At 71.8% G+C, this 57,519-nt stretch carries 49 protein-coding genes (2 of these 49 cut by a window edge); 36 read left to right on the top strand and 13 right to left on the bottom strand.

Annotated elements, in window-relative coordinates:
- From ACIPTO_RS08325 to ACIPTO_RS08350, 6 genes are all read left to right on the top strand, one after another.
- Positions 1-312, top strand: the end of a protein-coding gene (locus tag ACIPTO_RS08325; RefSeq protein ID WP_401190207.1) for an NAD(P)H-hydrate dehydratase. Its footprint begins 1,128 nt before the window's first position; the window shows 312 of its 1,440 coding nt (coding positions 1,129-1,440); its start codon lies beyond the left edge, outside the window; the stop codon is at positions 310-312.
- 72 nt (positions 313-384) lie between these two features.
- Positions 385-1,290: a L,D-transpeptidase family protein gene (locus ACIPTO_RS08330; RefSeq protein WP_366316508.1), complete on the top strand. Its 906-nt coding sequence runs from the start codon at positions 385-387 to the stop codon at positions 1,288-1,290.
- Between the two features lie 100 nt (positions 1,291-1,390).
- Entirely contained in the window at positions 1,391-2,620 is a 1,230-nt protein-coding gene (gene alr / locus ACIPTO_RS08335) for an alanine racemase (protein ID WP_366316506.1), read from the top strand.
- Positions 2,617-3,855 carry an alpha/beta fold hydrolase gene (locus tag ACIPTO_RS08340; protein WP_401190208.1) on the top strand — a complete coding sequence of 413 codons (1,239 nt, stop codon included), beginning with the start codon at positions 2,617-2,619 and terminating at the stop codon, positions 3,853-3,855. The genes alr and ACIPTO_RS08340 overlap by 4 nt, the downstream gene beginning before the upstream one ends.
- On the top strand, positions 3,821-4,342 hold the full coding sequence (tsaE, locus tag ACIPTO_RS08345) for a tRNA (adenosine(37)-N6)-threonylcarbamoyltransferase complex ATPase subunit type 1 TsaE (protein WP_401190209.1): 522 nt from the start codon (positions 3,821-3,823) through the stop codon (positions 4,340-4,342). Before ACIPTO_RS08340 ends, tsaE begins: the two co-directional genes overlap by 35 nt.
- A 139-nt stretch (positions 4,343-4,481) precedes the next feature.
- Positions 4,482-4,640, top strand: a complete 159-nt coding sequence (locus ACIPTO_RS08350) for a hypothetical protein (RefSeq protein WP_401190210.1) — start codon at positions 4,482-4,484, stop codon at positions 4,638-4,640.
- A gap of 78 nt (positions 4,641-4,718) precedes the next feature.
- Here ACIPTO_RS08350 and ACIPTO_RS08355 read toward each other — a convergent pair whose 3' ends face one another.
- Positions 4,719-5,279 (bottom strand): hypothetical protein, encoded by a 561-nt coding sequence (locus ACIPTO_RS08355; RefSeq protein WP_401190211.1) that lies wholly within the window; start codon positions 5,277-5,279, stop codon positions 4,719-4,721.
- Positions 5,280-5,432: 153 nt separating this feature from the next.
- Between ACIPTO_RS08355 and tsaB the strand changes: the two genes are divergently transcribed.
- Genes tsaB through ACIPTO_RS08375 form a run of 4 tightly spaced genes read left to right on the top strand, consistent with a single transcriptional unit; the run spans position 5,433 to position 7,972 of the window.
- The gene (gene tsaB, locus ACIPTO_RS08360) at positions 5,433-6,086 is read left to right on the top strand and encodes a tRNA (adenosine(37)-N6)-threonylcarbamoyltransferase complex dimerization subunit type 1 TsaB (RefSeq protein WP_401190212.1); all 654 of its coding nucleotides are present in this window, start codon (positions 5,433-5,435) and stop codon (positions 6,084-6,086) included.
- A gap of 29 nt (positions 6,087-6,115) precedes the next feature.
- Complete coding sequence (gene rimI, locus ACIPTO_RS08365; RefSeq protein ID WP_401190841.1) at positions 6,116-6,634, top strand: ribosomal protein S18-alanine N-acetyltransferase; 519 nt, start codon at positions 6,116-6,118, stop codon at positions 6,632-6,634.
- Positions 6,627-7,721, top strand: a complete 1,095-nt coding sequence (gene tsaD / locus ACIPTO_RS08370) for a tRNA (adenosine(37)-N6)-threonylcarbamoyltransferase complex transferase subunit TsaD (RefSeq protein WP_366316492.1) — start codon at positions 6,627-6,629, stop codon at positions 7,719-7,721. Before rimI ends, tsaD begins: the two co-directional genes overlap by 8 nt.
- The gene (locus tag ACIPTO_RS08375; protein ID WP_366316490.1) at positions 7,718-7,972 is read left to right on the top strand and encodes a hypothetical protein; all 255 of its coding nucleotides are present in this window, start codon (positions 7,718-7,720) and stop codon (positions 7,970-7,972) included. The genes tsaD and ACIPTO_RS08375 overlap by 4 nt, the downstream gene beginning before the upstream one ends.
- Before the next feature lie 9 nt (positions 7,973-7,981).
- On the opposite strand, the gene ACIPTO_RS08380 is transcribed toward ACIPTO_RS08375, so the two are convergent.
- The 4 genes from ACIPTO_RS08380 to ACIPTO_RS08395 are packed head-to-tail and all read right to left on the bottom strand — an operon-like array spanning position 7,982 to position 13,505.
- Positions 7,982-10,306 carry a glycoside hydrolase family 3 N-terminal domain-containing protein gene (locus ACIPTO_RS08380; protein ID WP_401190213.1) on the bottom strand — a complete coding sequence of 775 codons (2,325 nt, stop codon included), beginning with the start codon at positions 10,304-10,306 and terminating at the stop codon, positions 7,982-7,984.
- 34 nt (positions 10,307-10,340) lie between these two features.
- Complete coding sequence (locus ACIPTO_RS08385) at positions 10,341-11,240, bottom strand: carbohydrate ABC transporter permease (protein WP_401190214.1); 900 nt, start codon at positions 11,238-11,240, stop codon at positions 10,341-10,343.
- 4 nt (positions 11,241-11,244) lie between these two features.
- Complete coding sequence (locus ACIPTO_RS08390) at positions 11,245-12,135, bottom strand: carbohydrate ABC transporter permease (RefSeq protein WP_401190843.1); 891 nt, start codon at positions 12,133-12,135, stop codon at positions 11,245-11,247.
- Positions 12,136-12,167: 32 nt separating this feature from the next.
- Positions 12,168-13,505: an extracellular solute-binding protein gene (locus ACIPTO_RS08395; protein ID WP_366316486.1), complete on the bottom strand. Its 1,338-nt coding sequence runs from the start codon at positions 13,503-13,505 to the stop codon at positions 12,168-12,170.
- Positions 13,506-13,613: 108 nt separating this feature from the next.
- Between ACIPTO_RS08395 and ACIPTO_RS08400 the strand changes: the two genes are divergently transcribed.
- The 5 genes from ACIPTO_RS08400 to ACIPTO_RS08420 all read left to right on the top strand — a co-directional run bounded on the left by ACIPTO_RS08400 (position 13,614) and on the right by ACIPTO_RS08420 (position 19,190).
- Complete coding sequence (locus tag ACIPTO_RS08400; protein WP_366316485.1) at positions 13,614-14,666, top strand: LacI family DNA-binding transcriptional regulator; 1,053 nt, start codon at positions 13,614-13,616, stop codon at positions 14,664-14,666.
- Between the two features lie 147 nt (positions 14,667-14,813).
- Complete coding sequence (locus ACIPTO_RS08405; protein ID WP_401190215.1) at positions 14,814-16,160, top strand: endo-1,4-beta-xylanase; 1,347 nt, start codon at positions 14,814-14,816, stop codon at positions 16,158-16,160.
- 176 nt (positions 16,161-16,336) lie between these two features.
- Entirely contained in the window at positions 16,337-17,344 is a 1,008-nt protein-coding gene (locus tag ACIPTO_RS08410) for an LCP family protein (RefSeq protein ID WP_366317106.1), read from the top strand.
- Between the two features lie 129 nt (positions 17,345-17,473).
- The gene (locus tag ACIPTO_RS08415) at positions 17,474-17,830 is read left to right on the top strand and encodes a YciI family protein (protein WP_366316481.1); all 357 of its coding nucleotides are present in this window, start codon (positions 17,474-17,476) and stop codon (positions 17,828-17,830) included.
- 73 nt (positions 17,831-17,903) lie between these two features.
- Complete coding sequence (locus ACIPTO_RS08420; RefSeq protein ID WP_401190216.1) at positions 17,904-19,190, top strand: RNA polymerase sigma factor; 1,287 nt, start codon at positions 17,904-17,906, stop codon at positions 19,188-19,190.
- Positions 19,191-19,202: 12 nt separating this feature from the next.
- Here the strand turns inward: ACIPTO_RS08420 and ACIPTO_RS08425 are convergent, their stop codons facing one another.
- Entirely contained in the window at positions 19,203-20,384 is a 1,182-nt protein-coding gene (locus ACIPTO_RS08425) for a methyltransferase domain-containing protein (RefSeq protein WP_401190217.1), read from the bottom strand.
- 101 nt (positions 20,385-20,485) lie between these two features.
- Between ACIPTO_RS08425 and ACIPTO_RS08430 the strand changes: the two genes are divergently transcribed.
- From ACIPTO_RS08430 to groL, 4 genes are all read left to right on the top strand, one after another.
- Entirely contained in the window at positions 20,486-21,445 is a 960-nt protein-coding gene (locus ACIPTO_RS08430; protein ID WP_401190218.1) for a polysaccharide deacetylase family protein, read from the top strand.
- Positions 21,446-21,468: 23 nt separating this feature from the next.
- The gene (locus tag ACIPTO_RS08435) at positions 21,469-22,134 is read left to right on the top strand and encodes a hypothetical protein (RefSeq protein WP_401190219.1); all 666 of its coding nucleotides are present in this window, start codon (positions 21,469-21,471) and stop codon (positions 22,132-22,134) included.
- A gap of 349 nt (positions 22,135-22,483) precedes the next feature.
- On the top strand, positions 22,484-22,792 hold the full coding sequence (gene groES / locus ACIPTO_RS08440) for a co-chaperone GroES (RefSeq protein ID WP_008747517.1): 309 nt from the start codon (positions 22,484-22,486) through the stop codon (positions 22,790-22,792).
- A gap of 119 nt (positions 22,793-22,911) precedes the next feature.
- Positions 22,912-24,537 carry a chaperonin GroEL gene (gene groL, locus ACIPTO_RS08445; RefSeq protein ID WP_366316471.1) on the top strand — a complete coding sequence of 542 codons (1,626 nt, stop codon included), beginning with the start codon at positions 22,912-22,914 and terminating at the stop codon, positions 24,535-24,537.
- Positions 24,538-24,655: 118 nt separating this feature from the next.
- On the opposite strand, the gene ACIPTO_RS08450 is transcribed toward groL, so the two are convergent.
- Entirely contained in the window at positions 24,656-25,429 is a 774-nt protein-coding gene (locus ACIPTO_RS08450; protein ID WP_366316469.1) for an SDR family oxidoreductase, read from the bottom strand.
- Between the two features lie 108 nt (positions 25,430-25,537).
- Positions 25,538-26,206: an MOSC domain-containing protein gene (locus ACIPTO_RS08455; RefSeq protein WP_366316467.1), complete on the bottom strand. Its 669-nt coding sequence runs from the start codon at positions 26,204-26,206 to the stop codon at positions 25,538-25,540.
- Between the two features lie 80 nt (positions 26,207-26,286).
- On the opposite strand from ACIPTO_RS08455, the gene ACIPTO_RS08460 reads away from it, so the two are divergent.
- Positions 26,287-27,186: a LysR family transcriptional regulator gene (locus ACIPTO_RS08460; protein WP_401190220.1), complete on the top strand. Its 900-nt coding sequence runs from the start codon at positions 26,287-26,289 to the stop codon at positions 27,184-27,186.
- 183 nt (positions 27,187-27,369) lie between these two features.
- Here ACIPTO_RS08460 and ACIPTO_RS08465 read toward each other — a convergent pair whose 3' ends face one another.
- A complete protein-coding gene (locus ACIPTO_RS08465) occupies positions 27,370-27,696 on the bottom strand; it encodes a WhiB family transcriptional regulator (RefSeq protein WP_019055584.1) in 327 nt (108 codons plus the stop codon).
- Between the two features lie 380 nt (positions 27,697-28,076).
- Between ACIPTO_RS08465 and ACIPTO_RS08470 the strand changes: the two genes are divergently transcribed.
- From ACIPTO_RS08470 to ACIPTO_RS08485, 4 genes are all read left to right on the top strand, one after another.
- Positions 28,077-28,688 (top strand): response regulator transcription factor, encoded by a 612-nt coding sequence (locus tag ACIPTO_RS08470; protein WP_003948568.1) that lies wholly within the window; start codon positions 28,077-28,079, stop codon positions 28,686-28,688.
- Positions 28,689-28,954: 266 nt separating this feature from the next.
- The gene (locus ACIPTO_RS08475; RefSeq protein WP_019055585.1) at positions 28,955-29,542 is read left to right on the top strand and encodes a sigma-70 family RNA polymerase sigma factor; all 588 of its coding nucleotides are present in this window, start codon (positions 28,955-28,957) and stop codon (positions 29,540-29,542) included.
- A 193-nt stretch (positions 29,543-29,735) separates the two neighbouring features.
- Positions 29,736-31,241, top strand: coding sequence for an IMP dehydrogenase (gene guaB / locus ACIPTO_RS08480; protein ID WP_366316462.1), 1,506 nt, complete (start codon positions 29,736-29,738; stop codon positions 31,239-31,241).
- 104 nt (positions 31,242-31,345) lie between these two features.
- Entirely contained in the window at positions 31,346-32,470 is a 1,125-nt protein-coding gene (locus tag ACIPTO_RS08485) for a GuaB3 family IMP dehydrogenase-related protein (RefSeq protein ID WP_366316460.1), read from the top strand.
- 136 nt (positions 32,471-32,606) lie between these two features.
- Here the strand turns inward: ACIPTO_RS08485 and ACIPTO_RS08490 are convergent, their stop codons facing one another.
- A complete protein-coding gene (locus tag ACIPTO_RS08490) occupies positions 32,607-33,815 on the bottom strand; it encodes a nucleotide sugar dehydrogenase (RefSeq protein ID WP_366316458.1) in 1,209 nt (402 codons plus the stop codon).
- A 271-nt stretch (positions 33,816-34,086) separates the two neighbouring features.
- Here ACIPTO_RS08490 and ACIPTO_RS08495 point away from each other — a divergent pair, with 271 nt between their 5' ends.
- On the top strand, positions 34,087-35,793 hold the full coding sequence (locus ACIPTO_RS08495) for a glycerol-3-phosphate dehydrogenase/oxidase (protein ID WP_366316456.1): 1,707 nt from the start codon (positions 34,087-34,089) through the stop codon (positions 35,791-35,793).
- 204 nt (positions 35,794-35,997) lie between these two features.
- Here the strand turns inward: ACIPTO_RS08495 and ACIPTO_RS08500 are convergent, their stop codons facing one another.
- Positions 35,998-37,104, bottom strand: a complete 1,107-nt coding sequence (locus ACIPTO_RS08500) for a serine hydrolase domain-containing protein (RefSeq protein WP_401190223.1) — start codon at positions 37,102-37,104, stop codon at positions 35,998-36,000.
- 170 nt (positions 37,105-37,274) lie between these two features.
- Here ACIPTO_RS08500 and ACIPTO_RS08505 point away from each other — a divergent pair, with 170 nt between their 5' ends.
- From ACIPTO_RS08505 to ACIPTO_RS08530, 6 genes are all read left to right on the top strand, one after another.
- On the top strand, positions 37,275-39,785 hold the full coding sequence (locus ACIPTO_RS08505; RefSeq protein WP_401190225.1) for a serine/threonine-protein kinase: 2,511 nt from the start codon (positions 37,275-37,277) through the stop codon (positions 39,783-39,785).
- 178 nt (positions 39,786-39,963) lie between these two features.
- Entirely contained in the window at positions 39,964-42,918 is a 2,955-nt protein-coding gene (locus ACIPTO_RS08510; RefSeq protein WP_401190227.1) for a protein kinase, read from the top strand.
- 157 nt (positions 42,919-43,075) lie between these two features.
- A complete protein-coding gene (locus ACIPTO_RS08515; RefSeq protein ID WP_401190845.1) occupies positions 43,076-44,704 on the top strand; it encodes a protein kinase in 1,629 nt (542 codons plus the stop codon).
- Between the two features lie 29 nt (positions 44,705-44,733).
- Positions 44,734-46,443 carry a serine/threonine-protein kinase gene (locus ACIPTO_RS08520; protein WP_401190229.1) on the top strand — a complete coding sequence of 570 codons (1,710 nt, stop codon included), beginning with the start codon at positions 44,734-44,736 and terminating at the stop codon, positions 46,441-46,443.
- A gap of 107 nt (positions 46,444-46,550) precedes the next feature.
- Complete coding sequence (locus ACIPTO_RS08525; protein ID WP_401190231.1) at positions 46,551-48,239, top strand: serine/threonine-protein kinase; 1,689 nt, start codon at positions 46,551-46,553, stop codon at positions 48,237-48,239.
- The gene (locus ACIPTO_RS08530) at positions 48,236-48,589 is read left to right on the top strand and encodes a hypothetical protein (protein WP_401190232.1); all 354 of its coding nucleotides are present in this window, start codon (positions 48,236-48,238) and stop codon (positions 48,587-48,589) included. The genes ACIPTO_RS08525 and ACIPTO_RS08530 overlap by 4 nt, the downstream gene beginning before the upstream one ends.
- Before the next feature lies 1 nt (position 48,590).
- Here ACIPTO_RS08530 and ACIPTO_RS08535 read toward each other — a convergent pair whose 3' ends face one another.
- The gene (locus ACIPTO_RS08535; RefSeq protein WP_401190234.1) at positions 48,591-49,490 is read right to left on the bottom strand and encodes an AraC family transcriptional regulator; all 900 of its coding nucleotides are present in this window, start codon (positions 49,488-49,490) and stop codon (positions 48,591-48,593) included.
- A 103-nt stretch (positions 49,491-49,593) separates the two neighbouring features.
- Between ACIPTO_RS08535 and ACIPTO_RS08540 the strand changes: the two genes are divergently transcribed.
- The 4 genes from ACIPTO_RS08540 to ACIPTO_RS08555 all read left to right on the top strand — a co-directional run bounded on the left by ACIPTO_RS08540 (position 49,594) and on the right by ACIPTO_RS08555 (position 55,756).
- A complete protein-coding gene (locus ACIPTO_RS08540; protein WP_401190236.1) occupies positions 49,594-50,487 on the top strand; it encodes an MBL fold metallo-hydrolase in 894 nt (297 codons plus the stop codon).
- Positions 50,488-50,531: 44 nt separating this feature from the next.
- Positions 50,532-52,136, top strand: coding sequence for a serine/threonine-protein kinase (locus ACIPTO_RS08545; protein ID WP_401190238.1), 1,605 nt, complete (start codon positions 50,532-50,534; stop codon positions 52,134-52,136).
- 103 nt (positions 52,137-52,239) lie between these two features.
- Entirely contained in the window at positions 52,240-53,871 is a 1,632-nt protein-coding gene (locus tag ACIPTO_RS08550) for a succinic semialdehyde dehydrogenase (RefSeq protein WP_401190240.1), read from the top strand.
- Positions 53,872-53,977: 106 nt separating this feature from the next.
- Positions 53,978-55,756 (top strand): GMC oxidoreductase, encoded by a 1,779-nt coding sequence (locus ACIPTO_RS08555; RefSeq protein ID WP_401190242.1) that lies wholly within the window; start codon positions 53,978-53,980, stop codon positions 55,754-55,756.
- Between the two features lie 112 nt (positions 55,757-55,868).
- On the opposite strand, the gene ACIPTO_RS08560 is transcribed toward ACIPTO_RS08555, so the two are convergent.
- Positions 55,869-56,876, bottom strand: a complete 1,008-nt coding sequence (locus ACIPTO_RS08560) for an LAETG motif-containing sortase-dependent surface protein (RefSeq protein WP_401190244.1) — start codon at positions 56,874-56,876, stop codon at positions 55,869-55,871.
- Between the two features lie 215 nt (positions 56,877-57,091).
- Between ACIPTO_RS08560 and ACIPTO_RS08565 the strand changes: the two genes are divergently transcribed.
- Positions 57,092-57,519 carry the 5' portion of a hypothetical protein gene (locus tag ACIPTO_RS08565; RefSeq protein WP_401190246.1) on the top strand. It continues 733 nt past the right edge of the window, so 428 of the gene's 1,161 nt are visible here — the first part of the coding sequence; it begins with the start codon at positions 57,092-57,094; its stop codon lies beyond the right edge, outside the window.

Below are 57,519 nucleotides of genomic sequence, written 5' to 3' on the forward strand. Positions count from 1 at the left end.
GAGCTGGCGGGGCGGTACGGGGCGACCGTGCTGCTGAAGGGGTCCACGACGCTGGTCGCGGACGCGGGGGGCGGGGCGGTGCGGGTCAACCCGACCGGGACGGGATGGCTGGCCACGGCGGGCAGCGGGGACGTGTTGTCGGGGCTCTGCGGGTCGTTGCTGGCGTCGGGGCTGTCGGCGTTCGACGCGGGGAGTGCGGGGGCGTATCTGCACGGGCTGGCCGGGAGATGGGCGGCGGACGGGGCGCCGGTGGGGGCGCACGATGTGGCGGAGGGGGTGCGGGCGGCCTGGCGGGACGTGGTGCGGGGGTGAGGGCTCGGCAATAAGGGTGACCCCTCCGCGCGGCAGCCGGACGGGGTCCCGGGAGCGCGTTTCGCTGATCGCATGATCAGTACACGAATCGCGCGCAGAGGTATCGCGGTGCTGCTCACCGCGGTGATCGCCCTCCCCGTCGGGGCCGGCGGTGCCTGGGCCAGTGAGGGACCGGTGCCGGCGCCCGCCGCCGGGCCCGCGGAGAGCGAGTTGGTGCCGGGGGTGCCCCCGGGGCCGTATCAGCCGTGGCAGATCGACACTCCGGATCAGGCGCTCGCGCCGAAGGTGTACACGCCGACCGCCGAGGAGGACCGGGTCGAGCCCCGGGACGCCGCCCTGGGGACGTACGCGCTCGTCGAGTACGTGCCGATCGGGGACGCCGTCGCCAAGGTGGCGTGCAGCAAGCAGACCGGGCCCTACCAGCGGGGCGTGGAGCGGTGGCTGCGGCTGAGGGTGGACGGGAAGCAGTCGGCCGCCGACTGCAGGGCCATCCGGGCCTTTCAGAAGAAGCAGGGCATCAAGCCCGCGATCGGCTTCGCGGGACCCGTCACCTGGGCCCGGATGCAGCTGCTGGCGGCGAAGAAGAACCCCAACGCGGCCAGGAAGTGCCCCGTGCGCTCGTACCGCGTCGCCTGCGTCGACCTCGACCGGCAACTGACGTGGGTGCAGAAGGGCGGGAGGGTCGTCTTCGGACCGGTGCCGATGCGCAGCGGACGCACAGGACATGTGACCCGGGGCGGCTGGCACACGATCTACTGGAAGCACAAGAACCACTGGTCCACGCTCTACAACAGCCCCATGCCGTACGCCCAGTTCTTCGACGGAGGCATCGCCTTCCACGCCGTCTACGGCAGCATCTACACCACCGTCGGCTCCTGGGGCTGCGTCAACCTCCGGCTCGCCGACGCCCGCAAGCTCTGGGGAGTCCTCAAGAAGGGCGACCGCGTCTACGTCTGGGGCCACCGGCCCGGGAACTAGGCCGTGTCCGGCCGGTTCCGCCGCCGCGGACCCGGTCCGCCGGACAGACCCCGGGCGGGCCTGCGGGATTGTCGGTCCCCTCTGAGAGACTGGGGGCGTCATGAATGAGACAGCTGCTGTGCCGACCTCGCCCCTGCGGGCCCGTGCCGAGATCGATCTGGGCGCCCTGCGGGCCAATGTCCGTGCCCTGCGCGCCCTCGCGCCGGGCGCGGCCCTCATGGCCGTCGTCAAGTCCGACGCGTACGGCCACGGGGCCCTGGCGTGTGCCCGCGCGGCCGTCGAGGCGGGCGCGACCTGGCTGGGTACGGCGACGCCCGAGGAGGCCCTCGACCTGCGCGCCCGCGCCGGACTGCCGGACGGCACCCGGATCATGTGCTGGCTGTGGACCCCGGGCGGACCCTGGCGCGAGGCCATCGAGGCCGACCTCGATGTGTCGCTGAGCGCGATGTGGGCTCTGGAGGAGGTCACCGCCGCCGCCCGCGCCGTTGGCCGTCCCGCGCGCGTGCAGCTCAAGGCGGACACCGGACTCGGGCGCAACGGATGCCAGCCGGGCGCCGACTGGACCGAACTCGTCGGTGCCGCCCTGCGCGCGGAGGCCGAGGGGCTGGTCCGTGTCACCGGACTCTGGTCGCACCTCGCCTGCGCCGACGAGCCGGGACACCCGTCCATCGACGCCCAACTCGCCCTGTTCCGCGAGACGGTCGCCCACGCGGAGCGCCTGGGCGTACGCCCCGAGGTACGGCACATCGCCAACTCGCCCGCCACCCTCACCCGCCCGGACGCCCACTTCGACCTCGTCCGCACCGGCATCGCCGTCTACGGCATCTCGCCCAGCCCCGAGGTGGGTTCCCCGGCCGACTTCGGGCTGCGTCCGGTGATGACCCTGAAGGCGTCCGTCGCCCTGGTGAAGCAGGTCCCGGGCGGCCACGGCGTGAGCTACGGACATCACTACGTCACCCCGGGCACCACCACCCTCGGCCTGGTGCCCGTCGGTTACGCGGACGGCATCCCCCGGCACGCCTCCGGCACCGGCCCGGTCCTCGTCGGCGGCAAGTGGCGCACCGTCGCCGGCCGGGTCGCCATGGACCAGTTCGTCGTGGACCTCGGCGGGGACGAACCGGAGGCCGGGGACGAGGCGATCCTCTTCGGCCCCGGCGACCTCGGCGAGCCGACGGCCGAGGACTGGGCGCAGGCCGCGGGCACCATCGCCTACGAGATCGTGACCCGCATCGGAACACGCGTTCCCCGCGTCTACGTCAGGGAGGCCGCGCCCGGGCACGAGGAGGACGACCCGGCGCGGGGCCCTGACGTGAAGAGGAGCGGCACGTGAGCGAGAGCAGTGCGGAGGCGGTCGCCGCGGTGGCCTCCGCCGCCACGGGGGTGACCGGCAACTGGCGCAAGGCGACCGGTATCGCCGGTGCCGCGATAGGGGTGATCGCCGCCGGCGCCGCGGCCGGTGTCGCCATAGAGCGGATGACCGTCGGGCGCGGGATGCGCGAGCGGGCCCGCCTGGCGCTGGACTCGACGGGACCCTACGGCTCGCTGCGCGGCACCCCCGGCACGGCCCGGGCGGACGACGGCACCGAGCTGTACTACGAGGTCGACGACATCGAGCCCGATGTCTCCGTGACGCCCAGGCGCCGCCGCCTCTTCGGGCGCAAGGCCCCGGCCCCCGTCACCGTCGTCTTCAGCCACGGCTACTGCCTCAACCAGGACTCCTGGCACTTCCAGCGCGCCGCCCTGCGCGGGGTCGTGCGGACCGTGCACTGGGACCAGCGCAGTCATGGCCGTTCCGCACGCGGGGTCGCGCAGCTGGAAGACGACATGCCGCTCACCATCGACCAGTTGGGCCGCGACCTGAAGGCCGTGATCGACGCGGCCGTTCCCGAGGGCCCGATCGTGCTCGTCGGCCACTCCATGGGCGGCATGACCGTGATGGCCCTCGCCGACCAGTACCCCGACCTCATCCGCGACCGGGTCGTCGCCACGGCCTTCGTCGGCACGTCCTCCGGCCGGCTCGGCGAGGTCAACTTCGGCCTGCCCGTCGCCGGGGTCAACGCGGTACGGCGGATCCTGCCCGGCGTGCTGAAGGCGCTCGGGCAGCAGGCCGCGCTGGTGGAGCGGGGGCGGCGGGCCACCGCCGATCTGTTCGCCGGGATCATCAAGCGGTACTCGTTCGCGTCCCGGGACGTCGATCCGGCGGTCGCGCGGTTCGCCGAGCGGATGATCGAGGGCACGCCCATCGACGTCGTCGCCGAGTTCTACCCGGCGTTCACCGACCACGACAAGACGGCCGCCCTCGCCCGCTTCGCGGACATGCCGGTGCTCGTGCTGGCCGGGATCGGCGATCTCGTCACGCCCAGTGAGCACAGCGAGGCCATCGCCGATCTGCTGCCGGACGCCGAGCTGGTGCTCGTGCCGGACGCCGGGCACCTGGTCATGCTGGAGCACCCGGAAGTGGTCACCGACCGCCTCGCGGACCTGCTCACCCGCGCGGGTGCCGTGCCCGCAGGGGCTACCGTAAGCGGCTATGGAAGCACCAGCAGCACCGCACAGCGCGGCTGAGCCCCTGTCCGTATCGATCACCGTCAACTCCCCCGAGCAGATGCGGGAGTTGGGCCGAAGGCTGGCCAAGCTGCTGCGCGCGGGCGACCTCGTGATGCTCACGGGCGAGCTGGGCGCAGGCAAGACCACCCTGACCAGGGGGCTGGGGGAGGGGCTCGGGGTCCGGGGCGCGGTCACCTCGCCGACGTTCGTCATCGCGCGCGTGCACCCCTCGCTGGGGGAGGGGCCGCCGCTCGTCCATGTCGACGCGTATCGGCTGGGCGGCGGGCTCGACGAGATGGAGGACCTCGATCTCGATGTCTCGCTGCCCGAGTCCGTGATCGTCGTGGAGTGGGGTGAGGGGAAGGTCGAGGAGTTGACGGACGACCGGCTGTCCCTCGTCATCCACCGGGCCGTCGGCGACACCACCGACGAGGTACGGCATGTCACGGTCACGGGGCTCGGCGCGCGGTGGGCCTCGGTCGAACTGGGTGTGCTCGACGCCTGACCAGGGGGTGCGGGGGGTGTGGGTTCCGACAAGGTGTCGGCAAGATGTTGCGTTCCGGGTCCCGGGCGTGGTCACATGGTATCCAGTTCGTAGTTAGGTCTACCTAACTACGCCTGCCCCCGGCTCCGAGGAGGCGTCCATGTCGGCTTCAGAGGATCAGCGTGAGTGGGTGCGGCCGTGTGTGCCGGGTGCGGTGTCCATGCGGGAGCTGCTGGCCGCGGGCGAGGCCGCCCGGGCCGTCTCCACGCCGCCGCGTGCGCCGGAGGCTCCGCCGGTCGAGCCGCGTAAAGCCGCGTAGCCGTTCGGCTGCGGGTGCGTCGTGGCCGGGCGCGCAGTTCCCCGCGCCCCTTGGGGCCCGGGCCCCTGTTCCACTTGCTCAGCGGATTACCACGATCGACTGCCCGATGGTCGCGAACTCCCACATGGCCGCGCCGTCGTCGATCGACTCGCGGATGCCGCCCGACTTCGCCGTGGGGTCGGGTTCCGCCGTCTCGCCGCTGACCGCCGCGCTGAAGCCGATGGCGACCCCGTCCGCGTTGGTGAAGCGGACGACGTGCTGGATGGGGGTGCCGTCGGTGCCGAGGATGGCGTTCGAGCGCGAGGTCACCGGATAGGTGCCCGTGTGCGGGTCGACCGTGCCGGGGGTGACCTTGAACGTGCGGACGACCTTGTTCTTCTCGGTGACCAGCCACACCCGGTCGTCGTCCACCGAGTAGACGACCCGCTCGCCCCTGCCGGACCCGGCGGGCAGCGCGGCGGGGTTCCTCTTGTCGCGCGGGGCCTTCTTGGCCGCCGCCGCGGCGGGGGCGGTCCTCGCGTGGGCCGCGTCCCCCGTCCCGGCCGGGACGGTCGCGGACGCCTGATAGGCGAGGACACCGACCGTGGCGACGGCCGCCACGGTGAGCCCGGCCACGATCCCCGCGCTGCTGCCGGCCATCGGCACCCACCTCCGCGTCTCGCCCGTCCAGTGACGGTGTCCCGTTCGGTCCCGTACATCCCGTAAGTCCGGTGACCCCAGGTGACCGTAGCAGTCGGGGCCGGGGTGACCGGGGCGGCCGTGCTCGCGGCGCCGGAGCCGTAGGCTGTTTGCGTGCTCTTGCTCGCTCTGGATACCGCCACCCCCGCCGTCACCGTCGCCCTGCACGACGGCGAGGCCGTCATCGCCTCGTCGAGTCAGGTGGACGCGCGCCGCCACGGTGAGCTGCTGCTCCCGGCCGTCGACCACGTGCTCGCCGACGCGGGGCTCAGGCTCGACGCCGTCACCGGAATCGTCGTGGGCATCGGCCCCGGCCCCTACACCGGGCTGCGCGTCGGGCTGATGACCGCCGACACCTTCGGCCTCGCGCTCGGCGTCCCCGTGCACGGTGTGTGCACGCTGGACGGCCTCGCTTACGCCGCCGACCTCGACGGCCCCTTCGTGGTGGCCACGGACGCGCGGCGCAAGGAGGTGTACTGGGCGCGCTACGCCGACTCCCGCACCCGCCTCACCGAACCGGCGGTCGACCGGCCCGCCGACATCGCCGGGCAGGTGGCCGGACTGCCTGCCGTGGGCGCCGGTGCGCTGCTCTACCCGGACACCTTCCCCAGCGCGCACGAGCCGGAGCACGTGTCCGCCGCCGCGCTCGCCTCGCTGGCCGCCGAGAGACTCGCGGCGGGCGTCGAACTCCCCGCGCCCCGGCCGCTGTACCTGCGCCGGCCGGACGCCCAGGTGCCCAAGAACTACAAGGTGGTCACCCCCAAGTGACCGAATCCCTGAGCCCTCGGCTGCGCGAGATGCGCTGGTGGGACATCGATCCCGTGCTGGAACTGGAGAAGGACCTCTTCCCCGAGGACGCCTGGTCCCGGGGCATGTTCTGGTCCGAGCTGGCGCACGCGCGCGGCCCCGAGGCGACCCGGCGGTACCTGGTGGCCGAGGCGACCGGCGAGCAGGACGAGGGCCGCGTCCGGGTCATCGGCTACGCCGGTCTCGCCACCAACGGCGACCAGGCCGACATCCAGACCATCGCCGTCGCCCGCGACCACTGGGGCACCGGCCTCGGCGCCACCCTGCTGACCGAACTGCTCACCGCGGCAAGCGAGTTCGAGTGCGCCGAGGTCATGCTGGAGTGCCGTGTCGACAACATCCGCGCGCAGAAGCTGTACGAGCGCTTCGGCTTCGCCCCGATCGGTTTCCGACGCGGCTACTACCAGCCGGGCAATGTCGACGCCCTGGTGATGCGCCTGACCACAGATCCCGACAGCGGCTCCGCCGAGGGGTCACCTTCCGTACAAGGAACCGAGATCCATGACTGACGAACCCCTTGTGCTCGGCATCGAGACCTCCTGCGACGAGACCGGCGTCGGGATCGTCCGCGGCACCACCCTGCTGGCGGACGCGGTCGCGTCCAGCGTCGACGAGCACGCCCGCTTCGGCGGCGTCGTACCGGAAGTGGCGTCCCGCGCCCATCTGGAGGCGATGGTCCCGACGATCGAGCGCGCGCTGAAGGACGCGGGCGTGAGCGCCCGGGACCTCGACGGCATCGCGGTCACGGCGGGCCCCGGGCTCGCGGGCGCCCTGCTGGTCGGCGTCTCGGCGGCCAAGGCCTACGCCTACGCCCTCGGCAAGCCGCTCTACGGCGTGAACCACCTCGCCTCCCACATCTGCGTGGACCAGCTGGAACACGGCCCGCTGCCCGAACCGACGATGGCGCTCCTGGTGTCCGGCGGCCACTCCTCGCTCCTCCTCTCCTCCGACATCACCTCGGACGTACGGCCGCTGGGCGCGACGATCGACGACGCGGCGGGTGAGGCCTTCGACAAGATCGCGCGAGTGCTGAACCTCGGCTTCCCCGGCGGCCCGGTCATCGACCGGTACGCGAAGGAGGGCGACCCCGATGCGATCACCTTCCCGCGCGGACTGACCGGCCCGCGCGACCCGGCGTACGACTTCTCCTTCTCCGGGCTGAAGACGTCCGTGGCCCGCTGGATCGAGGCGAAGCGGGCGGCGGGGGAGGACGTGCCGGTGCGTGACGTGTCGGCGTCCTTCCAGGAGGCCGTCGTCGACGTGCTGACCCGCAAGGCCGTACGGGCCTGCAAGGACGAGGGCGTCGACCACCTGATGATCGGCGGCGGTGTCGCGGCCAACTCCCGCCTGCGCGCCCTGGCCCAGGAACGCTGCGAGGCCGCCGGCATCCGCCTCCGCGTCCCGCGCCCCAAGCTCTGCACGGACAACGGCGCGATGGTCGCCGCACTGGGCGCGGAGATGGTCGCCCGCAACCGCACCCCCTCGGACTGGGACCTCTCCGCCGACTCGTCCCTCCCGGTGACGGACCCCCACGTCCCGGGACACCACCACCACGACCATGTCCACGAGGTCAGCAAGGAGAACCTGTACTCGTGACGGTCGCGCTGATGTGGGAGGCCCGGGCGGCGGAGGGGCGGGGGCCCGAACTCCTCGCCTGGGCGCGGGCCCAGCGGCTTCCGGCCGAACCCCTGCGCCGCGAGTTCCTCCGCGCCCCCGGGGACCGGGTGCTCGTCATCACCTGGTGGCACGCGGAGCCCGACGCCGAACTCCCCGAACTCCCGGATCCGGACGAGGAGTTGGTGACCCGGACCGTCCACCGGTGGCGGTTCGAGTCGATGGGCGCGTAGGGATGGTCCTCACGCCTCGCCCCGCATCCCCGCCTCCCCCCGCACCTCCGCCTCGCACCGCAGTCGCCGCTCGGTGCCCACCACTCGTACGGGGCCCGTCAGGTTCAGGCGGGTCGTGTGCCGTACGTCCGCGCTCGATGCCGCCAGCCTCAGTTCCAGTACGCCCGGTTCGACCACCCGGCGGCCGGTGCGGTCGGTGAAGGCGGAGAGGTCGGTGTGGAAGCGGAAGGTCAGCCGGGCCGCCTCGCCCGGTGCCAGCTCCAGCCGCTGGTAGGCGATCAGCCGGACGTCCGGGCGGGTCACCGAGGCGACCGGGTCGTGCAGGTACAGCTGGACGACCTCCGTGCCGGGGCGGTCGCCGGTGTTGCGGACGGTGACCGGCAGGTCGTAGGAGCCGTCCGTGTCGATCTCCTGGGCCGGAGGCCCGGTGACCTCCCACGCGAAGCTCGTGTAGGAGCGGCCGTGGCCGAAGGGGTAGAGCGGGGTCGGGTCGAGGTTGCTGACCTCGTCGGCCAGGCCCAAGGGCGGCTGGAGATACGTCCAGGGCTGGCCGCCCGGCGCCTGCGGGACGCTCACCGGGAGGCGGCCGGACGGGTTCACGCGGCCCGAGAGGACGCCGGTGACCGCCGGGCCGCCCTCCTCGCCGGGGAAGAACGCCTGGACCACCGCGCCGAGACGGCCCTGCCAGCGGCCCAGCGCGTAGGGGCGGCCGGTCAGCAGGACCAGCACCACCGGGACGCCCGTCGAGACCAGCGCGTCCAGCAGGTCGGCCTGGATGCCGGGCAGTCGGAGGTCCGCCACATCGCAGCCCTCACCCGACGTGCCGCGCCCGAACAGGCCCGCCCGGTCGCCGAGCACCGCCACGCACACGTCGGCCTCCGTCGCCCGCGCGACCGCCTCGTCGAACCCGGACGCGTCCGGGTCGGAGACATCGCACCCTTCCGCGAACGTCACCTTGGCGTCCGGGAGTTCGGCCCGCAGCGACTCCAACACCGTCGGGATGTCGATCCCCGTCGGCACCTCGGGGTGATGCGTGCCCACGTGGGACGGGAAGGAGTAGCAGCCGAGCATGGCCAGCGCGTCCGCCGCCCGGGGGCCCACCACCGCTATCCGCGCCTCGGGCGCGAGCGGCAGCACGCCGTCCGGGTTGTCCAGCAACACCACCGATTCCTCGGCCAGTCGACGGGCCAGGGCGCGGTTCGCCGGCGAGTCGAGGTCGATCGGGCGTGTGGGCTCCGGTGACCAGTCCTCGTCCAGGAGCCCCAACTCGGCCTTCTGCTCCAGCACTCGGCGCGCCGCCCGGTCCACGAGCGACTCCGGGATCTCTCCCGCCCGCACCGCCTCGACCAGCGGCTTCCCGTAGCACTTCAGCGTCGGCAGCTCCACGTCGATCCCGGCCTCCAGCGCCGCGTGCGCGGCCTGCGCCGGGCTGCCCGCGACCCGGTGGAGCGTCTCCAGGAAGCCGATGCCGAAGTAGTCGGCGACGACCGTGCCGGTGAACTCCCACTCCTCCCGCAGGAGTTCGGTCAGCAGCCGGGGGTCGGCCGACGCCGGGACGCCGTCCGTCTCGTTGTACGCCGCCATCACCGAGCGCGCCCCGCCCTCGCGCAGCGCCATCTCGAACGGCGGCAGCGTCACGTCCGCGAACTCCCGCACCCCCGCCCGCACAGGCGCCAGATTCCGCGCCCCCACGGAGGACGCGTACCCGGCGAAGTGCTTCAACGTCGCGACCACCCCGGCCGATTCGAGCCCCCGCACATAGGCCGCCCCGATCGTCCCCACCAGATACGGGTCCTCGCCGATCGTCTCCTCCACCCGCCCCCACCGCGGATCCCGTACGACGTCCAGGACCGGGGCGAGACCCTGGTGGACGCCGGCCGAGCGCAGGTCCGCGCCGATGCGCCGGGCCATCTCCTCGACCAGCCCCGGGTCGAAGCTCGCGCCCCACGCCAGCGGTACCGGGTACGCCGTCGCACCCCACGCGGTGAAGCCCGCCAGGCACTCCTCGTGGGCGACCGCCGGGATGCCGAAACGCCCCGCCGCCGCGATCCGGCGCTGTGCGCGGGCCAGCGCCTGCGCGCCCAGCTCCGGGTCCACCGGGGCCGTACCGAAGGAACGGGTGAGCTGGCCCAGCCCCCGGGTGATCAGCTCGTCCCAGTCGTAGTCCGAGGTCATCTCGCGCTGGAGCGGGGCCACCCCGTCGCCGTCGGTGGCGGCGCCCACCCAGACGCCGTAGAGCTGGGCGGTCTTCTCCTCCAGGGTCATCCGGGCGAGGAGGTCGTCGACTCGGGCGGCGGCGGGCAGGGCGGGGTCGCGCCAGGGGGCGGTGGTCATGAAACTCCGTTCGGAGAAGGTGAGATGGGGCGGCTCACTTGCCGCCCACCCCCATCAGGCCGCCGACCAGGGCGCGCCGGGCCACCAGGTAGACGGCGAAGATGGGGATGCCGGAGAGAACGACCGAGGCGAGCAGGGCCGGGATGTTCACGCCGAACTGGCTGACGTAGTTGAAGAGTCCGAGCGTGAGGACCCGGGGGCCGTCGGACTGGGTGAAGATCAGCGGGAAGAGGAAGCCGTTCCAGGCCTGGAGCGCCGCGTAGACGACGACCGCGCTGATCCCGCCCTTGGTCATCGGGACGACCAGCTGGAACAGCATCCGGGTCGCCGAGGCCCCGTCGAGCGCCATCGCCTCGTACAGGTCCTCCGAGATGTCCCGCAGCGTGCCGGTCAGGATCAGCACGGACACCGGCATCGCGAACGCCGCCGTCGGCAGGATCACCGCCAACAGGCTGTCGTACAGGTCGAGTTTGGCGATCATCAGGTACAGCGGGACCACGACGGCCTGTGCCGGGATCGCGACTCCCAGCAGGAACAGCCGGAAGGCCCCGCCCGACCAGACCGTCCGGGTGCGTACGGCCACGTAGGCCAGCGGCACGCACAGCACCAGGACGATGCCCACGACCGCCGCGGCCACCAGCGCCGTGTTGGCGAGGAAGTGGCCGAAGCCGTTGTGCAGGACGGTGTTGTAGTTGGCGAAGGTCGGATCGGTGGGCGGTTTCAGGGCGTTGTTGCCCAGCGCCTCGTCCTGGCGGGTGAGCGAGGCCGAGATCATCGCGTAGATCGGCACGATGACGACGGCGAGCCAGAGCAGCGAGCCGAGCCCCGCGACGGGGTTGGGCCGTCTGGTCCAGTGCCGGCGCCTTCGGGTGCGCGGCGGTTCCACCGGTTCCCCCGCCGTCTTCACCGGACGCGGCAACGTGTCGTGTGACACTCCGTCACATCCCTTCGTGGGTACTGCGCATGGCGCCGAAACCGGTCAGCCGGACCAGGACCAGGGACAGCGCGGTGGCGACGACGACCAGGAAGGTCGCTATCGCGCTCGCGTAGCCGAAGTCGTAACTCTTGAACCCGGCCTCGTACATCAGGTACGGCAGGATCGCCGTGTCCGTCCCCGGGCCGCCCTGGGTGAGGATCAGGACGGTCTCGAAGTAGGTGAGCGAGCCGACGATCATCAGCACGCTGGACGTCGTGGCCGTGTTGCGGAGCTGGGGCAGCGTGATCGAGAAGAACTGCCGGTACCGTCCCGCGCCGTCGATGGCCGCCGCCTGATAGAGCACGTCGGGGATCTGCCGGGCCCCGCCCTGGTAGATCAGCGTGTGGAAGGGGATGAACTGCCATCCCCCGACGAACACGATCGCGAGGAACGCCCCGCTCGTCGTCCCCAGCGTGTCCTGGTGGATGACCCCGAAGTTCGGGTCGAGCAGCGCGTAGAAGAGCAGCGCTATCGCCGTCGAGGACAGCAGGAACGGCACGAAGAAGATCGCGGAGAGGACGGCCCGGTTGCGCTGCCGTCCCGCCGCCCAGACCCCGAGGAGAAGCGACACGACGGTCTGGAAGACCCAGCTCGTCACCGTCAGCAGCACGGTGATGGTGAGGGACTGGGTCAGCCGGTCGTCGTGCACCAGCTTGTCCCAGTTGGCGAGGCCGACGGGCTTGGGGTCCCCGAGCCCGTTCCACGAGGTGAAGGAGAGGTAGACCGCCAACACCATGGGCGCCACGGCGAAGAAGACGAAGAACACGACCCCGGGCACGGCCCAGACGCCGTGCGGTGCGGCGCCCCGATAGGGGCGCGGGGAACGGCGGGACGAGCCAGGACGGGCCCGCAGCCGAACGGCGGGCCCCTCCGCGGAGCGCTCGCTCACTTCAGCCCCTTCAGCGCCGACACGAACTGCGCCGGTGAACTCTTCCCCACGAACAGCTTGTTGATCTCGGTCAGCATGGGCGTCGACACATCCGGATCCACCGCCTGGTCCCAGCTCAGCGTGAACGCCGGTGCCTGCTGCACCATCTGGTACTGGAACTTCGCGAACTCGGGGTTGGGCGAGGAGTCGAGCAGCTTCTCCGCGTTCGACGTGGTCGGAATGTCCCCGTTGGCCACGAGATCCTTGGCGTAGGTCTCCGAGGCGCAGTCCCGCAGGAAGGCGATCGCCGCGTCCTTGTTGCCCGTACGGGCGTTCACGGACCAGTAGTTGGTGGGGTTCCCGACCACGTTGCGGATGTCGCCCGCACCTCCCTCGTACTTCGGGAAGGCGACCCACCCCAGGTTGTTCTTCGCGAAGTCGGGGAACTTGCCGAGCTGCGTCGAGTACTCCCACGACCCCATCAGATGCATCGCCGCCTTCCCCTTGGCGAACACCGCGGGCGCGCCCCCGTTGACGTACGACACGGAGCTGAACCCCTTGCCGAACGCCCCGTCGTCGATGAGCTGCTTGACGGTCTCGGCGGCCTTGAGGACGGCGGGGTCGCCCCAGCCGGACGCGTCGCCGTTCTTGATCCTTTCGAAGACCTCGGGCCCGCCGATCCGGTCGACGAGGTACTCCAGCCACATCAGTTCGGGCCAGATGTCCGCGCCGCCGAGCGCGAACGGCGTGATGTCCGCGGCCTTCAGCTTCTTGTTGATGTCGGTCAACTCGGCCCAGGTGGTGGGCGGTTGGAGCTTGTGCGCGGCGAAGACGGTCTTGTTGTAGAAGAGGATCACCGGCTGCATGCCGCGCATCGGTATGCCGTAGTTCCTGCCCTTGAGCGCGCCCGCCGCGAGCACGGAGGGCAGGAAGCCGTCCTTGAGGACCGGGTCGCTCTTGATGGTGTCGGTGAGGTCGACCAGCTGGTTGGCCTCCTGGTACGCCTTGATCGAGCCGCCGCCCCAGTTGAAGAAGACGTCCGGCGCGTTCGGCGAGCCCATCGCGGTGCGCAGCTTGGCCGGGTAGTCCGTGCCGGGCACCTTCTCCAGCTTGATCCTGCCCTTGGCCTTCTTCGCCGCCGCCGACGCGTTGAACCGGGTGACGGCCTTGACCTGCACCTTCGCCGCGTCGTCGCCGTAGGTGAAGGCGGTGACCGTGCTGCTGCCGCCGGTGCTGTCGCTGGAACCGCAGGCCGTGAGTCCGGTCGTGAGCAGGGTGGTGGCACCGGCGCCGAGCACCCAGCGCCTGCTGAACGTACGCCCGCCGTTGGGCGTGTTGGGCTCCTTGGGCAGCATGGACAGCACCTCTCGTGCGAATGTTTCGAGCCGTTCTACGAATGTTCCGGGAACGTAAGACGCGTGCGGGGGTTCGTCAAGAGGTCGCGCAGGGATACGATCGCCGCCATGACAGCCCCGGATTCCGCCGAAACCCAGACAGCGGGTCGACCGACCCAGACCGCCACGCTCGCCGAGATCGCCCGCGAGGCCGGAGTGTCGGCTCCGACTGTTTCGAAGGTCCTCAACGGCCGTGCCGACGTCGCCCCCGCGACCCGCACCCGCGTCGAGGAACTCCTCCGCGTCTACGGCTACCGGCGCCGCCGCGCCGAGGCGACCCGCTCCCCGCTGATCGACCTGGTCTTCCACGAGCTGGAGAGCGCCTGGGCGATGGAGGTCATCCGGGGCGTGGAGAACGTGGCGCGGGACTCCGGGCTGAGCGTGGTGCTGAGCGAGAGCGCGGGACGGCTGACCCCGGGCCGGACCTGGGCCGACCAGGTCGCCGCGCGCCGCCCGCACGGCGTGATCCTGGTGCTGTCCGGGCTCGACGAGTCGCAGCGGGCGCTGCTCACCAGCCGTTCCATCCCGTTCGTGGTGATGGACCCGGCGGGCGACCCGGGCGCCGACGTCCCCTCGATCGGCGCGACGAACTGGCAGGGCGGGCTCGCCGCCACCCGGCACCTGGTCGAACTCGGCCACACCCGGATCGGCGCGATCAGCGGACCGTCCCGGATGATGTGCAGCCGCGCCCGGGTCGACGGCTACCGGGCCGCGCTGGAGACGGCCGGGCTGCCGGTCGACCCCTCGCTGATCACCACCGGCGACTTCCATCACGAGGCCGGCTACCGGCTCGGGCTCCGGCTGCTGCGCCGCCCGGACCGGCCCACCGCCGTCTTCGCCGGCAACGACCTCCAGGCGCTCGGCCTGTACGAGGCCGCGCGTGAACTCGGGCTGCGCATCCCGGAGGACCTGAGCGTGGTCGGCTTCGACGATCTGCCGGTCGCCCGCTGGGTCGGCCCGCCGCTGACGACCGTACGGCAGCCCCTGACCGAGATGGCCGAGGCGGCGGCGAAGCTGGTGCTCGACCTCGGGCGCGAGCAGGAGACCTCGGCGGCGCGGCGGGTGGAGCTGGCGACCAGCCTGGTGGTGCGCAGCAGTACGGCGGCACCGGCCGCGGAGTGAGCCGCGCGGCCGGAAGCCGGGCCGGCCGGGACGGGTGCGGCCGTGACCCGCGTGGCCGGAAGGTGACGTATTGACGGGTGGGGTGAGCCGCCCCACACTCCTCCGAAGCCAATCGGTTGCACAACCGAAACTTTCGGAGGCACCCGCATGAGATCTCTGAGAACCGGCTTGTCCCTGGCGGCCCTGTTCACCGGCGCCGTCATGCTCTTCGCGGCCCCCGCCGCACACGCGGCCGACACCCCGCTGCGCGACCTCGCCGCCGCGAACGGCAAAGTCATCGGCACCGCCGTCACCGGCTCCAGACTCACCGGCACCTACGGCGATATCGCAGGCGCCCAGTTCAGCTCGCTCACCCCCGGCAACGCCATGAAGTGGGGGAGCGTGGAGCCGACGCAGGGCAGCTTCAACTGGTCGGAGGCGGACCAGATCGTCGCCTTCGCGCAGGCCCACCACCAGCAGGTGCGCGGCCACACCCTGGTCTGGCACAGCCAGAACCCGGGCTGGCTGACCAACGGCACCTGGACGTCGGCCCAGCTGAGCAGCCTGCTGCAGAACCACATCAGCACCGAAGTCGGCCGCTACAAGGGCGAGATCACCGCCTGGGACGTGGTGAACGAACCCTTCAACGAGGACGGCACCTACCGCCCGACCCTCTGGTACAACGGCCTCGGCGCCGGCTACATCGCGCAGGCGCTGACCTGGGCGCACGCCGCCGACCCGGCCGCCAAGCTGTACATCAACGACTACAACGTCGAGGGCGTCAACGCGAAGTCCACGGCCCTCTACGACCTGGTCAAGTCCCTCAAGGCGGCGGGCGTTCCGATCGACGGCGTCGGCCTCCAGGCCCACCTCGTCCTCGGCCAGGTCCCGGCCACCCTCCAGCAGAACATCCAGCGCTTCGCCGACCTCGGCGTGGACGTGGCCATCACGGAGCTGGACGTACGGATGGCGCTCCCCGCCGACAGCACGAAACTGGCCCAGCAGAAGGCCGACTTCAAGAGCGTCATGGCCGCCTGCGTCGCCGTGACGCGCTGCGTGAACGTCACCGTGTGGGGCTTCACCGACTCCGACTCCTGGGTCGACAGCACCTTCCCCGGCTACGGCGCGGCGACCCCGTACGACGCCGACTACGCGCCGAAACCGGCGTACGACGGGCTCTCGGAGGCGCTCGGCGGCACGACCACCCCGCCGCCGACGAACGGCGCGTGCTCGGCGACGTACAGCGTGACGAGTCAGTGGAACACCGGGTTCACCGGACAGGTGACGATCGCGTGCTCCGGGGCCTCGCTGTCGTCCTGGAAGGCGAGTTGGGCGTACGGCGCGGGCCAGCGGATCACCCAGGCCTGGAACGCGACCTGCACCCAGTCGGGCACGGCGGTGAGTTGCGCGAACGCGAGCTACAACGGGACCGTCCCGGACGGCGGTTCGGTGTCGTTCGGGTTCAACGCGTCCTGGAGCGGGAGCAATCCGGTGCCCGCGGTGACCCTGGGATGAGGGAGGCGGGGGAGTGCGCCAGGGGTGAGGCGGGGCTGAGAACCGTGAGATTCTCCGCAGAAAACCGTACCGGGACGGCTCCCCTAACTTTCTCCTAATAATTCGGACTTACGTTCCTGTCCGTGACGGACAACGAGAACGCCGGGAACGCCGGGAACGCCGAGGACGACAGACGAGTGGGCCGACGGTCGCGCGTCCTGAAGATCGTCGGCCTCACTCTGGCCGGCGCCCTCGTCCTGGGCGCCGGCGCGGCGGGCTGGGCCTACTGGCACCTGAACAACAACATCAAGAGCGTCGACATCGACAGCGCGCTCGGCACCGGCCGCCCCGCGAAGGCGGTGACCACCCCCTCCGCCGCGTCCGCGTCCCCCGTACCGACCGGCTCCCTGAACATCCTGGTCCTCGGCTCCGACTCGCGCAGCGGCAAGGCGAACAAGGCGCTCGGCGGCGGCGACAGCTCCGGCGCCCGCTCCGACACGGCGATGGTCGTCCACCTCGACGCGGGCCGCACGAAGGCCACGATCGTCAGCATCCCGCGCGACACCCTCGTCACCCGGCCGTCCTGCCCGCTGTCGTCCGGCGGCTCGACGGCGGTGGCGTACAACGCGATGTTCAACAGCGCGTACTCGGTGGGCGGTCCGGTCTGCGCGGTCAAGACGGTCGAGTCGATCACCGGCATCCGCATGGACCACTACCTGGAGATCGACTTCGCGGGCTTCGCGAAACTGGTCGACGCGCTCGGCGGGGTCACGGTGACGACCACGCAGGACATAGACGACGACGACAGCCACCTGCACCTCCAGAAGGGCACCCACCACCTCGACGGCAAGCAGGCGCTGGCCCTCGCCCGCACCCGGCACGGCATAGGCGACGGCAGCGACCTCGGCCGCATAGGCCTCCAGCAGATGCTGGTGAAGGCCCTGCTGACCCAGATATCCACCCACGACCTGCTCACCGATCCCGCCAAGCTCTACGAGATCACCGACGCGGTCACCGACAGCCTCACCACCGACACCGGCCTCGACTCCCTGAGCGAACTGATCGGCCTCGGCCAGAGCCTGAAGGGGCTGTCGGCGGACGCGGTGACGACGGTGACGATGCCGAACGTCACGGCCCCGTCCGACCCGAACCGGGTGGTGGCGAAGCAGCCGGCGGCCGACGAGCTGTGGGAATCACTGCGCTGACCTGCGGAAACGCACGGCCGGAAAAAATCCTCGGGGAATTCCGGCGCGTGTGTCGATCCGGGCGGCCGTCGTTCGACGCATGGTTGGAAGGCCGGGAACGACCCGGCCGGAACGACCCGAGGAGTCACCATGCCCCGCTACCTCTCCCTCGTGCAGATCGACGAGAAGACCGCCCCCGCCGAGGGACCGAGCCCCGAGCTGATGCAGCGCATGGGCGAGCTGATCGAGGAGATCACCAAGGCCGGTGTCATGCTCGACACCGCGGGCCTCACCCCGACCGCGCAGGGCGCCCGCGTCCACTGGGAGGGCGGCAGGATCTCCGTGACCGACGGCCCCTTCACCGAGTCCAAGGAGGTCGTCGGCGGCTACGCGCTCATGCAGTGCAAGGACATGGCCGAGGCGATCGAGTGGACGAAGCGGTTCCTGAAGGTCCACGAGGAGTTCTGGACGGTGACCTGCGAGGTACGGGAGATCGCGGAGGGCTGAGCACCCCGCGCGCTCCGTGGCCCTGCCCGGCCTTCCTTGGTCCGAAGCCGCCGGGGGTGTTGCATGGTGGGTTGTGACTCCGGAATCACAGCCCACCGCAGCCCCGCACGGCCACGCCACCGACCCGCACGGCACCATCGAGACCGTCTTCCGCATCGAGTCCCCCCGCGTCATCGCCGCCGTCGCCCGGCTGGTCCGGGACGTCGGCATCGCCGAGGAGCTGGCGCAGGACGCGCTGGTCGCCGCGCTGGAGCAGTGGCCGAGGGACGGTGTGCCCGACAACCCGGGCGCCTGGCTGACGGCCACCGCCAGACACCGCGCCGTCGACCTGATCCGGCGCCGCGAGAACTACGCCCGCAAGCTCCAGGAGATCGGCCGCACCCTGGAGACGACGGCCCCGCCCGAGGAGCCCGCCGCCCCCGACGACATCGACGACGACCTCCTGCGCCTCGTCTTCACCACCTGCCACCCGGTCCTCTCCGCCGAGGCCCGCACCGCCCTCACCCTGCGCCTCCTCGGCGGCCTCACCACCCCCGAGATCGCCCGTGCCTTCCTCGCCCCCGAACCGACGATCGCCCAGCGCATCGTCCGCGCCAAACGCACCCTGGCCACCAGGAACATCGCCTTCGAGGTCCCCTACGGCCCCGACCGCGAGGCCCGCCTCGGCTCCGTCCTGGACGTCATCTACCTCATCTTCAACGAGGGGTACGCGGCGACCGCGGGCGACGACTGGCTCCGCCCGAGCCTCTGCGAGGACGCGCTCCGGCTGGCCCGCCTCGTCGCCGGCCTGATGCCGAAGGAACCCGAAGTGCACGCCCTGGCCGCCCTGCTGGAGTTCCAGGCGTCCCGGTCGGCCGCCCGCACCGGACCCGACGGCGCCCCCGTCCTCCTCAGGGACCAGAACCGCCGCCGCTGGAACCGCCTCCTCATCGCCCGCGGCATCACCGCCCTCGGCCGCGCCGACGCGGTCTCCACCGGCGCCCCCGGCCCCTACGCCCTCCAGGCCGCCATCGCCGCCTGCCACGCCCACGCGTACACCTACGAGGAGACCGACTGGCGGACGATCGCCGTCCTCTACGGCCTCCTCGCGGCCCGAACCCCGTCCCCCGTGGTGGAGTTGAACCGCGCGGTGGCCATCTCGATGGCGGACGGCCCGGCCCCGGCCCTGGCCCTCGTCGACACCCTCGCCGCCGAACCGGCCCTGCGCGAGTACCACTTGCTCCCGAGCGTCCGCGGCGACCTGCTGCTGCGCCTCGGCCGGACGGCGGAGGCGAAGGCCGAGTTCGAACGCGCGGCCTCGCTGGCCCGCAACGAACGCGAACGCCAACTCCTGCTGCGCCGGGCGGCGGAGGCGTCGTAGGGCCGCCGTCCGTCAGGCGGGGCGGCCGATCAGCATGGCCGGTGCCCCCGCGACCCGGGTGAGGAACACGGTCGCCGAGTGGGGCCCCTGAGGCTTCACCTTCCGGCGCAGCTCCTCCGGTTCGACGGCCGACCCCCGCTTCTTCACGGTGAGGACGCCCACCTCCCGCTCCCGCAGCAGCGCCTTCAACTTCTTCACCCCGAAGGGGAGTTGATCGGTGATCTCGTAGGCGGAGGCGTACGCGGTGGGCCGCAGTCCGTCGGCCGTCACGTACGCGATCGTCTCGTCGACGAGCCCGCCCCCGACCTCCTCCGCGACCTCGGCGACCAGGTGGGCGCGGATGACGGCGCCGTCGGGTTCGTACAAGTACCGGCCCACGGGGCGGACTTCGGGGTCGGGCAGACCGCGGCCGTGCAGAACTCGTGGGCCCGGAAGGAGGGTTGCGCGCACGGCGCCCGGACGCACCCCGGCCCCGAACCACAGCACCGCCTCCTTCACGTCACCGCCGTCCGAGATCCACTCCGCCTCGGCCGCCGCCGGGATCGCCTCGTGCGGCACTCCGGGGGCGATCTTCAGCGCGGCGAGCGGGGCGGCCGTAGCGGCGCCGACGGCCCAGGACAGCGGGGGCGAGTACGCCTCGGGGTCGAAGACGCGGCCCCGGCCGCCGCGTCGGGCGGGGTCGACGAACACGGCGTCGTACCCGGAGGTGTCCACGTCCGTGACGTCCGCCTCGCGCACCTCGATGAGGTCGGCCAGGCCCAGGGCCTCGGCGTTGGCGCGGGCGACGGCGACCGTGAGCGGGTCGCGGTCCACGGCCAGGACACGCACCCCCGCCCGGGCCAGCGCGACGGCGTCGCCGCCGATGCCGCAGCAGAGGTCGGCGACGGAGGTCACGCCCAGGTCCCGGAGGCGGCCGGCGCGGTGGGCGGCGACGGTGGTGCGGGTGGACTGTTCGAAGCCGTTCGGGGTGAAGAACATCCGGTCGGCGTCCTCGGGCGTGAACTTCGCCGCCGCCGCGCGCTGCCGCAGCCGGGCCTGGCCGAGGGCCGCCGAGACGAGGTCGGCGGGGTGGTCGCGGCGCAGCCGGGTGGCGACGGCGAGTTCCTTGGCCGGGTCGGTGCCGCGGACCTCGTCGAGGAGGGCGCGGCCCTCGGGGGTGAGCAGGGCGGCGAAGGCGAGTACGGGGTCGTTCACCGGGACATTGTGGGCCAGTCGGTGGACGGTGTGCCTCCGGTGGCGGTGTCCCGGCGGTGTCGTCGCGGGATCGGGGCCGTGGCCTGAAAAGATCCGGCCCCATGCGAGTAGTCGTACAAAATGACATCAATCGGGCGCGTCAGGGTCGGGCGCACGCGCATCCTCGCCGGAGGGCGGGCGCCCGTGGCGCGCTCGCCGCTCTCGCGCTCGCGGCCCTCGTCTCCGGCTGCGGCCGGTCCGGCTCCGGAGCGGCCGTCCACCCGGCCCAGGGCGCACAGCCCCTGCACGCACCCCCCGCCCGCGCGCTGGACTCCTACGCGACGAAGCTGCGCGCCGAGTACGCGGCCCGGGTGGCCGCCGCGAAGCGCTGGGGGCTGGCCAAGGTGCCGCTCGCCGCTCCGCCGGCGCCCGCGCACAAGCCGGAGATCACCGCGCGCAAGGGCTTCGAGGTGGACGACCAGGAGGAGCTGAACCTCCCGCCGGTCTTCACCACGATCCCGACCGACAAGAAGATCGTGTTCCTCACCATCGACGACGGCGAGAACAAGGACCCCGCCTTCCTGCGGATGATGAGCGACCTGAAGATCCCGTACACGGCCTTCCTCAGCAACTACCTGGTGAAGGACGACTACGCCTACTTCCGGAAGATGCAGGCCCAGGGGCACACGGTCAACAACCACACCCTCACGCACCCGTACCTGCCGGGCCTGTCCTACGCCGAGCAGAAGCGCGAGATCTGCGGCATGCAGGACATCATGAAGAAGCAGTTCGGCAAGGCCCCCACCCTGTTCCGGCCGCCGTACGGCAACTACAACCACGACACCCTCGTCGCCGCGAAGTCCTGCGGCATCAAGTACGCCCCGATCTGGGACGAGGAGGTCTTCGTCGACCACTGGGAGTACCGCGAGGACGACAAGTCCCTCCACCCCGGCGACATCGTCCTGACGCACTTCCGGGGCCGCGAGGACTGGAAGGGCACCATGGTCGACGACATGCGCCGCTTCCTCGGCAAGGTCACCGCCGAGGGATACGCGGTGGCCCGCCTGGAGGACTACCTGTGAGACCCGCGACACTACGGACGCCGGTGACCGTCGTGTTGGCGGCCCTCCTCCTCACCGGCTGCGCGCAGTCCGTCGACCCCATCGAACGGCTCGGCAAGAAAGCCGCCCAGCGCGTCCACCAGCACGGCCCGACCCCTGACCAGCCCTACCGCCGCTGGGGCCTGACCGCCCCGCTGGCCCCCGCCCCGCCCCGGCCCGCCGCACCCTCGGCGGGCCCGGGGCTCCCCCCGGTCGTGGACCACGTCCGCACCCGCGACCGCGTCGTCTTCCTCACCTACGACCACGACACCCACACCCGCCGGGACCCGGGGTTCACCACCCTGGTCCGCGAACTCCGCCTCCCCGTCACGGAGTTCCGCACACCCCCGAAACCCGTCCGCTTCACCGGCCTGCCCTACGCCGCCCAGCGCACCGAGATCTGCGGCCACCGCCCCGGCTCCCGCCTGCTGCGGCTCCCCGAGGGCACGTACGACACGACCACCCGCCGCGCCGCCGCCGACTGCGGCATCTCCGCCCTGGTCCTCTGGCGCGCCTCCACGACCACCGGCACCCTCACCTACGCCCGCGGCGACCACCGCCTCACCCGCGGAGACATCGTCCAGATCACCCCGACCGACACGACGGCCCGCCTCCTCCGCGGCATCCAGGAACGCGGCCTGACGGTGGGCCGCCTGGAGGACTATCTGTAGGACGGTCACGTTCGGGGCGCCGGTCGGCATCACTCAGCCCGTCCGGCGTTTGAGGACGAGGCCGTCCAGGCCGAAGAGGCGGGGTCTGGGGGCGCAGCCCCCAGGGACGGAGGCACCAGCCACAGGCCGGCCGCACAGCCCAGGACGACATCGAAATTCCGCTCAAGCGCCGCGGGCATTGGCACTCCGCTTGACCGAGTGCTAATCGCAGTCATAGTCTCAGGCCTGGCACTCCCCACTGGAGAGTGCCAACAGCGACGGGCAGGTCCGGCACCCGCGACGACGGATCCACCTGGTCGCCACCTCAGACAGTTAACCCCGTGAGATCTCCGAAGGGGGAGGTCGGATCGTGACGACCGCCAGCTCCAAGGTTGCCATCAAGCCGCTCGAGGACCGCATTGTGGTCCAGCCGCTCGACGCCGAGCAGACCACGGCCTCTGGCCTGGTCATCCCGGACACCGCGAAGGAGAAGCCCCAGGAGGGCGTCGTCCTCGCCGTGGGCCCGGGTCGCTTCGAGAACGGCGAGCGCCTGCCGCTCGACGTGAAGACCGGCGACATCGTGCTGTACAGCAAGTACGGCGGCACCGAGGTGAAGTACAGCGGCGAGGAGTACCTCGTCCTCTCGGCTCGCGACGTGCTCGCGATCATCGAGAAGTAATTCACCACCAGCACATTCTGCTTTTGAGCTGCGCCCCTGGCCCCCGCGACCTTATGAAGCCGGGCGTCAGGGGCGCAGTTCGTTTCACCCACGTTTTCCGAGAGGGCTGAACCGCTCCCATGGCGAAGATCCTGAAGTTCGACGAGGACGCCCGTCGCGCCCTCGAGCGCGGCGTCAACAAGCTTGCCGACACGGTCAAGGTGACGATCGGCCCCAAGGGCCGCAACGTCGTCATCGACAAGAAGTTCGGCGCCCCCACCATCACCAACGACGGCGTCACCATCGCCCGCGAGGTCGAGATCGAGGACCCGTACGAGAACCTCGGTGCCCAGCTGGTGAAGGAGGTGGCGACCAAGACCAACGACATCGCGGGTGACGGCACCACCACCGCCACCGTGCTCGCCCAGGCGCTCGTGCGCGAGGGCCTGCGCAACGTCGCCGCGGGTGCCTCCCCGGCCGCCCTGAAGAAGGGCATCGACGCCGCCGTCAAGGCCGTCTCCGACGAGCTGCTCTCCACCGCGCGCCCGATCGACGACAAGGCCGACATCGCGGCCGTCGCCGGTCTGTCCGCGCAGGACAGCCAGGTCGGCGAGCTCATCGCCGAGGCGATGGACAAGGTCGGCAAGGACGGTGTCATCACCGTCGAGGAGTCCAACACCTTCGGTCTGGAGCTGGACTTCACCGAGGGCATGGCCTTCGACAAGGGGTACCTGTCGCCGTACTTCGTGACGGACCAGGAGCGCATGGAAGCGGTCCTCGAGGACCCGTACATCCTCATCCACCAGGGCAAGATCAGCTCCATCCAGGACCTGCTGCCGCTGCTGGAGAAGGTCATCCAGGCCAACGCCTCCAAGCCGCTGCTGATCATCGCCGAGGACGTCGAGGGCGAGGCTCTGTCGACCCTGGTCGTGAACAAGATCCGCGGCACGTTCAACGCGGTCGCGGTCAAGGCCCCCGGCTTCGGCGACCGCCGCAAGGCGATGCTCGGCGACCTCGCCACCCTCACCGGCGGTCAGGTCATCGCCGAGGAGGTCGGCCTCAAGCTCGACCAGGTCGGCCTGGACGTGCTGGGCTCCGCCCGTCGCGTGACCGTCACCAAGGACGACACGACCGTCGTCGACGGTGCCGGTGACGCCTCCGAGGTCGCGGGCCGCGTCAACCAGATCAAGGCCGAGATCGAGAACACGGACTCCGACTGGGACCGCGAGAAGCTCCAGGAGCGCCTCGCGAAGCTGGCCGGCGGTGTGTGCGTGATCAAGGTCGGCGCCGCCACCGAGGTGGAGCTGAAGGAGAAGAAGCACCGTCTGGAGGACGCCATCTCCGCGACCCGCGCCGCGGTCGAGGAGGGCATCGTCTCCGGTGGTGGCTCCGCCCTGGTGCACGCCGCCAAGGTCCTGGACGGCAACCTCGACAAGACCGGCGACGAGGCCACGGGTGTCGCGGTCGTGCGGCGCGCGGTCGTCGAGCCGCTGCGCTGGATCGCCGAGAACGCGGGCCTCGAGGGCTACGTCATCACCTCCAAGGTCGCCGAGCTGAAGCCGGGTCAGGGCTTCAACGCCGCGACCGGCGAGTACGGCGACCTGGTCAAGGCCGGCGTCATCGACCCGGTCAAGGTCACCCGCTCCGCCCTGGAGAACGCCGCCTCCATCGCCTCCCTCCTCCTCACGACCGAGACCCTGGTCGTCGAGAAGAAGGAAGAGGAGGAGCCCGCCGCCGCCGGTCACGGCCACGGCCACTCCCACTGACACCGGTCGGTGAACCCGTAGCACGTACGGCGAAGGCCCGGCGCCCCTCTGGGGGAGCCGGGCCTTCGCGCTGCCGTCTCGCTCGTCACCGGGGCCGCCGACCTCAGGGCGGCGGCCGTCACTGCGGCCCGTACTTCCGCCCGGTCTTCGACGTGATCCCGCCCAGCACCGCCTGCGGGGTGACCTTCACCAGGCCCATCAGCGCCTTGTAGCGCGGGTCCGGGATCGACAGCGACTTGCCGCGCGCCAGATCCGCGAGCGCCGCCGCGACCAGCTTGTCCGCGTCCAGCCACATCCAGTTCGGGATGTTGTCCGTGCCCATTCCGGCCCGCTCATGGAACTCGGTCCGCACGAAACCGGGCGCCAGCGCCATCAGCCGTACGCCGGTACCCGCCAGGTCCTTGGCCGCGCCCTGGGTGAACTGCACGACCCACGCCTTCGACGCGCCGTACGTCCCGCGCGGCACGAAGGCCGCCACCGACGCCACGTTGACCACCCCGCCGCGCCCGCGTTCCCGCATCGCCCCGGTCGCCGCGCTGGTCAGCCGCAGCACCGCCTCGCAGTGCACCTTGAGCATCTTCAGCTCGTCGGCCATCGGTACGTCGAGATAGCGGCCCTTGTTGCCGAAGCCCGCGTTGTTGACCAGCAGGTCGACGGGGTTCTTGCGGTCGGCGAGGCGGGCGGCGACCGCCTCGATGCCCTCGTCGGTGGAGAGGTCGGCGGTGAGCACCTCCGCCTCGATGCCGTGCCGGTCGTGCAGTTCGGTCGCCTGCTCCCCGAGCCGGGCGGTGTTCCGCGCCACCAGCACGAGGTTGTGTCCGTCCGCCGCGAGCCGCCGCGCGAAGGCGGCACCGATCCCCGCGGTCGATCCCGTAATCAATGCCGTTGTCATGGCGCAAGATTAGTGACACCGGGCGACCCGGTCCGATCTCTGCACAGGCCCTCCCGATCCGTGACGAACACGTGTCGAACAGTGCGTCGAACGCGCCGTGACGGCAGGTCAGGCGGGCTGCTCCGCGACGTACTTCCGCGCCTGCGCCAACGCCTCCGGATGCAGTGCCTCGCCCGCCGGGAGCAGTCGCGGCAACAGTTCGCGCTCGGTTGTCACGGCCCGGAACTGCAGGGCCACCGTCACCTCGTGCCCGGGCCGGTGCACGATCTCGATCGCGTCGCCCGCGCGGATCTCACCGGGTTCGATCACCCGCAGATAGGCCCCCGGGGCACCCTTCAAGGTGAACCGTTTCACCCATCCCCGTTCGCCCAGATGGTCCTGGAACGTACGGCACGGGATCCGCCCGGAGGTGACCTCCAGGATCACCTCGGGGCCGATCCGCCAGCGTTCGCCGATCCGCGCGCCGGACACGTCGAGACCCAGGGTCGTCAGGTTCTCCCCGAAGGAACCGCTGGCCAGCGGGCGCCCCAGCTCCCGCGCCCAGTCGTCGAGATCCTCCCGCGCGACCGCGTACACCGCCTGGTCGTCGCCCCCGTGGTGGCGCCGGTGGCAGACCGCGTCCCCGGCCAGCCCGCTCCCGGCGACGCCCTTGGGGCCGGGCGCGCTCACCCGCACCGGCCCGTCGGTCGGCCGCTTGTCGATGCCGGTCACGCCGTCCGGCTGGTCCGTGTACGGCACGGCCGTGGCCCGGCCCAGGTTCAGCGAGAGAAGCTTCATGACCGCACGGTAGACGAGAGCGCCCCAAAGGTGCGGCGCATTATTCGGCGCCGTGGCAAACAAGCGCTTATGCTCGGCGCGTGATCGAGGCCCGACATCTCCGTGTGCTGCGTGCCGTCGCCGCCACCGGCTCCTTCTCTGCGGCCGGGCGCGAACTGGGCTGCACCCAGCCCGCCGTCAGCCAGCAGATGAAGGCCCTGGAGACCTCGGTCGGCACCCCGCTGCTGGTCCGCACCGGCCGCGAGATGCGGTTGACCCAGGCGGGCGAGGCCCTGGTCCGGCACGCGGCCGGCATCCTCTCCGGGCTCACCGCCGCCGAGGAGGAGGTCGCCGCCATCGCGGGCCTGCGGGCCGGCCGGGTCCGCCTGGTCTCCTTCCCCAGCGGCAGCTCGACGCTCGTCCCCACCGCCCTGGCCGCCCTGCGCGCCGCCCACCCCGGCACCCGCGTCTCCCTGGAGGAGGCCGAGCCGCCGAACTCCGTCGAGCTGCTCCGGGAGGGCGACTGCGACATCGCGCTCGCCTTCCGCTACGAGGCGGCGGCGGGCGCGGAGGACTGGTCCGACCTGGTGGTACGCCCCCTGCTCGGCGACCGCCTGGTCGCCCTGGTCCCGGAGAGGCACCGCCTCGCGCGCGCGGAGTCGGTGTCGATCGGCGAACTGGCCCGCGAACCCTGGATCGCCGGCTGCCCGCGCTGCCGGGGCCAGCTGGTCGAGGTGTGCGAGAAGGCCGGATTCACCCCGCGCATCGACTTCGCGACCGACGACTATCCGGCCGTCGTCGGCCTGGTGAGCGCGGGCCTGGGCGTCGCCGTCCTGCCCCAGCTCGCCATCGAGTCCGTACGGCCCCGGGGCGCACGGACGGTGACGCTGGAACCGGCGGTACGGCGGGAGATCGTCGCGCTGACCCTGCCCGACCTGGCGCGGGTCCCGGCGGTGGCGGCGACGCTGGACCGGCTGGAGCGCGCGGCCCGCGAGAAGTAGCCCTGCGAGATGCAGGCCCTGCGCGCAGTGGCCGCGAGAAAAATAGTGGGGCACGCGTGCGCGTGCCCCTGGCGGGAGCTTGGCGTGCCCTGTGTGAGCTTGGCGTGCCCTGGTGGGGCCTGGCGGGCCCTGGTGCGGAGCTTGGTGTCCCCCTGGTGGAGCGCTAGTTGGAGAAACGTTCCTTCAGTTGTTCGAAGCCATGTCCCCGGCGGCCGATGCCGACACCAGCCGGTTGCGGGCACGCCCCATGAGCTCTTCGCGCTCGTCCTCGGTCAGTCCGCCCCAGACGCCGTACGGTTCGCGCACCGCCAGGGCGTGCGCCGCGCACTGTGCGCGGACCGGGCACCTCATGCAGACCTCTTTGGCCGAGTTCTCACGAGCGCTTCGTGCCGCACCGCGCTCGCCCTCGGGATGAAAGAAGAGCGAGCTGTCGACCCCTCGGCAGGCAGCCAGGAGCTGCCAGTCCCACAGGTCCGCGTTCGGTCCGGGAAGGCGGGAGAAATCTGCCATTGCGTGACCCCTTGTAGCCGTTATGGGCGGATACGGTGTCCACGACCGTACAACTACGATCTAAGGAGATGAAAATATGACTCATTGCGAATCTAGCCTCAGACACCAGCAAAAGGGAAGAAATAGGGCTGAATGGGGCACCGGTTGTGATGAAAGCTTGAGGGTCGGCCCCGCATGCCTCCACCGTGTCCGCACCCTCACGTAGAGTGCCGAAGATGGCACACGGCCCCGTAACTCTTTCGAGTGACCGTCGTTGAGAGTGCGAGGCGGTTGAAAACACAAGTGCTCGGGCAGGCGTCCGAGACGGTCGACCGCACAGGTGACGATTTCGTACCAGCCTGGAGGCTCAAGGTGACGCGCATCAGTTGCGGAGGGCGGCCATGACATCCGTCCTCGTCTGTGACGACTCCCCGCTTGCCCGAGAGGCGCTCCGCCGCGCGGTCGCGACCGTGCCCGGCGTCGAGCGCGTGACGACGGCGGCCAACGGCGAGGAAGTCCTCCGCCGCTGGGGCGCCGACCGCTCGGACCTCATCCTGATGGACGTACGCATGCCCGGACTCGGCGGTGTCGAGACCGTGCGCCGACTGCTGTCCGCCGACCCGGGCGCACGGATCATCATGCTCACCGTCGCCGAGGACCTGGACGGCGTGGCCCTCGCGGTCGCGGCCGGCGCCCGCGGCTATCTGCACAAGGACGCCTCGCGCGCCGAACTGCGGGCCACGGTCACCCAGGCGCTCGCCGACCCGACCTGGCGGCTGGCCCCGCGCCGGCTGCGCTCGGCCGAGATGGGTGCCGCGCCGACGCTCACCGCGCGTGAGATCCAGGTCCTGGAGGGCATGAGCCACGGCCGCTCGAACGCGGAGATCGGCCGCGAGCTCTTCCTCTCCGAGGACACGGTCAAGACGCACGCGCGCCGGCTCTTCAAGAAACTCGGCGCCTCGGACCGGGCACACGCCGTGGCGCTCGGTTTCCGGTGGGGTCTGGTCCGTTAGGACCAGGTCAGTGGGTCGTAGCGGGGGTACGAGTATCCCCGCCCGCCGCAGGGTGGGCGGGGACGGTGACGGGGCCCGCCGGGCGCCCGCTGCTCGTTTCGCCGCGGATGCCGCATCCTTGAGGTGTGGAGTTCCTCGGGGACGAGTCGGTCGAGCGGGAGGGGAGGGCGCAGGAGATGAGTTCCGGCGCACCTGCTCATAACGCTTCGGTGCACAACAACGGGCGCGGTGCCACGGACCCTTCGGCCGCAAGGCACCATGGACCGATGCGTGACGATGAGGCGGCCAGTGCCCCAGGGGCGATTGGTGGGCTCGTCCTTCGCGCGGTCGACGGAGACGAGCAGGCCACCCACGATCTGCTCGCCCACGTCCATCCACTGGCCCTGCGGTACTGCCGCACCCGGCTGTCCCGACTCCCGGGCGACGCACGGCACTTCGTGGAGGACCTGGCGCAGGAGGTCTGCGTCGCCGTCCTCCTCGCCCTGCCGCGCTACAAGGACACCGGCCGCCCCTTCGAGGCCTTCGTCTTCGCCATCGCCGCCCACAAGGTCGCCGACCTCCAGCGCGCCGCGATGCGCCACCCCGGGTCCACGGCCGTGCCCTCGGACGAGATGCCGGAGCGCCCGGACGACTCCCTCGGTCCCGAGGAGCGCGCCCTGCTCAGCAGTGACGCCGAATGGGCCAAGAAACTCCTCGCCAACCTCCCGGAGAACCAGCGCGAGCTGCTCCTGCTCCGCATCGCCGTCGGCCTCACCGCCGAGGAGACCGGCCAGATGTTGGGAATGTCACCCGGCGCGGTCCGGGTCGCCCAGCACCGCGCGCTGAGCCGGCTGCGGGCCCTGGCCGAGCAGTAACTCCCGTACGGGCACCGCCCTTGGCGGCGGGAGCCGCGCGCCGGGTCGCCTTCGGTGAACAGCGGGCCGACGGCGTACGTACGAACATACGAAGCCCGGAGCGGGCCGTAGCCGTGGAATCGTGGAATTTGGTGACCGCGCTTCCCGTTAGCATGGACATCCGCACCGATCAAGGCCATTTGGGGAAGGTGTCATGACTGCCAACGTCGACGGAGTGCCCGCCAAATTCGCGACACTAGGGCTGACCTACGACGACGTGCTGCTGCTGCCGGGCGCGTCCGACGTGCTCCCGAACGCGGTCGACACCTCGTCCCGCATCTCGCGCAACGTCCGCGTGAACATCCCGCTGCTGTCCGCGGCGATGGACAAGGTGACCGAGTCCCGGATGGCGATCGCGATGGCCCGCCAAGGCGGTGTCGGCGTCCTGCACCGCAACCTGTCCGTCGAGGACCAGGTCAACCAGGTCGACCTCGTGAAGCGCTCCGAGTCCGGCATGGTCACCGACCCGATCACCGTCCACCCGGACGCCACGCTCGCCGAGGCCGACGCCCTGTGCGCCAAGTTCCGCATCAGCGGCGTCCCGGTGACCGACGGCAACGGCAAGCTGCTCGGCATCGTCACCAACCGCGACATGGCCTTCGAGACCGACCGCTCCCAGCAGGTGCGCGAGGTCATGACCCCGATGCCCCTGGTCACCGGCAACGTCGGCATCTCCGGCGCCGACGCCATGCAGCTGCTGCGCCGCCACAAGATCGAGAAGCTTCCCCTGGTCGACGAGGCGGGCGTCCTCAAGGGCCTCATCACGGTCAAGGACTTCGTCAAGGCCGAGCAGTACCCGAACGCGGCCAAGGACGCCGAGGGCCGCCTCATCGTCGGTGCCGCCGTCGGCGCCAGCCCCGAGGCGCTGGAGCGCGCCCAGGCCCTCGCCGAGGCCGGTGTGGACTTCCTGGTCGTCGACACCTCGCACGGCCACAACAGCAACGCCCTCAACTGGATGGCGAAGATCAAGTCGAGCGTCGGCGTCGACGTGATCGGCGGCAACGTCGCCACCCGCGACGGCGCCCAGGCCCTGGTCGACGCCGGTGTCGACGGCATCAAGGTCGGCGTCGGCCCCGGCTCGATCTGCACGACCCGGGTCGTCGCCGGCATCGGCGTCCCGCAGGTCACCGCGATCTACGAAGCGTCCCTCGCCGCCCGCGCGGCCGGCGTCCCGCTCATCGGCGACGGCGGCCTGCAGTACTCCGGCGACATCGGCAAGGCGCTCGCCGCCGGCGCCGACACGGTGATGCTCGGCAGCCTCCTCGCGGGCTGCGAGGAGTCCCCGGGCGAGCTGCAGTTCATCAACGGCAAGCAGTTCAAGTCGTACCGCGGCATGGGCTCGCTCGGCGCGATGCAGTCCCGCGGCCAGGCCCGGTCGTACTCCAAGGACCGCTACTTCCAGGCCGAGGTCGCCTCCGACGACAAGCTCGTGCCCGAGGGCATCGAGGGCCAGGTGCCCTACCGCGGCCCGCTGGCCAACGTGCTGCACCAGCTCGTCGGCGGCCTGCGCCAGACCATGGGCTACGTCGGCGCGGCCACCATCGAGGAGATGGAGACCAAGGGCCGCTTCGTCCGCATCACGTCCGCGGGCCTCAAGGAGAGCCACCCGCACGACATCCAGATGACGGTCGAGGCACCGAACTACAGCCGCAGCAAGTAGTCGGCAGGCTTCCTCAAGGGCGGCCCCGGGGACACCGGGGCCGCCCTTGTCGTGTCCGTCGGCGATACTGGAAGACGCTGAAACGCAGAGGAAAGGCCACAGACGTGACTGAGATCGAGATCGGGCGCGGCAAGCGCGGCCGCCGGGCGTACGCCTTCGACGACATCGCCGTCGTCCCCAGCCGCCGTACGCGGGACCCGAAGGAGGTCTCGATCGCCTGGCAGATCGACGCCTACCGCTTCGAGCTGCCCTTCCTGGCCGCCCCCATGGACTCGGTCGTCTCCCCGGCCACCGCGATCCGCATCGGTGAGCTCGGCGGCCTCGGCGTGCTCAACCTCGAAGGCCTCTGGACGCGGTACGAGGACCCGCAGCCGCTGCTCGACGAGATCACCGGCCTCGACGTGGACGCCGCGACCCGCCGCCTCCAGGAGATCTACGCGGCTCCCATCAAGGAGGAGCTGATCGGGCAGCGCATCAAGGAGGTGCGCGACTCGGGCGTGGTCACCGCCGCCGCGCTCTCCCCGCAGCGCACGGCCCAGTTCTCCAAGGCCGTCGTCGACGCGGGCGTGGACATCTTCGTCATCCGCGGTACGACGGTCTCCGCGGAGCACGTGTCGGGCTCGCACGAGCCGCTGAACCTGAAGCAGTTCATCTACGAGCTGGACGTCCCGGTCATCGTCGGCGGCTGCGCCACGTACACCGCGGCCCTGCACCTCATGCGCACCGGCGCGGCCGGCGTCCTCGTCGGCTTCGGCGGCGGCGCGGCGCACACCACGCGCAACGTGCTGGGCATCCAGGTCCCGATGGCCACCGCCGTCGCCGACGTGGCCGCCGCCCGCCGCGACTACATGGACGAGTCCGGCGGCCGGTACGTGCACGTCATCGCCGACGGCGGCGTCGGCTGGTCCGGCGACCTCCCCAAGGCCATCGCCTGCGGCGCGGACGCGGTGATGATGGGCTCCCCGCTCGCCCGCGCCACGGACGCGCCCGGCAAGGGCCACCACTGGGGCATGGAAGCGGTCAACGAGGAGCTGCCCCGCGGCAAGAAGGTCGACCTCGGCACGGTCGGCACGGTCGAGGAGATCCTCACCGGCCCGTCCCACATCCCCGACGGCTCGATGAACATCTTCGGGGCGCTGCGCCGCGCGATGGCGACGACCGGCTACAGCGAGCTGAAGGAGTTCCAGCGCGTCGAGGTCACGGTGGCGGACTCGCAGCACAAGCGGTAGGCGGCAGTCGCTTCTACGACGCTTCGAAGGGCCCGGACCTGGGTGGTCCGGGCCCTTTCGCATGCCAAGCGGGCTGAGTGGGGCGTGTGTTGGGACGGAGGGGCCTCAAGCGCCCCCCGCACCACCCGCGCGCCGGTCAGAGCCGATGCGCCGCCCCCGTGGGCGTGGCCCCCCGCGTGTCCAGCAGCAGCTGGGCCTTCACGGACAGGCCCTGGAGGTCGTACGTGCGGTGCTGCTGGAGCAGGATCGTCAGGTCCGCGTCGGCCGCCGCCTCGTAGAGGGAGTCCGCGCGCGGGACCGGGCGGTCGAGGACGCTCCAGGACGGGATGTGCGGGTCGTGGTAGCTGACGGAGGCGCCGAGCTCCATCAGGCGGACCGCGATCTCCTGGGCGGGGGTGCCCTGCTGGTCGGCGAGGTCGGCCTTGTAGGTGACGCCGAGGAGCAGGACGCGGGCCCCGCGCGCGGACTTGCCGTGCTCGTTGAGGAGCGTGGCGGCCCGCTGGATGACGTAGCGGGGCATCTGGTGGTTGACCTGCTGGGCGAGTTCGACCATGCGCAGGGGGCGCGCGCCGTGGCCGGTGAGGTCCTGGGGGACCGCGTGGCCGCCGACGCCGGGGCCGGGGCGGAAGGCCTGGTAGCCGAACGGCTTGGTCTCCGCGCAGCGGATGACGTCCCACAGGTCGACGCCCAAGTCGTGGCACAGGACGGCCATTTCGTTGACGAGGGCGATGTTGACGTGCCGGAAGTTGGTCTCCAGGAGCTGCACGGTCTCCGCTTCGCGCAGGCCACGCGCGCGTACCACCTTGTCGGTGAGGCGCCCGTAGAAGGCGGCGGCCGACTCGGTGCAGGCCGGGGTGAGGCCGCCGATCACCTTCGGGGTGTTGGCCGGGGTGAAGTCGCGGTTGCCGGGGTCGATGCGGCTGGGGGAGTAGGCGAGGTGGAAGTCGCGTCCCGCGCGCAGGCCCGAGCCCTGTTCGAGGAGGGGGCGCAGGAAGGTCTCCGTGGTGCCCGGGTGCACCGCCGACTCCAGGATCACCGTGGTGTGCGGGCGCAGGTGGGCGGCGAGGGCGCGGGCGGCCGTCTCCACCTGGCCGAGGTCGAGGCCGCCGTCGGCGTCCCGGGGGGTCGGGGCGCAGATCACGGCGGTGCGGACGCGGCCGAGCTCGGCGGGGTTGGTGGCCGGCCGGAAGCCCCCCGAGAGCATCCGGCGCAGTTCTGCGGGGCTGAGGGAGCCGGCCTCGGGACCGGTCTTGAAGCCGACCGTGGCGATGCCGGCGGCGACAGCGGCCTGGGCCAGGGGCAGGCCGAGAGGACCGAGGCCGACGACGGCGAGATCTGCGGGCATGGCGTGGGCCGTCCTTCCCAGTAACCGAAGCGGGACAGGTGCGCAAGCCCTGTGGACAGAACGGGCGAGCGCAATGTCAGACTAGGAGTAAATATGACCGTTATGCGGGATTGGACGGCTGTGTTTCTCGGTGGTCCCGTGATTGTTGTCCACAGGCTGGGGGCGAGTGGTGGCTGAAGTCGGGCAACCCGGTCAGAATTTGGGCAGGAGGGAAACGAACCGGGCTTCGCCGAACGGGTGCGGCCGGCGCTACCGATAGCGGGAGGCAGCGGTGAGGACAGCGACACTGGGTCCGGCGCAGCGAGCCGAGGCACTGGCGGGAATGGCCGAGCGCGAACTGGACGTGCTCGTGGTGGGCGCAGGCGTGGTCGGCGCGGGCACCGCCCTGGACGCCGTGACGCGCGGCCTGTCCACGGGACTGGTCGAGGCGCGCGACTGGGCGTCCGGCACGTCGAGCAGGTCGAGCAAGCTCATCCACGGAGGGCTGCGCTATCTGGAGATGCTCGACTTCGCCCTCGTCCGGGAGGCGCTCAAGGAGCGCGGACTGCTGCTGGAGCGCCTGGCCCCGCACCTGGTGAAGCCGGTGCCGTTCCTGTACCCGCTCCAGCACAAGGGCTGGGAGCGGCTCTACGCCGGTTCGGGCGTCGCGCTCTACGACGCGATGTCCATGGCCCGCGCCCACGGCCGGGGCCTGCCCACCCACCGCCACCTGAGCCGCCGTCACGCCCTGCGGGTGGCGCCCGCCCTGAAGAAGGACGCCCTGGTCGGCGCGCTGCAGTACTACGACGCGCAGATGGACGACGCCCGCTATGTGGCCACCCTGGTGCGCACGGCCGCGTCCTACGGCGCGAAGGTGGCCAACCGCGCGCGGGTGACCGGTTTCCTGCGCGAGGGCGAGCGCGTGGTCGGCGCCCGGGTGCAGGACGTCGAGGCGGGCGGCGAGTACGAGATCCGCGCCAAGCAGATCGTGAACGCGACAGGCGTGTGGACCGACGACACCCAGGCGATGGTCGGCGAGCGCGGCCAGTTCCACGTCCGGGCCTCCAAGGGCATCCACCTGGTCGTCCCCAAGGACCGCATCAACTCCACCAGCGGGCTGATCCTGCGCACCGAGAAGTCCGTCCTGTTCGTCATCCCGTGGGGCCGGCACTGGATCATCGGCACCACCGACACCGACTGGGACCTCGACAAGGCCCACCCGGCCGCGTCCAGCGCCGACATCGACTACCTCCTGGAGCACGTCAACTCGGTGCTCGCGGTCCCGCTGACCAGAGACGACGTCCAGGGCGTGTACGCGGGGCTGCGCCCGCTGCTGGCCGGCGAGTCCGACGCCACCAGCAAGCTGTCGCGCGAGCACACCGTCGCGCACCCGGTGCCGGGGCTCGTCGTCGTGGCGGGCGGCAAGTACACGACGTACCGGGTGATGGCCAAGGACGCCGTGGACGAGGCGGTGCACGGCCTCGACCTGCGGGTCGCCGAGTGCGTCACCGAGGACGTACCGCTGCTGGGCGCGGAGGGCTACCGGGCACTGTGGAACGGACGGGCCCGCATCGCCACCAAGACCGGCATCCATGTGGTGCGCGTGGAGCACCTGTTGAACCGTTTCGGCTCGATGGCGGAGGAGATCCTCGACCTCATCGAGAAGGACCCCACCCTCGGCGAACCCCTCCAGGCCGCCGACGACTATCTGCGCGCCGAGATCGTCTACGCCGCCTCGCACGAGGGCGCACGCCATCTGGACGACGTCCTCACCCGCCGCACCCGCATCTCGATCGAGACCTTCGACCGGGGCACCCGCAGCGCCCGTGAGGCCGCCGAGCTGATGGCGCCGGTGCTGGGCTGGGACAAGGACCAGATCGAGCGCGAGGTCGAGCACTACGAGAAGCGGGTGGAGGCCGAGCGGGAGTCCCAGCTCCAGCCGGACGACCTGACGGCTGACGCGGCACGGCTGGGAGCGCCGGACATCGCGCCGCTGTAGACCCGCCGCACCCGGCTGAGGGGTGGGCTCTGGGCTCAGGACCAACTCGGGTCCGGCCCAGGTCCGGCCCACGTTCGGCCCGGACTCGGCCCAGGCCCGGACTCGGCCCAGGCCCGGACTCGGCCCAGGCCCGGACTCGGCCCAGGCTCGGCTTCACTCGAACGAGTGTCATGAAGTGGGATCTTTGTGCGGAACCCGGCCGTTCTACGAGGTGCGGGGGCAGAACTCGGCGGCGAGCAGGGCCGGTTCGAGGCCGGGGTCCGCTATCTCGCTCGTGTTCACCCGGAAGGTGAGGACACGACGGCCGTCGAGGGTGGCTGCGGTGCGCACGTAGCTTCCGGCGATGCGGCCGTTGTGCCCCCACACCGTGGTGCCGCACGGCAGCTTCACCGGAAACAGCCCCATGCCGTACGAGCCGTGTGCGGTGCGGGTGTCGAGCATCTCGCGCAGCAGGCGCGGGGGCAGCAACTGCCCGCCGAGCAGGGCCGAGTAGAAGCGGTCCAGGTCGGCGAGCGTGGTCACCAGCTCGCCCGCGGCCCCGGCCACCCGCGGGTCGAGATCGGTGACGTCGGAGCCGTCGGCCGCGTAGGCCCGGCCGTGCGGCCAGGGAAGAGTGGTGCGGGAGCCCGGGAAGGAGGTGCCCGTCAGGCGCAGCGGAGCGATGATGCGGCGCTCGGCCTCGGTGGCGTACGAGTCGCCGGTGACCTGTCGGATCACCAGGCCGAGCAGCACGTAGTTGGTGTTCGAGTAGGAGAAGCGGCCTCGATCGGCCGGAGGGTGGGTGATCGCTGTACGGACGGCCCGGATCGGGGTGACGGGGACCGTGCCCCCGGTGTCCTCGGTGAAGTCGTACAGACCGCTGGTGTGGGTGAGCAGGGAGCGGAGGGTCAGCGCGCGCCCGTCGTTGCCCGCCCCGTGTACCAGACCGGGCAGGTGCCGCTCGACCGTGTCGGACAGCGACAGCCGGTGTTCGGCGGCGAGTTGGAGGACCACGGTCGCGATGAAGGTCTTCGTGATGCTGCCGGCGCGGAAGTGGTCGGCCCGGCTGATGCCGGTCCCGGACCGGGCGTACGCCGTCGTGCCGAGGGCGTAGTCCGTCGCGGCCCGCTCGGGGTCCGTCCCGGCCGGGGTGGCGCCAAGGCCCCTGCTGTCGTGGGCCAGGAGCGCCGCAGCGGGGACTCTGCCCCGGGTGACCAGCAGCCTGACCAGGGCTTTCGTGTCCGGTGCCGGGCCGGCCTGGGAGGAGGTCATGGACAGACAGAGAAAGGCCAGGGACAGCGGAAGGGCCAGCAGTGTCCGAGGTGTGGGCATCGCGATCCTCCGTTCTCGGCGGTCATCCTGCCGGACTTGGCTGTGTGACCTGCGGCGGATACGCCACGGGATGCGACCGGGGTGCGCCGGGAGAGGCCCCCTGGGCGTTGGGCACTTGTTCGGTGGGGGACAATGGAGGCTCTGTCAGGGCGGGTTGCATGAGGGGACGCATGTCGGAGGCGGAGCGGGCGGGGACATCCCGTCAGGACACTCGTCGGGACAAGAACGAGCGTCTTCTCGCCGGGCGGTACCGCTTGGGAGAAGTGCTCGGCCGCGGAGGCATGGGCACGGTATGGCGTGCCGAGGACGAAACCCTGGGCCGGACGGTCGCCGTCAAGGAACTGCGGTTCCCGTCCAGCATCGACGAGGACGAGAAGCGGCGGCTGATCACACGGACGCTGCGCGAGGCGAAGGCCATCGCGCGGATCCGCAACACCAGCGCGGTGACGGTCTTCGACGTCGTCGACGAGGACGACCGGCCGTGGATCGTCATGGAGCTGGTCGAGGGCAAGTCCCTCGCGGAGGCCATCCGGGAGGACGGTCTGCTGGCGCCGCGGCGCGCCGCGGAGGTGGGGCTCGCGATACTCGACGTCCTGCGGTCGGCGCACCGCGAGGGCATCCTGCACCGCGACGTGAAGCCGTCGAACGTGCTGATCGCCGAGGACGGCCGGGTCGTGCTCACCGACTTCGGCATCGCGCAGGTCGAGGGCGATCCGTCGATCACCTCCACCGGCATGCTCGTCGGCGCGCCCTCCTACATCTCCCCGGAGCGGGCCCGCGGGCACAAGCCGGGTCCCGCGGCCGACCTGTGGTCGCTCGGCGGCCTGTTGTACGCGGCGGTCGAGGGCGCACCGCCGTACGACAAGGGTTCGGCGATCGCCACGCTCACCGCGGTGATGACCGAGCCGCTGGAGGAGCCGAAGCACGCCGGGCCGTTGAGGGACGTCATCTACGGCCTGCTGAACAAGGACCCGGCCCAGCGTCTCGACGACGCGGGTGCGCGGGCGATGCTCACCGCGGTGATCCACGCGCCCGAGCCGAAGCCGGCCGAGCCGGAGCCGCCGCTGGACGCGACCCGGGTCGTGCCGTTGCCGGCGCAGCCGGGGCCCGAGGGGTCCGGTGGCAGGAAGAGCGGTGGCGGGAGCGGGAGTTCGGGTGCTTCGGCGGGGGCCGAGCGGCTGCGCGGCGCGCTGCGGTCGATGCGGAAGGCGGCCGGGGGATCGGCCGCGGCCGGGGCGGTCGCCTCGGGTGCTTCGGCGACCGCGGCTCCGGCGACGGGTTCGGGTTCTGCCGCGGGTCCGGTCGCGGGGACGGGGGCCGGTGCGGCTCCCTCCGGCGTGACCCCTCGTACGGCTTCCGGCGCGACCACGGGCCGGGCCTCGACGTCCGTTCCTGGTAAGCCGGGTGGCTCCGGGACGGGCGCTGGTTCCGGTGCCGCCGCCGCTGCCGGGGCCGGTGCTTCGGGCAAGGGCGGCTCCGGTGGTACGAAGGGCGCTGCCACCGAGGGCGGCTCAGCGGCTGAGGGCGTCAAGTCCGGTACGCCCGGGGTTCCTTCGGCTCGGTCGGGAGGCGCCGCAGGTGCGGGGACCGCGGCCGGTGCCGGTGCTGCGGCCGGCTCGGCGGCGAAGGGTGTGGCGCCGGACTCCGGTGCGCGCGACGCCGGTTCGCGTGACTCGGGTACGCGTGACCCCGGGACGCGTGCCCTGGGTGTGGAGTCGTCGGGGCTGCGGGAGCCGGGGCTCGGCGATGCCGGTACGAAGGGGCTGAGCGCGACCCGCGAGGTGGGCGCGGCCCGTGAGACCGGTGCGCGTGGGGACAACTCGGGCGCGGGCGGGCGGAGTTCCGGCTGGCCCGTGATGACGCCGCCGGATCTGCCGCCGCGGCCGGTGCCGAGGGCGCCGCTCACGGACGTGGTGCCGAAGCGCACGCTGCTGATCATCGCGGCCGTGATCGCGCTCGCGGTGATCGGTGTCGTGCTGGCGCTGACGCTCGGCGGCGGTGACGACAGCGGCTCGAAGGGGTCGAAGGACAACAGCGGCGCCAAGTCCGGGGGCGGTGTCAGCGCGAGCGCGAGTGCGAGCGAGGGCGCCGGCACCAAGAAGGACGACGACGCCAAGAGCACGGGCGGCACCCGGACCGACTCCTCGGAGACGGCAAGTACGGGCGACGACACGGCGAGTTCGGACACCGGCGCGTCCGGCGGCAGCGACGACGGGTCGGACGGTTCCTCGGGCGGCTCGGACGGCGCCGCGGTCGTGAAGACGTACAAGGGGAGCCAGGGTTTCTCGATAGGCCTGCCCGCCGGGTGGTCGTACCAGTCGACGGACTCCGCCGGGGTCCGGCTGGCCGGCCCCGACGGGCAGAAGCTGCTGATCGCCTGGACCAGTACGCCGAAGGGCGACGCGGTCGCGGACTGGAAGAACCAGGAGCAGTACATGACGCGCTCCGGGTACGCGCGGATCCGAATAGAGAAGGTGGACTACAGGGGCTGGAACACGGCCGACTGGGAGTTCACCTATCAGGACGGCGGGACGAAGTACCGCACCATCGACCGAGGGTTCGTCGTCAACAGTCATCTCGGATATGCGCTCATGTACACCGCGAAGGCCGCGAATTGGGGTACAGAGCTTCGTGAGGACACCTGGACGACCCTGACGAAGACGTTCGAACCGAAGTCGTGAGGCGGGTGGGGCCTGGTTTGGCGTGCCAGATCCGTCAACCCCTCTTGTGGGTTGCCTCCGGCACGTATCGTGAGTGGTTGCGGACCGTACGCATCTAGGTGTGACGCATCCCCGGATGCGGACGGAACGGGCCGCAAGGCGAGCGGAATTGACCAACCGGGCGGCCGGGGGAGGCAACGTGGACGACTATGCGGGTCGGGTGCTCGCCGACCGCTACCGCCTGCCGCTGCCGCCCTCCGACGAGTACGAACTCACCGAGACCCGGGCCTTCGACACCTACAGCGGGCAGGAAGTCCTGGTGCGCCAGGTGCCGTTGCCCGAGGTCGTCGAGGCGGAGGTGCTCGGCGACGACGGGCTGCCCGACGGGTTCACGGCGCGCGACCGCGGCGCCCGGCGGCCGGCCTCGGCCCGCATCGCCACCCGACGGCCCTCCGACCCCGCCGTACGGCGTGCGGTCGAGGCCGCGCAGGCGGCGGCCCGCATCCCGGACCATCCCCGGCTGGACCAGGTCTTCGACGTGTTCGCCGAAGGCGGTTCGCTGTGGATAGTGAGCGAACTGGTGTCCGCCCAGCCGCTCGCCGCCCTGCTCGCGGAGAAGCCGCTGTCGCCGTACCGGGCGGCCGAGGTCGCCGCCGACGTGCTGATGGCGCTGCGGGTGCTGCACGCGCACGGCTGGGTGCACCGCAACATCACCGCCCGCACGGTGCTCGTCTGCGACGACGGCCGCGTCATGCTGACCGGCCTCGCGGTCGGCGCGGCGGAAGAGGCACTCTGCGGCTACGACCCGGTGCCGGGCCAGGACGGCGTGGACGGCGACGCCGCGATCCCCGCGGGCTCCAGGGCCCCGGGCGGCGCGATCGCCCCCGCGGGCTCCACTGCACGGGCCGGTTCCCCGGCTCCCGGCGGTTCCACGGTCCCCGCGATCCCCGGTGGCGCGCGGGGCACCGGCGGCGGAGCGATCGGCTTCGGAGGCGCGGGCGGTGGCACGGCCGCCGCCGCGGGCCCCGGTGCCGCCGACCCCGAGGCCGCCCGGCGGGCCGCGATCGAGGCACGGGCCGCCGGAGGGCTGCCCGGAGTCGGTGTGGAGAGCGCCGGCACGAGCGGTGTCCCCGCCGTGCCCGCCCGCAGGGAGCCGGACGTCGGCGGTGACGTACGGGCCGCGCGCGCCGGGGCCATCGCCGCGTACCGCGCGGGTGCCCGGGCCGCGGCGCGGGTCCAGGAGTCCCAGCAGGGCCGCCCGGCACTCCCCGGCGCCCGCCCCGCCCCCGAGGGCGAACACGGCCCCGCTCAGTCCAACGGCCCGGCCCAGCTCCCGTACGCGGGAAGCAACGGCGTGCAGCACCAGGCCCCCACCACCCCACCGGGCCAGATAGCCGACCCCTACGGCGTCCGCAACACCGCCTGGCACGGCGCGACGCCGGGCCAGGGCACCGGCGAGCAGGGCGTGGCGGGTCAGGGCGAGCGGGCGCGTCCGCCGCTGGAGGGCGGCGGCGCCGGTGCGCTGCCTCCGGGCACGGCGGGCACGTTCTCCGGCCCGGACGGCCGTTCCCACGGCACGACGGACGGCCGTTCCTACGGCACGGACGCCCCGACGGGCTACGTCGGTGCCCCGCGCCCCCACGGCCCGGACACCCCGGCCCACGGCGGCGACACCCCCCGCCCCCGCACCCCCGACCCCACCGCCTACGGTGCCCTCACCGCCGCCACCGGTCAGCACCCCGTACCCGCACCGCCCGCGGGCACCTCCCGCACCCCCGGCCTCGAAGGCCCCGTACCGCCCGCTGCCGCCTCCGCGCCCGGTAACCCACCGCATCCACCGGCGCGTTGGGACGACCTCGCCGCCGTGGGCGCGCCCGTCCGCCGCGGCCCCGCCACCGCGCTCGCCGCCGAGCGGGCACGTCAGGTGCGGATGACGGTCGTCGGACCGGTCACCGAGCGGTGGGCGCCCGAGCAGGCCGTACCGGTGCACGAGAACTGGCAGTTGGCCGCGCCGATCGGGCCCGCCACCGATCTGTGGGCGCTCGGGGCGCTGCTCTTCCGGGCCGTGCAGGGGCACGCGCCGTATCCGGAGGAGGCGACGGCGGAGCTGGTGCAGCTGGTGTGCGCGGAGCCGCCCGCCTTCGCCGAGGAGTGCGGGCCGCTGCGGCCGGTCGTGGAGTCGTTGCTGCGGCAGGACCCGACCGAGCGCCTGGACTTCGAGGAACTGCGCGGCTGGCTGCGGTCGTTGGTGCGTTCGGCGCCCGAGCCCGAGGCCGGCACGTATGTCGTCGCGACCCCGCCGACCGACCCGCGGCGGCTGCCGATCGTGCGCAGGCGGGGCGAGTTGGTGCGCAGGCGGCGCGCCGGGCTGCCCGCGACCAGTCCGCACGGGCGGCACAAGCGGGCCCGGGAGGAAGTCGGCGGATCACCGCGGCGGTTGGGCCGGACACTGCTGATCCTCGTCTTCCTGCTGCTGGCCGGCGCCGTCGCGTACGCGATGCTCTTCATGCCCAAGTCCGGGGAGGACACCGGCTCCGGGCAGAGCGATCGAACCGGTGCGGCGGGTGAGGTCAGTACCGCGCCCACCCGGTCGTCGGACGGTTCGAGCAGTCAGCCGCAGCCCGACCAGACCTCGCCCGGCAGTGGCAACAGCCCGTCCAAGTCGGCCAGTTCGACCGAGACCCAGACCGACCCGAGCGTCGCCGACGGTTTCGTGCTGCGCAAGGACCCCGAAGGGTTCCGGATCGCCGTGGCGAAGGGCTGGACCCGGACACCGAAGAACGGCAGCGGCCAAGTCGTCTACGCGCACGGCGGCTTCGAGCTGATCGTCGTGGCGGGCCGGGACAGCGCGGCGGCCGACGGCAGCGATCCGATGGTCTACCAGCGGGACAATGAGGCCGAGTTGCAGCCGTACCGCAACTCCAGCTGGGCCACCGCGACCGGGCTGCGGACCATCACGGTCGGCGGGAAGACCATGGCCGAGGGCCAGTTCACCTGGACGGACAGCCAGGGCGGCGACCTCTTCGTACGCAACATGGTGTTCCTCATCGACGGCCGCTACCACATCGTGCAGGTCCGTGGCCCGGAGGCACAACGCGACGAGGTGACAAGCCTGTACGAGCAGGCGTCGTCGACCTATCAGTACACCGGGTGACCCGCGGAGGCGGCGCGCCGAGGCCCGTCGGTTCCCGGTCGGGCGCAGAAGCGACAACCGTCACAGTGCGGTCTCCGTGGTACCCCGCTGGTTCCCTGGACGCGGGCCTGTCCTTACGCTGAGCCTGTCAAGAGCATTGCGGGGAAACGTGAATCAGATGCAGGGCCTGCTCCTCGCGGGGCGCTATCGGCTCGCCGAGTCGATCGGCAGCGGCGGTATGGGCCGGGTGTGGCGGGCGCACGACGAGGTGTTGCACCGGACCGTCGCCATCAAGGAGTTGACGGCCGCGCTCTATGTGTCCGAGAGCGACCAGCCGCGGCTGCTGGCGCGCACCCGCGCCGAGGCGCGCGCCGCCGCCCGGATCAACCACTCGGCCGTCGTCACCGTCCACGACGTCCTCGAACACGACGGCCGCCCGTGGATCGTCATGGAGCTGGTCGAGGGCAACTCCCTTGCCGACGAGGTGAAGGAGCAGGGCCGCCTCGCGCCCGCCGAGGCCGCGCGCATCGGCCTGTGGGTGCTGCGCGCCCTGCGCGCCGCGCACGCCGCCGGTGTCCTGCACCGCGACATCAAGCCGGGCAACGTGCTGCTCGGGCAGGACGGGCGGGTCCTGCTCACCGACTTCGGCATCGCCCAGATCGAGGGCGACTCGACCATCACCCGCACCGGCGAGGTCGTCGGGTCCGTCGACTACCTCGCCCCCGAGCGGGTCCGCGGCGCCGACCCCGGCCCGTCCTCCGACCTGTGGGCGCTGGGAGCCACGCTCTACACGGCAGTCGAGGGCCGCTCGCCCTTCCGCCGCACCTCGCCGCTCTCCACGATGCAGGCCGTCGTCGAGGAGGACGCGGGCGAACTCCGCTACGCGGGCGCGCTCGCCCCCGTCATCACCGCCCTCCTGAACAAGGACCCGGCCCTGCGCCCCGACGCCGACCAGGCCGAGCAGATGCTCGCGGAGGCGGCGGAGGGCCGCCGGCCCCGGTCGGCGGAGGAGTGGCTGCCCACACAGCAGGTCGGCTCGCGACAGCAGGGGTTCCCGCACGACACGCCGGGCACGGGTGCGACGCCGTACCCGGCGGCGACCGGCGCCACGTACCCGCACACACCGCCCGTCTCCCTCGCGCCGCCCGGGGCGGGCGCTCCGCCGAGGCGCCGCCGGCTGCGCTCGGTCGTCCTCGTGGTCGTCGTCGCCGCGCTCGTCGGCGGCGGTACGGCGCTGGGGCTGCAGAAGTGGCACCAGGACCGGAATCAGGACAAGGGAACCACCTCGGGCGCATCGGCCCCGCAGAGCGCCACGCCGAGCCCGCAGAGCTCGGGTCCGGCCACCTGGCGGGTCTACCAGGACCCCTGGGGCTTCGACATATCCCTCCCCAAGGGCTGGACACGGAAGGTCTACGGCGACTCCGGCGGCATCAAGCAGGTCGACTACTCGCCCGACAACGGCAAGCACTTCGTCCGTATCGCCATCGACACCTCGCCGGACTTCCCCACCGCGAACGCCCACCAGCTCGACCTGGAAGTACAGCTCCAGCGCCTGGTCGACTACAAGCGGGTGACCCTGGAGCAGAACACCTACCGCGACCGTCCGGGCTCCCTGTGGGACTACACCTGGACCGCGCAGTCGAAGGACACGCCGTTCCCGGGGCCGCGGCGCGCCATCGAGGAGACGTACATGTCCCGTGACGGCGTCGAGTTCGCGATCTACATGTCGGCGCCGGCCGCCGACTGGGCGACGACCAGCGCCCAGTTCAAGTCGGTCCTGCAGGGCTGGAGTCCCGGCTCGGGCTGACGGCTTCCGCTTGCGTCATGATGGTGCGCATGGGGACCGAGGGGGACAACGCGCGGATCATCGCCGGGCGTTACCGACTGGAGAAGCGGCTCGGGCGCGGCGGCATGGGCGTCGTGTGGCGGGCGGCCGACCAACTCCTGGGCCGGCAGGTCGCGGTGAAGGAGATCGCCCAGGACGACTCCCTCTCCGAGGAGGAGGCCCGCCTGCAGCGCGACCGTACGCTGCGCGAGGCACGCGCGGTCGCGCAGCTGCGCCACCCGCACATCATCGTCGTCCACGACGTCGTCGAGCAGGACGAACGGCCCTACATCGTGATGGAGTTGGTCGACGGCGGCTCGCTCGCCGAGCGGATCTCCGCGCGCGGCCCGGTGGACGCCGTCGAGGCCGCCCGGATCGGCATCGCCCTGCTCGGCGCGCTGCGCACGGCGCACGCGGCGGGCGTGCTGCACCGGGACATCAAACCGGCCAACGTGCTGCTCCAGAAAGCCACCGACGAGGACGGCCACCAGCGGGTCGTGCTCACCGACTTCGGCATCGCCCAGGTCGCGGGCGCCACGACGCTCACCGAGAGCGGCGCGTTCGTCGGCTCGCCCGAGTACACCGCCCCGGAGCGGATGTCCGGCGTGCGGACCGGCCCGGAGTCCGACCTGTGGTCGCTGGGCGCCCTGCTGTGCACGGTGCTGAGCGGTGAATCCCCCTTCCACCGCGACTCGTTGGGCGGCATCCTGCACGCGGTCGTCGTCGACGAGATCCGCCCGCCCGAACAGGCCCGGCCCCTGCTGCCCGTCGTACGGGGACTCCTCGAACGCGATCCGGAACGGCGGCTGGAGGCGGCGGAGGCGGAGCGGATGCTGCGCGCGTTCCTGGACACCGGGCGGACGCCGAAGGCGGCGGGGGCGCCGACGGGGCGTCGCCCCAGGGCGTCATCCGGCCACGCGGGGAGACCTGCACCCGGCTACACACCGACCCAACGAGACGTACCCCGAAAGGACTTGGCGCCCTCCCCGGCCCCCCTCCCCTCCTCGCCCGCATCCGACACGGCCGGGCAGGCCCCTCGGCGCTCCACACGGGGGATGCTCGTGGCCGCGTTGCTGGTCGCGGCGCTGGCGGGGGCCGGAGCGTCGGCGGTGGCGTTGCTGATGCGGGGAGACGACGGCGACAGGGGCGCGGCGTCGACGAGTTCGGCGCCCGTGACGTCCACGAGCGCCGGTACGCCGACACCGTCGCCCAGGCCCTCGACCCCGGCCGGCACCCCCACCACGCCCTCGGTGACCGCCGGCAGGACCAACACCCCCACCGCGCCCTCCGGTTACCGCATCGCCCACGACCCCGACGGCTTCTCCCTCGCCGTGCCGGAGGACTTCGTGCGGGTGCCGCAGGGCGAGCGCATCTTCTACATGTCGCCGGGGGAGACCTTCCGGCTCGGCATCAGGATGTCCGATCCCCGGCCGGGCGGCCCACTCGCGGTGATGAACAGCGCGGCGGCCGACGGGGCCTCCACGAACCCCGGTTACCACGACGGCAAGGTCACCGACACCACGCACTCCGGACACCCCGCCGCGCTCTGGGAGTTCACCTGGAACGGCTTCAGCACCGCGGAGGGCCCCCGGCACACCTACGACATGTGCTGGGAGGAGAACGGCCGCCTGTACGACGTGTGGGTGTCCGCGCCGGTCGGGAAGGTGCGGGAGGCGAAGGAGTACTTCGACGTCGCGCTGGACACCTTCACCCGCACCTGAGGCCGCACGCACGTAACGGGCGATAAGCCGCGCACTCGGTCACGGGTCTGTGACCGGAAAGCGTCAGAGGTGGATAGGGCGGCGTCTGGCGCGATATGGATGGACGTATGAGCAGCAACGGGGGAGCCCGACACGGAGCCGACGAGCCGACGAGCTTTGCTCTGCAACCACCGAATCCTCGCGCGGGCCGACCGGTGCCCGCGCCTGCGGCGGTGTCCGGGGCGATGCCCGCGCCCGCTGCCGTGCCGCACCCGAACAACCCCTACGCCACGCCGAGTTCACCGCCCGCCCCGACTCCCGACCCGCGCACCGGGCGCCTCATAGCCGGCCGGTACCGGCTGCTCGGCAAGCTCGGGCACGGCGGCATGGGCACGGTGTGGCGGGCCAAGGACGAGACGGTGGACCGCGAGGTCGCCGTGAAGGAACCGCGCGTCCCGGACCATCTTCCCGAACGCGAACGGGAGAAGGCCTTCGAGCGGATGCGCCGCGAGGCCCGCGCGGCGGCCCGGCTCGACCACCCCGCCGTCGTGAACGTGCACGACGTGGCCGTCGTCGACGGCCGGCCGTGGATCGTGATGGAGCTGGTGACCGGCCGTTCGCTGGGCGACGCGTTGCAGGAGGGCACCCTCGACGCACGCGACGCGGCCCGCATCGGCCTCCAGGTGCTCGGAGCGCTCGAAGCGGCGCACGCGGCGGGCGTCCTGCACCGTGACGTGAAGCCGGACAACGTCCTGCTGGGCCGCCACGACCGGGTCGTCCTGACCGACTTCGGCATCGCGCAGATCGAGGGCGAGACGAACCTGACGGACACCGGCGGCTTCGTCGGCTCGCCCGAATACATCGCCCCGGAAAGGGTGTTGGGCCAGCGCCCCGGCCCCGCGTCCGACCTCTGGTCCCTGGGCGTGGTCCTGTACGCGGCGACGGAGGGCGTCTCCCCGTTCCGCCGCAGCAACACCCCGGCCACCCTTCAGTCGGTCCTCAACTCCGTCCCGGCACCGCCGACTTCGTCCCCGGGCCCGCTCGCCGATCTCATCACCGCGCTCCTCGCCAAGGACGCCCCGAGCCGCCCGAACGCGGCCCAGGTGCGCGCCGTGCTCGCATCGGTGGCCAACCCGCCGGCACCGGCGCCGACCCAGGAGGTCCGGTACGTCCAGGGCCCCGGGCGAAGACAACTCCTCGGCCGCAAGGCATGGTTCGGGCTCGGTGCGCTGGTCGTCGCGGCGGCGGTGACGGCGTATCTGCTGATCGCGAACCCGTTCGCCGGATCGCGGACGCTCCCCGACGGATGGAAGAAGCACCACGAGACGGACCTGGCGGCGACGCTCGCCGTCCCCGCGAAGTACCAGCGCGGCGGCCCCGACCGGAAGACGGACAAGGGCCACTGGATCACGTACACCGACTGGAGCGGAAGCATCACGGTCGGCCTGACCCTGGTCAAGAAGTCGGAGGACACGCTCGGGGAGATCAAGGACTCCGCAGCGGCCCAGATGTACGACGACAACGGCGACTTCAAGCAGAGCGGCAGTTCCAGCCTCGACATGCCGGAGAACCCGAAGACGGACACGAAGCCCACCGGCACCTACCGCGGCAGGCCCGCCGCCATGAACACGATCGTCTACGACACCGACGACAGCCAGTACCCGCGCCCCCGCGAGGTCCAGATCCTCTACTACAAGACCATCTCCGGCAACATGTACCGCCTCACGGTCAGTTACCCGGGCGACGGCGACTTCACGGCCCGGGGCCGCGAGGTGGCGAAGGCGGCCATCGCCAACCTGGACGTCGACAAGCTGTGAGCGACGGTACGGAGGCCGCCGACCTCGCGGTGATGAGCGTGCGCGCGCTCGGCGACCGCGGTCTGCCGGCCGACGTGATCGACGTGTACGCCGCCCGTAGCCGCTACTCCGCCGTGGAACTGGAGCAGTTGGGCCTCCGGGCCGACGGCAGGCACTTCGACCTGTTCGGCCTCCGGGACCGTCTGGAGAGCGTGGTGTGGGTCAGCGACGAGGAGTTCGCGGCGCACGGTCTCGACCCCGACGAGATCGCGGAGCTGCGGCGGTGGGCCCTGGAGTGGGAGTCCGATCTCGGGCTGCGGCTCGCGGAGGAGTACGACGACGGACCCGAGGGCGAAGCCCAGGCACCATGACCTACGAACTCCCCGCCTCCACCCGGTACTTGCCGGGCGTCACCCCGAACTCCCGGCTGAACGCGTGCGACAGGGCGTACGGGCTGCCGTAGCCCGCCTCGCGGGCCACCGTCGCCAGCGAGGCGTCCGTGTCCCGCAGCCGTGTCGCCGCCAACGTCAGCCGCCACCAGGTCAGATACGCCATCGGCGCCCGCCCCACCAGTGCGGTGAACCGGCGGGCCAGTGTCGCCCGGGACACGCCCGCCGCGGCGGCCAGGCGGTCGTTGGTCCAGGGCGCGGCCGGGTCCGAGTGCAGGGCCCGTAGCGCGGCCGTCGTCACCGGGTCGTTCAGCACCGAGGGCCAACTCCCGGTCTCCGCGTCGGACATCCAGGCCCGCACCATGTAGATCAGCAACAGGTCCAGGAGATGCGGCAGCGCGAGGCAGGACCCCGGCCGCCGTTCGTCCAACTCGTTCGCCAACAGGTCCACGGCCGAACGGAGTTCGGGGTGGCGGCCGACCCGGTTCGGCAGATGGACGACCTCCGGCAGCTCCGCCATCAGCGGATGCGTCCGGCTCCGGTCCAGCCGGTACTTCCCGCACAGCAGCTCGACCTCCCGCCCGTCCCCGCTCCCGGCCGGCCGCCGCATCTCCTCGAACGGCACCGCGCGCGCCGTGTCCCCGGGCGAGTCCGCCAGCACATGCCCCACCCCGTGCGGCAGCAGGACGACATCCCCCGCGCCCAGCGTCACCGGCTCCCCGCCGGTCTCCGGCACCAGCCAGCACCCGCCCGCGAGCACGACATGGAACCCGGCACCCTCGTACGGCGCCAGTCGCGTGCACCAACTGCCGCCCACCCGCAGCCGGTTGGAGGAGGGCTGCCCGTTCCGCACGGCGGAGATCGCGTCGCTCACCACGTCCATGGAGCCAGGCTACGGCAGACACACCACGAGTGAGCCGTCTGCGTATTCAGATGAGTCATTCACGCATTGAGGCGCTCACCCTGCCCTCTCTACCGTGGTTCTCATGAGTGAGGACACCACACAGACCCTGACCATCGGTGACGTCGACGTCGTCCGTGTCGTCGAGTGGGCGCGGCCCTACGCCCCCGCCCGCACCCTCGTCCCGGACGTGCCGCCCGATGTGTGGGAGGACAACCGCGACACGCTCGCCCCCGACCACTGGGAGCCCGAGACCGACCGTTCGGTCGTGGCGCTCCAGACGTGGGTGGTGCGCAGCGCCGGGCTGACCGTGCTCGTGGACACCGGGGTCGGCAACGGGCGGGAACGGCCCGGCAATCCGCTGTTCCACATGAGCCGCGGCGACCTCCCCGGGCGGCTGGCCCGCGCCGGGGTACGGCCGGAGGAGGTCGACGTCGTCGTCAACACGCACATCCACGGCGACCACGTCGGCTGGAACACCCATGACGTGGAAGGGAGTTGGGTGCCGCTGTTCCCCAACGCGCGCTATCTCCTCCCCGCCGCCGACGACTTCCACTTCGGCCCCGCGAACAACTACGGCGGCGCGGTACGGCCCGACGACCGGCTGATCTACGAGGACAGCGTCGCGCCCGTGCACCGCGCCGGGTTGGCCGACCTCTGGGACGGCACCCACCGCGTCGACGAGCATCTGACGCTTGAGTCCGCGCCGGGACACACCCCGGGTTCGTCCGTCCTCCGGGTCGCCTCCGGTGGTGAACGGGCGGTGTTCGTCGGGGACTTGCTGCACAGCCCCGTCCAGATCGCGCGTCCCGAGTGCAGCAGCTGCTTCTGCCTCGACCCCCGGCAGGCCGCGCGAAGCCGGCGGCGCGTGCTCGAACGGGCGGCCGACGAGGGGGAGTTGGTGATTCCGGCGCACTTCGGTGGGACCGGGACCGCGGAGGTGCGGAGGGTGGGCGACACGCTGATGCCCGCGAAGTAGGGAGCGCGTCGACAAGGCCGTATCCGGCACGGTACTCATGGGGCATGAGCGAAGTCGGCGAACAGGTGCGCGACGGACGTCTGGTCGGCGGTCGCTACCGGCTGCTCGAACGGATCGGCTCCGGCGGTATGGGCACCGTATGGCGGGCGTTCGACGAACGCGTGGACCGTGAAGTCGCCGTGAAGCAGCCGCGGTTGCCCGGCGATCCGGAGGACGAGGAGTTCCAGCGCGCCGCCCACCGGCTCTACCGCGAGGCCCGCGCCGCCGCCCGTGTCGACCATCCCTCCGCCGTCGCCATCCACGACGTCGTCATGGGAACGGACGAGGGACAGGGCGAACTCCCTTGGATCGTCATGGAGTTGGTGCGAGGCGAGTCCCTGCACGAACTACTCGGACGCGGTCCCGTCCCGCCCGCCGAAGCCGCCCGCATCGGCCGTGCCGTCCTCGGCGCCCTGTGCGCCGCGCACTCCGTCGGGATCGTGCACCGGGACGTCAAACCCGCCAACGTCCTCCTCGGCCCGCACGACCGTGTCGTCCTCACCGACTTCGGCATCGCCCACATCCAGGGCGAGGAATCCCTCACCGCCAGCGGGGAGTTCGTCGGCTCCCTCGAGTTCATCGCCCCCGAGCGCATGTCCGGCACGGGCGCGGGCGCCGGCCCTGCCTCCGACCTGTGGTCCCTGGGCGTCCTGCTGTACGCGGCCGTCGAAGGAGCATCTCCCTTCCGCCGCGCGACCGTTGAGTCCACCCTCGGCGCGATCCTCGCCGGCGATCCGCCCGAACCGACCCGCGCGGGCCCCCTCGGGCCGCTGATCCTCCGCATGCTGGCGCGGGAACCGGAGGCGCGGCCCGGGGCCGAGGAGGTCGGCGCGGTGCTGGACGCGGCGGTCGCCGACGCCGTAGCACAGCCGGAGACCGAGCCCGAAAGCCCGGAACCCGAAAGCCGGGAACCTGAAAAACCCGAACCCGAACCCGAACCCGAATCCGAACTCCGACCTGAACTCGAATCCGAGCCCGCACCCGAGCCCGAGCCTGCACCCGAGCCTGCACCCGAGCCTCAGCCCGTACCCGAGCCCAAGCCCCAGTCCGCACCCGGGCCCAAGTCCCTTCGCTCATGGGTCAGTTCCCGCCGCGTGCTGCTCGTCGGTGTCGGGATGCTTCTGCTGGCGGGGCTCGTCCTGGGGAGTGTTGCCGACGGCCTCCTGGGTACCGGCGACTCCTGGACCGCGCACCGGCAGAAGGCGATGTCCGCCGTGCTTCACCTTCCCGCCCGGTACAAGCAGCTCCAGGCGCGGACGACGCCCGGCACCCGGACCGTCACCTACGGCTCCGGCGTCCTGCGCGTCCGCCTCACCGAATGGGACGAGGCCACCGGATCGGCCCTCGCCGAAGCGCAGTCGCTGGGCCGGGACGCATCCGATCCGCAGTACACCCGCACCAGCTTCCGCGGGAACAAGGACGCGGTCCTCACCGACGCCACCTACGGACAGTCCGACGTTCCCACCCGCGCCATGGCCCTGATCGTCCGCACCCCCGACCACCGTCTGTACGAGCTGAGCGTGGAGATGCCCAAGGGCACCCCGGACGAGAAGAGGGGTACGGCCCTCTTCCAGGGTGTCCGTGGTCGGCTCACCCTCACAACGCCCTGATCAGCGGGTTTGTTGCCAGTGTTCACTGGCGTGATGTGAGTACTCGGTGAATCCGATTACCGACGGGTACCCAAACCTCCCGGAGCGGCATACCCTGCCGCACATGACGGACTCGCAGGCCCCGGAAAAGACCGGTACGGAAACGACGACCGGCACGAACCCCCTCGCGCCGGCCCCCACAGGCGCCCGTACCGCCGCCGATGTGGTCACCCCGGAGCTGATCGCCCAGCTCACGAAGGGTGTGGTCGGCTCCGGCCGGACCGCCAACCACTCGCCGTTCACCGGCGAGAAGCTCGCGGACCTGCCCGAGTCCACCCCGGAGGACGTGGCGAGGGCCTTCGGCGCGGCCCGCGCCGCGCAGGCCCTGTGGGCGCAGACGCCGGTACGGCAGCGCGCGGCCGTCCTGCTCCGCTTCCACGATCTCGTCCTCGCCCGCCAGGCCGAGGTCCTCGACCTGATCCAGCTGGAGACCGGCAAGGCGCGGCTGCACGCGCACGAGGAGGTGCAGGCCGTAGCCGTCGCGGCCCGCCACTACGGCCGCAAGGCCCCCGCCTACCTCAGGCCGAAGGGGCACACCGGCGCCGTCCCGACCCTCACCAAGGTCACCGAGCTCCGGCATCCGCGCGGAGTGGTCGGGCAGATCGCCCCCTGGAACTACCCGCTGGAGCTCTCCGTCGGCGACGCGCTCCCGGCCTTCGCGGCGGGCAACGCCGTCGTGATGAAGCCCGACACCGAGACCTGCCTGACCGCCCTCTGGGCCCGTGACCTCCTCATCGAGGCCGGTCTGCCCGCCGAGGTCTTCCAGGTCGTCCTCGGCGAGGGCCCGGTCGTCGGCCCCGAGGTCGTCAAGCACGCCGACTACGTCTCGTTCACCGGCTCCACCCGCACCGGCCGCGAGGTCGCGCAGGCCGCCGCCGGCCGGCTGGTCGGCGTCTCCCTCGAACTCGGCGGCAAGAACGCCATGGTGGTCCTGGAGGACGCCGACATCGAGAAGGCGGCGGCGGGAGCGATCCGCGCCTGCTTCTCCTCCGCGGGCCAACTCTGCGTCTCCATCGAGCGGTTGTACGTCCACGAGTCGATCGCCGACACCTTCCTGGAGCGCTTCGCCGCCCGCACCAAGGCGATGCGCCTCGGCACGTCCCTCGCGTACGGCGCGGACATGGGATCGCTCGCGGGGGAGCGGCAGTTGGAGTCCGTGACCCGGCACGTGGACGAGGCGGTCGCCAAGGGCGCGACGGTGCTGGCCGGTGGCGTCGCCCGTCCTGACATCGGCCCGTACTTCTTCGAGCCGACCATCCTCGACGGCGTGGAGGCCCCCATGGCCGTCTGCGCCGAGGAGACCTTCGGCCCGGTCGTCTCCGTGTACCGCTTCAGGACGGAGGACGAGGTGGTCGAGGAAGCCAACTCCACGCCGTACGGCCTCAATTCCTCCGTCTGGACGAAGAACGCCGGCCGCGGTCGCGCCGTCGCCGCCCGCATCCGCACCGGCACGGTCAACGTCAACGAGGGCTACGCCGCCGCCTACGGCAGCGTCCAGTCCCCCATGGGCGGCATGAAGGACTCCGGCCTCGGCCGCCGCCACGGCTCCGAGGGCATCCTCAAGTACACCGAGGCCCAGACCATCGCCCAGCAGCGGCTGCTGCCGATGGCCCCCTCGCTGGGCATGACCGACGAGGCGTACGCCCGTTTCATGAGCCGCAGCCTGCGGGCGATGAAGGCCTTCCGGCTCAGGTGAGGGGCCTTCGCCTCAGGGGCGTGGGGCCGTGTCTGCACGCGGCTCCCGCCGCCCGAGCGCGACCGGCCACGACGCACCCGCACGCGAAACTCGAAGAGGAGAACCCGTGCCCCAGGACACCTACGACTACGACGTCATAGTCGTCGGCTCAGGCTTCGGCGGTTCCGTGACCGCCCTGCGCCTCACGGAAAAGGGCTACACCGTAGGGGTGTTGGAGGCAGGCCGCCGCTTCACCCCCGCGACGCTCCCCAAGAACTCCTGGGACATCAGGAACTACCTCTGGGCCCCCAAGCTCCACATGTACGGCCTCCAGCGCATCCACCTCCTCGGCAACGTGATGGTCCTCGCCGGCGCGGGCGTGGGCGGCGGCTCCCTCAACTACGCCAACACCCTCTACGTCCCCCCGAAGCCGTTCTTCGAGGACCCCCAGTGGCGTGACATCACCGACTGGGAAGAGGAGTTGACCCCGTACTACGACCAGGCCCGCCGCATGCTCGGCGTACGCCTCAACCCGACAATGACCCCGTCGGACGTCCACCTGAAGGCCGCCGCCCAGCGCATGGGCGTGGGGGACACCTTCCACATGGCCCCCGTCGGCGTCTTCTTCGGCGACGGCGAGGACGCCGGGGGAACGGCGAGGGCCCGGCCCGGCGAACAGGTCGCCGACCCGTACTTCGGCGGCGCGGGCCCGGCCCGCAAGGCCTGCACCGAGTGCGGCGAGTGCATGACGGGCTGCCGTCACGGCGCGAAGAACACCCTGAACGAGAACTACCTCCACCTGGCCGAGAAGGCGGGCGCGACGGTCCACCCGATGACGACGGTCGTGTCGGTCACGGACGACTCGCAGGGCGGGTACGCGGTGGCGACCCTGCCCACGGACGCGCGGAAGTCGTCGCAGGGCCGCACCTTCAAGGCCCGCCGTGTGGTCCTCGCGGCCGGCACCTACGGCACCCAGACCCTGCTGCACCGCATGAAGGCGGGCGGGCAACTGCCGTACGTGTCGGAGAAGTTGGGCGAGCTGACCCGTACCAACTCGGAGGCGCTGGTCGGCGCGCAGACGACCGGCCGGCGGTACCGCAAGGCGACCGGCGCCCAGCGGGTCGACTTCACGCGCGGGGTCGCCATCACGTCCTCGATCCACCCCGACGAGAACACCCACATCGAACCGGTCCGCTACGGCAAGGGCTCCAACTCGATGGGCGGCCTCTCCATCCTCCAAGTCCCGTACGCGGAGGGCTCGTCGAGGGCACTGGCCTGGCTGGCGAACGCGGCCAGGCATCCGCTGCTGGTGCTGCGGTCGCTCTCCAACCGCCGCTGGTCGGAGCGGACCATCATCGGCCTGGTCATGCAGTCGCTGGACAACTCGCTGACGACGTACCTGAAACCGGACGGCGTGGGGAAAGGGCTGCTGACGGCCCGTCAGGGGCACGGAGCCCCCAACCCCAAGCAGATCAGGGCGGCTTCGGAGGGCGCGGCGGCGATAGCCGCCGAGATCAACGGCTTCCCGGGCTCGAACGTCGGCGAACTCATGGGCACCCCGCTCACCGCCCACTTCCTCGGCGGCTGCCCGATCGGCGCCTCCCGGGAGACGGGCGTCATCGATCCCTACCACCGGCTGTACGGCCATGCCGGTATCTCGGTCGTCGACGGCTCGGCGGTCTCCGCGAACCTCGGCGTCAATCCGTCCCTCACCATCACGGCACAGGCCGAGCGCGCGATGTCGTACTGGCCCAACAAGGGCGAGCACGACCCGCGCCCGGAGCAAGGGCTGTCGTACGAACGCCTCACGCCGGTGGAACCGCGTCGGCCGGTCGTCCCCGAGGGCGCGTTCGGCGAGCTGAAGCTGCCGTTCCTCGGGATGCCGACGGTGCCGCCGAAGCCGTAGGAGATGCCCGGCTCGTAGGCGGGCGGCCGTACGGGAAGCAGCCGCCCGCACACACAGAAGGACCTGCGCCCCCCTCCGAGCGCAGGTCCTTCCTCGTGCGACGAGCTACGTGTTACGCGCTCGCCCCGCTCTTGCGGCGGCGCACCATGACCACCGCGGCGGCGCCCGCGACGACGGCGGCGCCGCCCACGAGGCCGATCACCGGGAGTGCGGAGCTGGAGCCGGTCTCGGCGAGGTTGCCGGTCGGGAGGTCGGAGACGTTGCCCTGCGGCTTCTTCACCGAGGTGTCCTTGCCGCCGTCGCCCGGCGTGGCGGTGCCCGGGTCGGTGTTCGAGGAGCCGGCCTTCAGAACCTCGAAGTCGTAGGACGCCCAGCCCGCGGCGACGCAGTCCTGGCCCTTGACGTTGTCGATGTACGCGCCCGCACCGAAGGAGTAGGCGTCGCCCGCCGGGGCCTTCGCGCCGATGCTGACGCGCAGGTCGGCCGACTGGCTCTTGCCGGCCTCCAGCTCCTGGAGGTACAGGAAGTAGTCGCCCGCCCACCCGTCCTTGTCCTGGATACGGTCCCAGGCGCCGGTCTGGGGGTTCTTGAACTCCAGGTCCACGTACGGGCTCAGGAACTTCGACTCGTCGATCTCGTAGTTCTCGACCTCGGCGTAGAAGGCGACCTTCTTGACCGTGATCTTCGACTTGTTGGTGAGCGTCAGCTTGAAGTTGTGGAAGCCGTCACCCGCGACGATCCTGCCCGGCAGGCCCTTGATGTCCGCGGACACCTTGGCGTCGGAGAAGTCCTCGTCCAGGTCCTCGCAGAACGGCGCGTCCGGGTCCGTCGGGTCCACGCTCGGCTCGGCCGAGGGCGACGGCGAGGCCGACGTGGACGCGCTGGTGCTCGCCGACGGGCTGGCCGATTCGCTCGGCGAGACGCTGGCGGACGGCGACACGGATGCGGACGCCGACGCGGAGGCCGAGTCCGAAGGCGACGCGGACGCCGACTCGCTCGCACTCTCGCTGGGGCTCGCCGACGGCGACTCCTGCGCGAACGCGGCGGGCGCGGAGAGCAGGGCGAGGGGAGCGATGACGGCCGTCGCGGCCGCCGCGGCCATGGCACGGCGCAGCTTCATGAAGTCCTCGAGAAGTCCGGTGTGCCGCGAAGGAGCGCGGCACGCTGGGCGGAGGGCTCCGCGTGTGGGGGCGCGGGTGTGGCCCTTGGTTACGCAGGTGAGACCAGGTAAAGGTGAGAACGGTTGTACCCACTCTCACCACATTCTCATGTGGGCTGTGTCACACCATGATTCGACTTGTGAACAAGCTTTCGGTACGTCTAGAACTTGGCGACGTGTCTGACAAGCCCGCCGAGGAACCGTCCTCACATCCCGAGGTCCCCGACGATGTCTGGGAACAGTTCGCCCGCGACACGGAGCGCGACATCCGCGCCTCCGCTCCCAAGGAACCGTCCGCCCGCGCCCGTGAGGTGACCGCCCGGCTGAAGCCGGGCAAGGGCGAGGAGCCGCCGGGCTGGCGCACCGGTCCCGCCTGGCAGGAGATGAACGGGCGGGCCCGGCGCAGGCGCCGTGCGTGGGCCGTGCTCGGCGTCCCGCTCGCCGTGGCCGTCGCCGTGGTCGCGATGAAACCGTCGGTCATCCCGGGCGACCCCTTCGGCAAGGGCGGCAAGGGCGGCACCGGCAGTCCCGACGCCGTCGCCTCCCCGCTCGCGCCGGAGACCGCGGCATCGACCGCCGCGCCCTCCGCGGTGGACCCCGAAAC

Source organism: Streptomyces sp. NPDC090083 (assembly GCF_044747445.1).
GTDB lineage: Bacteria > Actinomycetota > Actinomycetes > Streptomycetales > Streptomycetaceae > Streptomyces.

Excerpts from the sequence above, each read along its gene's own strand:
- ACIPTO_RS08550 (WP_401190240.1), top strand. The coding sequence starts at position 52,240 with ATGACGGACTCGCAGGCCCCGGAAAAGACCGGTACGGAAACGACGACC.
- alr (WP_366316506.1), top strand. The coding sequence starts at position 1,391 with ATGAATGAGACAGCTGCTGTGCCGACCTCGCCCCTGCGGGCCCGTGCC.
- ACIPTO_RS08475 (WP_019055585.1), top strand. The coding sequence starts at position 28,955 with ATGCGTGACGATGAGGCGGCCAGTGCCCCAGGGGCGATTGGTGGGCTC.
- rimI (WP_401190841.1), top strand. The coding sequence starts at position 6,116 with ATGCGCTGGTGGGACATCGATCCCGTGCTGGAACTGGAGAAGGACCTC.
- ACIPTO_RS08405 (WP_401190215.1), top strand. The coding sequence starts at position 14,814 with ATGAGATCTCTGAGAACCGGCTTGTCCCTGGCGGCCCTGTTCACCGGC.
- ACIPTO_RS08450 (WP_366316469.1), bottom strand. The coding sequence starts at position 25,429 with ATGACAACGGCATTGATTACGGGATCGACCGCGGGGATCGGTGCCGCC.
- ACIPTO_RS08560 (WP_401190244.1), bottom strand. The coding sequence starts at position 56,876 with ATGAAGCTGCGCCGTGCCATGGCCGCGGCGGCCGCGACGGCCGTCATC.
- ACIPTO_RS08470 (WP_003948568.1), top strand. The coding sequence starts at position 28,077 with ATGACATCCGTCCTCGTCTGTGACGACTCCCCGCTTGCCCGAGAGGCG.
- ACIPTO_RS08400 (WP_366316485.1), top strand. The coding sequence starts at position 13,614 with ATGACAGCCCCGGATTCCGCCGAAACCCAGACAGCGGGTCGACCGACC.
- ACIPTO_RS08490 (WP_366316458.1), bottom strand. The coding sequence starts at position 33,815 with ATGCCCGCAGATCTCGCCGTCGTCGGCCTCGGTCCTCTCGGCCTGCCC.
- ACIPTO_RS08380 (WP_401190213.1), bottom strand. The coding sequence starts at position 10,306 with ATGACCACCGCCCCCTGGCGCGACCCCGCCCTGCCCGCCGCCGCCCGA.
- ACIPTO_RS08395 (WP_366316486.1), bottom strand. The coding sequence starts at position 13,505 with ATGCTGCCCAAGGAGCCCAACACGCCCAACGGCGGGCGTACGTTCAGC.
- ACIPTO_RS08525 (WP_401190231.1), top strand. The coding sequence starts at position 46,551 with ATGAGCAGCAACGGGGGAGCCCGACACGGAGCCGACGAGCCGACGAGC.
- ACIPTO_RS08455 (WP_366316467.1), bottom strand. The coding sequence starts at position 26,206 with ATGAAGCTTCTCTCGCTGAACCTGGGCCGGGCCACGGCCGTGCCGTAC.
- ACIPTO_RS08505 (WP_401190225.1), top strand. The coding sequence starts at position 37,275 with ATGTCGGAGGCGGAGCGGGCGGGGACATCCCGTCAGGACACTCGTCGG.
- guaB (WP_366316462.1), top strand. The coding sequence starts at position 29,736 with ATGACTGCCAACGTCGACGGAGTGCCCGCCAAATTCGCGACACTAGGG.
- ACIPTO_RS08415 (WP_366316481.1), top strand. The coding sequence starts at position 17,474 with ATGCCCCGCTACCTCTCCCTCGTGCAGATCGACGAGAAGACCGCCCCC.
- ACIPTO_RS08355 (WP_401190211.1), bottom strand. The coding sequence starts at position 5,279 with ATGGCCGGCAGCAGCGCGGGGATCGTGGCCGGGCTCACCGTGGCGGCC.
- groL (WP_366316471.1), top strand. The coding sequence starts at position 22,912 with ATGGCGAAGATCCTGAAGTTCGACGAGGACGCCCGTCGCGCCCTCGAG.
- ACIPTO_RS08430 (WP_401190218.1), top strand. The coding sequence starts at position 20,486 with ATGCGAGTAGTCGTACAAAATGACATCAATCGGGCGCGTCAGGGTCGG.
- ACIPTO_RS08350 (WP_401190210.1), top strand. The coding sequence starts at position 4,482 with ATGTCGGCTTCAGAGGATCAGCGTGAGTGGGTGCGGCCGTGTGTGCCG.
- ACIPTO_RS08520 (WP_401190229.1), top strand. The coding sequence starts at position 44,734 with ATGGGGACCGAGGGGGACAACGCGCGGATCATCGCCGGGCGTTACCGA.
- ACIPTO_RS08545 (WP_401190238.1), top strand. The coding sequence starts at position 50,532 with ATGAGCGAAGTCGGCGAACAGGTGCGCGACGGACGTCTGGTCGGCGGT.
- ACIPTO_RS08330 (WP_366316508.1), top strand. The coding sequence starts at position 385 with ATGATCAGTACACGAATCGCGCGCAGAGGTATCGCGGTGCTGCTCACC.
- ACIPTO_RS08540 (WP_401190236.1), top strand. The coding sequence starts at position 49,594 with ATGAGTGAGGACACCACACAGACCCTGACCATCGGTGACGTCGACGTC.
- ACIPTO_RS08465 (WP_019055584.1), bottom strand. The coding sequence starts at position 27,696 with ATGGCAGATTTCTCCCGCCTTCCCGGACCGAACGCGGACCTGTGGGAC.
- ACIPTO_RS08515 (WP_401190845.1), top strand. The coding sequence starts at position 43,076 with ATGCAGGGCCTGCTCCTCGCGGGGCGCTATCGGCTCGCCGAGTCGATC.
- ACIPTO_RS08535 (WP_401190234.1), bottom strand. The coding sequence starts at position 49,490 with ATGGACGTGGTGAGCGACGCGATCTCCGCCGTGCGGAACGGGCAGCCC.
- tsaD (WP_366316492.1), top strand. The coding sequence starts at position 6,627 with ATGACTGACGAACCCCTTGTGCTCGGCATCGAGACCTCCTGCGACGAG.
- ACIPTO_RS08500 (WP_401190223.1), bottom strand. The coding sequence starts at position 37,104 with ATGCCCACACCTCGGACACTGCTGGCCCTTCCGCTGTCCCTGGCCTTT.
- tsaE (WP_401190209.1), top strand. The coding sequence starts at position 3,821 with ATGGAAGCACCAGCAGCACCGCACAGCGCGGCTGAGCCCCTGTCCGTA.